We start from the raw sequence: 56,577 nt of genomic DNA, 5'->3' as shown, positions 1-56,577 counted from the left end.
ACGTATCATCCGCGGCCAGGCCGTCGGCAGGAATCAGCTTTGGGCGCGTATCTGTTGCCGACGCTGTTCCAAATACGCACCCATCTCGGCCAGCGAAAGTGCGTTAAACGTCATGGGTTTCGTCAAGCCTCCTTTTCGGCCAATGGCCACCCCGTAGTGCATATCCAGTAAACCGGCCAGGTCATGCGCGTCGGGGTTGATGCTCAACAGCACGCCCTGTTCCATCGCATAGTCGATCCAGCGCCAGTCGATGTCGAGCCGGTAGGGACTGGCGTTAATTTCAATAACGACCTGGTGTTCCGCGCAGGCGTCGATAACGACCCGGTGATCAATCGGGTAGCCTTCGCGGGCTAACAGCAGGCGGCCGGTTGGATGCCCCAGAATGGTCGTATACGGATTTTCAATAGCGCGGAGTAAGCGGGTTGTCGCTTTTTCGAGCGACATCGTCAGCGTCTGGTGAACCGAAGCCACTACGTAGTCGAACGTAGCGAGTGTGGCATCGTCGTAGTCCAGTGAACCATCGCTCAGAATATCTGATTCAATGCCTTTAAAGATGCGAAAATCCGGCCCAAAACCAGCGTTGAGCGCATCGATCTCGACCTGCTGCTGACGCACCCGGTCGATGTCCAGACCGTTGGCGTAGGTGGCGGTTTTCGAATGATCGGCAATTCCGAAATACGTCAGTCCCAGCGTCCGGCAGTAGGCTGCCATATCGGCCACCGACTGCTTGCCATCCGACCAGGTGCTGTGGTTGTGGAGCGTTCCCCGCAGGTCGTCCCAGGTAACCAGCTCGTCGTTCCGGTGCCGACTGGCCCACCGAAACGCGAACTCATCTTCGCGCATTTCGGGCACAATGTACGGCAGCCCGGCCCGCTGGTAAATGGCCTCTTCGGCAACGTCGGAGCTTGTGTACGCAGCCTGTAGCAACGTAACACCCGAGCTACCCGCCTGTTGCAGATGCGGCTCGTCGGCCGTATGGATGAACAGTTGGCGATCCAGCTCCTGAGCCGGAAATAGCAGAAGTTCAACCCCTACATCAAAGCCTTTCAACTGCCCCCGCCAGGCAAACGGCGACGAGGCAACCTCGTTCTGCTCCAGGTTCGGCATACCCTTCAGGGTGAGCATGGCCGACAGCGGGTCGCTGGTCTGGATCAGCAGTTGCACCGTATCGACCTCCTGCGCCTTCCGCCGAACCTGTCCGCTGATCTCCACGCGGTCGAAATGGGGGGTCAGCTCATCGTGCAAAAGGTTGGCGATCATGGCGGCTTTGTCCATGCGCACTTTTCCCTGCTGCTCCTGCAAAAACTCCAGCGCGGCCAGTATTTTTTCCTGTGTGTTCGCGCCAAACCCTTTGATTTTGGCAATCTGTCCCGATTCGCAGGCCGTCTGCAAATCACGCAGGTTATCGATACCAGCCTCGTGCCAGATGGTTCGGATCTTTTTTACCCCCAGCCCTTTGATCCGAAACATGTCCATCACGCCCTGCGGAGTTTGGGCCAGCAACTCGTCAAGCTCGGTGAGGTGGCCCGTTTCGGCAATTTCGCGGATTTTCTGAGCAACGGATTTGCCGACCCCCTGTAGCTTGACTAACTCCTCCACTGGCAGATTGGCCAGGTCGGCGATCGATTTATCCAGGTTGAAAGCGGCCGTCTGGAAACTTCGGGTGCGGAAGGCATCCCGGTCGTGGAGTTCCAGCAACCGGCCGGTCAGTTCGAGCAGGTCAACGATTTCGGAATTGGTCATGTATACAGAACAGTTTACTCCGCAAATTAGCCAATTGGTCGGACTTCGCAGGTCAGACAAAGGCAAACCCGCTAGTTTCAGGCCATAATTCCATTTCCGCTATGTTCGTTACGTTCCTACCCCGCCTATCGGTTTTATCCATGTAAGTGCCGCTTTAGTCGCCTTCATATTTGGCACCCTGACCTTCTGCACACTTACCCAAAGGCTCGCTACAGCATAAGCGAATCGGCTATATCTACGTAGCGGCTATGGTACCCGTTAACGCAACTGCTTCTCTGATCTACGATCTGTACGGCAAGTTTGGCCCTTTTCACGGGCCGGCTGTCTGGAGTAATGTCAGTATTCTGGCCGCTATGGTTCCCGTTTTAGCCAATCGGCCGGGCAACGGCAAATGGCTGCATATGCACTTCGCCTTTATGAATTGGTTGGTCGTTGGATTATATGCCGCCTTCTGGGCCGAAACCCTGGTTCGTTTTTTCCAATAAGGTATTTCTGGCCATTGGTGTTATTGGCCAAGCTCAACACTGTTCTCGTGGTGGTATACTGATCAGGCGCCATCAGGCCCGTTTTCTGACCAGGTATCAGCCCACGGCGAAGGGTATCGCTCCGCCCCTCACCGCATAAACGCAAGAAAACTAAAACCCGGTTGACCTCCTCGAACGAAGGGTCAACCGGGCATTTGAAGTATTCGTCAGATAATTGAATTACAACCTATGGCTCACCAAGCTAACGGGGTAAACGTTGGCAACCTAGCGATCAATCATTTTTTGGGCCTGTTCAGAGTAGCGCTCTCCCAACACATTAATCGCCGAAACGGCTTCTGTAATCGCCTTGAGGTCATCCTGGCTAAACACAATCTCGACTGATCCACTATTTTCGTCTAACCGAGACAATTTTGTCGTACCCGGAATGGGAACGATCCAGGGTTTCTGGGCCAGGAGCCAGGCCAGGGCAATTTGAGCGGGTGTAGCCGACGAGCCAGCAGCCTTACGTTCGCCTGCCATCCTGCCCAGCAAATCCACTAACGCCTGGTTGGCTTTTCGGTTTTCCTCCGAGAAACGGGGAACCGTGTTCCGGAAATCGGTTTTGTCGAAGGTCGTGTCCGCGTCGATTTTGCCGGTCAGAAACCCTTTTCCCAGCGGGCTAAACGGCACAAAGCCAATGCCCAGTTCGTCCAGAACGGGCAAAATCTGTTCTTCGGGTTCGCGCCACCACAGCGAGTATTCACTTTGCAGGGCCGTAACCGGCTGCACGGCATTCGCCCGACGAATGGTCTCAACTCCGGCTTCCGACAATCCAAAGTGTTTTACTTTGCCTTCCTGAATCAGGTCGCGGACTGTACCAGCTACATCTTCAATCGGTACGTTCGGGTCGACGCGGTGCTGATAGAACAGGTCGATTACGTCGGTTTTGAGCCGTTTCAGCGACGCTTCGGCAACGGCCCGTATATTCTCGGGACGGCTATCCGCGCCTAAGGCGGGTTTACCTTCTTTGAACCCAAATTTTGTGGCAATGACTACGTCCCTGCGGAATGGTGCTACGGCTTCGCCCAGTAGTTCTTCGTTGGTGAACGGCCCGTAAGCCTCCGCTGAATCAAAGAACGTAATACCCCGTTCAAAAGCAGAACGAATCAACGTAACAGCATCTGCTTTAGCCATTGCGTCCCCATACCCAAAGCTGATCCCCATACAACCCAAACCCAGGGCTGATACTTCCAGGCCGCTTTTACCTACTGTTCTTGTTTTCATAAATGTTGATCTATTTCAGATAGTTACTGGAAAGCAGGCACTGCCTGGCGTTCGTTTCGGCTTCTTTTTTGCTGTCAACTGTTGGATACAACCTAACTTTCAAAACTAACCCATGCTGGTCCTGGCAATAGTGATGTCCCAAACGGGCTACCGGGTCAATGTTTGATAACGTGGGTGTCGCGCACACTGCTGAAGGTCAAGGCTAACAATTTCCAGGTATTCGCCTGCTTTTTATAGACTTCGGTGACCGTGAACTCCGTCTTTGCCTCATTGCCCCGAACCAGGGCTTCCAGCGTAATGCGACTCCAGATAATGGCCGTGTCCTCAAAAAGCTCCACCGCCGTATCGTGCACATCCGCTTTCCGATACCAGATGCTGCCGGTTTTGATAATGTCGAGTTCTTCGTTCTTTTTCCAGGTGCCACTCATGTGAACAAATTTTGACTCGTCATCGAAAAGCTGACTCAGCGTTTCGATATTCTTGTCGGCCATCCACTGCCACTTTTGTCCAGAAAGCGTTATTACCTCCTGTTCGGCATTGGTCGTTGAAGAACTCGTCTGGGCAGCGGCTGACAGGGTGCCCAAACCAAGAAAACATAGGCCAAGAATAAACACTTTCATACTGTCCTTCAACGGTTTATACCGATTTAATGAATTCATTTGTTCCTTGAGTTTAAGTGTTAGGTTTGTGGGTTCCCGACCAGTTGGCCATAGCCGGGTTCCGATGGTCGAAGAACAGGCCGCCCCACGGCTTCTTCATTGCCGTACGAAGCCGCCGTATCGATCAGCCGATAGCCCGTTGCGATGGCATCAGGTACGCTTCGTTCGCATTCCGCAGCGTCGGGAACCTGAAAGACCCCAAATCCGAGCATTGGTATCCGGACATCCTTGTTCAACTGGACCGTTTGTATTGTTTACTTCGTTTGACAGGACAAAGGTCAGGGTTTCTGTTTCCCGGAATGGTATACAGATTACGGATATGTCTACCAATATTACTGACTAAGGAAAGCCCTTCAGGCCAGAGGTGAATAAAGCGCTAATTTTGACCGGAGATACACCAATAGCGACATGGACACCCTGCGACGGTTTGAGACAGTAAACGATTACAACGCCTTCAATAATAATGAAACACGCCACCCACTAGTGAGTGTGGTTGACTTATCCAAGGCCGATCCAAGACAAGCCTCCAACATGTATTTTGGGTTTTATACCATTTTTCTGAAAGAAGTAAAATGCGGTGATCTGCGATATGGTCGACAAACGTATGACTATCAGGAAGGAACGCTGGTATTCATTGGCCCCGGGCAGGTCGTCAGCGTTGATAGCACCGGAGAAACGTATCAACCTAAAGGCTACGCGGTCGTCTTTCACCCGGATCTGATTTACGGAACTCCCCTTGGCCGACATATGCAGGACTACTCATTTTTCGGCTATGAATCCAACGAAGCCTTGCATTTATCCGAACGCGAACGAAAGATTGTGTTGGATTGTCTCTCAAAAATTGACTATGAATTGGAACATGCCGTTGATAAACACAGTAAGCGATTGATTGTCTCTAACATCGAGCTGTTACTGAATTACTGCGTCCGCTTTTACGACCGCCAGTTTATCACTCGGGATACCGTTCATCAGGGCGTTATCGAACGGTTCGAGACTTTATTGAACGAATATTATCAGACCGATAAACCGCAAACGCTTGGTTTGCCTTCGGTTGCGTACTGTGCCAGCGAAATGAACTTATCAGCCAACTATTTTGGCGATCTGGTAAAAAAAGAAACCGGCAAGACGGCGCAGGAGTTTATTCAGATGAAGGTGATGGACGTGGCTAAAGAACAGATCTTTGACCCTAGTAAATCCGTTAGCCAGATAGCCTATGACCTGGGTTTTAAATACCCCCAGCATTTTATCCGGTTGTTTAAACAGCGCGTCGGCCAATCGCCCAACGAATACCGCCGAACCGCCATTGCGGATGCCAGATCTAACTAAGCGGTACGTTGGTGCGCAGATTATTCAGCTTCATCAAATCATAAACGCCTGACATGACCGATAAACGCAGCCTATTGAATCAGAATAAAATGCAGACCACTGCTCATGGCAACGGTTTTTGGCCGGGGCGATTCCTGGCGGTTATCCTGCTGATCGAGTTATTGGCGGGCCCTGCTTTTAGCCAATCCAAAACGCAGATGGTACGTATTGCCAGAATCGTAGTTGACCCGGCGCAGCTCGAACCTTACAAAGCGGCCCTCAAAGAAGAAATTGAAGCGTCGGTACGCCTTGAGCCCGGTGTATTGACCTTATACGCTACGTCGGAGAAAGATAACCCTACCCATATCACGATTCTAGAAATCTACGCCGATTCCAGTGCGTATAAGGCGCACATTCAGACGCCCCATTTTCTCAAGTACAAAACCGGTACCCAGAAGATGGTTAAGTCGCTGGAATTGATTGACACGGTTCCGCTCATCCCCACGATGAAAATTAAAGAGTAAGAATTCGTGCGTATTGCCAACCAGGGAATTTCAAATTCAGGTGAAGCGTAGCAGGTTTATACGCGCCCGTAAACACAGCGCGCCGGAACCGATCAGATCGGTTCCGGCGCGCTGCGTATTGGCACCCCGTCTTAAATCCGCTTGTCCAGCTCGGGCCGGAAAGGTTGATTGTAAAAACGCCTGCCCTTGTTTTTGTACAAGGCATTGGCCACGGCCCCAAACACCGGCGGGAAGGGCGGTTCGCCTAAACCGGTTGGGTCGATGTCGTTTTCTACGAAGTGAACCTCAATTTGTTTGGGAGCCTCGTTATGACGAATCATCCGGTAGTTGTTAAAATTGTTTTGCTCGGCAGTTCCGTTTTTATGCGTCAGAGCCCCGTAAAACGCATTGCCGATACCATCGACCACGGCACCCTGCACCATGTTGGTTGCCGATTCGGGGTTCACCACAATGCCGCAGTCCATCGCGCTGAATACGCGTTCCACGTAAGGCTCGCCATCGCGGGTAACCATATCCACTACGTGGGCTGCGTAGGAGTTATGGCAGAAATAAGCCGCTACCCCCCGGTTATACTTCTCATGGCCGGTCTTGTTCCAGCCCGATTTATCACGTACCAGCGTCAAAACACCCGCGTAGCGATCAGGGTCATACTCGTTGTTTTTGCCGACTGGATTTTCTTTAGCCCGTTTCAACAGCTCCAGCCGGAACTCGATGGGATCTTTACCCATAGCCTCGGCCACTTCATCCAGAAAGGATTGTTCAGCGGCTGCGTTGAAGTTGGAGCGCGGGGCCCGGAAGGCACCAATGGTAATGTTGGATGGAATCTCCCAGCCTTCAGCCAGGTAGTTATCCACGGCCCCGGCCGGAAACCGGTTGGCGTGGATGGGATGCTCTGGAATACCCCCTCCTTTCACATGAAAGGCGATCAGGTTTTTATCGGCATCCAGGGCGGCCCGATACGTTGCCGTGTACATGGGGCGGTAGATGCCATAGGTCATATCATCTTCGCGGGTGTAGATGAGCTTGATCGGCGCCTTCACTTTCTTGGAAATCAGAGCCGCTTCGGTGATGTAATGATTATACGCTCTTCGCCCAAAGCCGCCACCCATGCGCGTCATCTGAATCTCAATCTTGTCGGCCGGAAGATTTAAGATTTTCGATAACGTTGGTTCGATCCAGCCTGGTCCCTGCAATGGCCCGGCCAACAGCGCTTTTTCATCCGTCACATGAGCAAAAAAATTCATTGGCTCCATGCAGTTGTGCGCTAAAAAAGGGGCTGTGTACGTACGTTCGATCACCTGAGCCGCTGTTTTAAACGCTGTTTCGGGGTCGCCGTCTTTCCGTAGTTGCTGAGCCGGTTTCTTCGCGTATTCCTGCATTTTTTCCAGTTGAGCGCTTGTGCTTTCAAGGCCCCCCGGCACAGTAATTTCCCGCTTACCAATGGTATCTTTAGTATCACCAGCAGGCTCCCATTGTGCGTTCAATTTTTTGCGGGCGTTCATCACCTCCCAGGTCGTTTTGCCCACCACAACCAGCAAATCGTTGAACGTACGCGTATCGAAACCGGCTTGCTCGAAGCCGTCTTCATACAATTTCAGTCTGAACACATCCTTGATACCCGGCATTTTGAGGGTCTGCGACGCATCGAACGACTTAAGTTTCATGCCAAAGGCGGGCGGATGCTGAATCATGGCAATCAACATACCACTGGCGCGGTAGTCCAGCCCAAAGAGGGGTTTGCCGGTCACAACCTTGAGGCCTTCGACATTCTTTTTGGCGCTTCTGACAATGGTAAAGTCTTTAGGCGATTTTAGTTTTACGCCTTTCGGCACCGCCAGCGTAGCGGCTTTACTGGCCATTTCGCCGAAGTTCGCCAATTTTCCGCTCGAATGGTGCAGGACACCCGCTTGGGTCGTCACTTCACCGACGGGCACGTTCCAGGCTTGGGCGGCTGCTTCGCACAGCATCTGCCGGGCAGCGGCCCCGGCTTCGCGAAGGGGTTTCCAATACATTCGAACCGAATTACTGCCACCCGTAAACTGCGGTCCCAGTTTCGCGTTGTCGTGCGGCCCCATCTCAACGACTACGTTCTTCCAGTCGGCATCCAGTTCTTCGGCCACCATCATCGGCAGCGAGGTCATTACGTTCTGCCCAAACTCCGGGTTCGGGCAGATGAGCTTGATCACATTGTCGGGCGTAATCTGAATATAGCCGGTCAGTTGAGCCCACTGCTCCGGCAGGTTTAGAGCCTCTAATTTATCGGCGGCTTTCAGGTTCGACAGCCAGCTCACGCTGAGCAGCATGCCCCCACCCGAAAGCAGTGAGGTCTTTAAGAAGGAACGCCTGTTATAGGTTGTTCGGCTTGTTTTCATGGTCAAGGTTCTGGAGTTAACAACAGGTTTCTACTTCTTGGCGGCTGATTTGATGGCGTCTTTGATACGCAGGTACGTACCACAGCGGCAGATATTGCCACTCATGGCAGCATCAATATCGGCGTCGGTAGGATTAGGATTACTTTTCAGCAGGGAGGCCGCGCTCATGATCTGCCCGGACTGACAGTAGCCACACTGGGCTACGTCGTGTTCCAGCCAGGCTTTCTGAACCGGGTGATCACCCTTCGCCGACAAGCCTTCAATCGTCGTAATGGCCTGCTTTCCGATGGCGGAAACGGGTAGTTGACAGGAACGTACCGCCGTCCCGTCCAGATGAACCGTGCAGGCTCCGCACTGTGCAATACCACACCCGTATTTGGTTCCCTGTAAGTCCAGATGGTCGCGGAGTACCCAAAGCATCGGCGTCGCTGGATCGACGTCCACCCGACTGATTTTACCGTTGATTTTTAAGTTAAATGTTGCCACACGTATCGGGTTTAATTTGTTATGTTCATCTGGACGGGACGGTTCGCTAAAGCCAGCGGAACCAGGTTCTATCAACAACTGCTAGCGCTGAATCCGGCAAAGCAAGTACAAATATCTCGTTTAATCGGATTACGCGGGGTATACGGATTACGGATATTGCTACCATTTTTACGGACTCAGCAGGCTACCCCCGGTTTTGTCTATTATAAAGATATCTACGGCTATTTTATAACGTAACGCATTAACCTTTAATTACTTGCCTGCGGTCATTCAGATAACGGCGACTCTTCTCAACGTTGGATGCTGACCAACGGTGCTATTGGCCATGCCCGGCACGGTTGTCCTCATCGGAATCAGCGGTTACCCATTTTTAGGGTAATCCTCAGCTGGAACGTAACACTTTTCCGAACAATGAGTAGTTAGTAAGCGCGGGATGGGAAAGGAAACCGTAAGAAAACCAGTTTTCCCGGCGCGGATACGTGTATGGCGACTATAGTACATTCCTGGGTTAGTGTTATTCATCTGGCAGCTGCGCTAACGGCTATGTTCACTGGAACGTCTATCCTCTTCACGAAGAAAGGAACACCCGTCCACCGGTTTACGGGCCGCGTTTACGTTGCGGCAATGGTGGTGTTATTAGTCACGGCCTTTCAGATTTATTATCTGTTCGGGCGATTTGGAGTCATTCATTGGGGAGCGGTGGGCAGCGTTGGGGCGTTGCTGGTTGGTGTCGGGGCAATAATCGCCCGATCGTCAATGCGCTCCTGGCTCCAATGGCATTACCTTGGCATGGGCGCTTCGGTCACCGGCCTGTATGCCGCCTTCGTCGTCGAAAGTACGTACCGTTTTTTTCCGCCCGCTTATTTCTGGTGGGTAACGATGGGAGCGGCCAATCTGATTTTCGTCATCGGTGGCGTACTTCTTTACCGCCATTATCCACGCTGGGCTGCCGAAACCACTCAGACCACCCATTCGGCATTTCGTCGCGTCAGACAGGCAGTTATCGCCCCCAATGGCGTGGTTCATCAGAAAGTGATTTAAGGAGGCTGATTATCCGCTGACCTTTCGACAGAATTAATCAGTAACCAGCCCAATCAATCCCTGATCAGCCATGGAATCTAAACACGACCCTATTCTTTGGAAACAAGCAAAAGCCCGGGTTGGCTTTCGAATGCACCTTCGCTCCTATCTGCTTTTCAACGCCGGATTCTGGCTCATCTGGGCCGTCATCAACTTCTCGATTCACAACTCAGCCAATCACGGTTTCCTGTTCCCCTGGCCTATCTTCCCCACAATTGGCTGGGGTATCGGGCTACTCTCCCACTACTTCGCGGTTTACCACCGCGGCAACGAAAGGTCGATGATCGAACAGGAGTACCAGAAGCTGGTTAACCGCCAATCGACGTTTTAGTCGATAATACGTAGACATGCCCAAAAGCTCAGTGTAGATGACACGGATGCCTTTGGGCATTGTTTAGTCAACACTTAAACCGCCACCGGTGCTTTAATGGCCGGGTACGGGTTGTAGTTTTCGAGCGTAAAATCGTCGTACGTAAAATCGAAAATAGAGCTTACCGCCGGGTTCAGTCGCATGATTGGCAATGAGCGTGGTTCGCGGGCAAGCTGCGTTTCGACCTGCTCCAGGTGATTCAGATACAGGTGCGTATCGCCCCCAGTCCAGATAAATTCGTGTGCTTCGTAACCACATTCCTGCGCAATCATCATGGTCAGCAACGCATACGACGCGATGTTAAACGGCACGCCCAAAAAGACGTCGGCGCTTCGCTGATACAACTGACAGGATAATTTCCCATCAGCTACGTAGAACTGCATCAGCAGGTGGCAGGGTGGCAGAGCCATACTGGGCACATCGGCCGGGTTCCAGGCCGAGATAATCATCCGGCGCGAATCCGGATTCTTCTTTAACTGATTCAGCACGTCCTGCAACTGATCAATGACCCGCCCGTCGGGGGCCGCCCAGCTCCGCCACTGTTTGCCGTAGACGGGCCCCAGATCGCCGTTCTCATCGGCCCATTCATCCCAGATGCTGACGCCGTTGTCTTTTAGATACTTGATGTTGGTGTCGCCTTTGATAAACCAGAGCAGTTCGTGGATAATGGATCGGGTATGCACTTTTTTGGTGGTCAGCAACGGAAAGCCTTCCTGCAAATTAAACCGCATCTGGTAGCCGAATACGCTGAGGGTACCCGTGCCGGTACGGTCAGTTTTGCGAGTACCCTGATCAAGAATATGGCGAAGTAAGTCGTGATATTGGCGCATACGACAAAGAAACGAAAAAGGTGGCTTCCATGGAAGCCACCTTTTTCGTTTACCAGGATAGATTCGTTTGACGGGTCTGTAAAACTCCTGTCATCTAGTTAATCTCGAATGAATACGTAATCTCAGCCGACGGGCGAAACTGAGCGGTGGCTGAGCAGTATTTGTCCATCGACAAATCAATGGCACGCCGAACCTTTTCCGCGTTCAGCTCTCCTTTCAGCAGGTACGTAATGTGAATTTTCTTGAACGGCGCTGGGGTCGCTCCTTTTTCGCGCAGGCCATCGACTTTCAACCGAAAGTCATCGATACGTTGCTTTTGCTTGTTCAGAATCAGGATCACATCAATAGCCGAGCAGCCGGCAAGCCCCATGAGCAGCATTTCCATCGGCCGGGCACCCGCATTGTGTCCGCCAATATCGGTGGCGGCATCAATGTGCTGCGCTACTCCCGACAGACCGACGGCTTCAAAGTGAAATGCATCGTCTACCCGAGCGAGTTCAACCTGCATTGTATTAAATTCAGTAGTAGTGTCAACCGGTTGTGAATCAAGCATAATCTTTTTTGCGTTTATACCTAAGAGTTCGTAGTTTCACTAACCAAACCAACGTACCATGTCCGAAAAATTCACTGACGACCTCTTCGATCTTAAAAACGACCGGCGGCTGAGCGTGTATCTCTACCGGGCAGGCTTTGGTGCGTGGCTGCTGTATATCGTGTCGGGTGCCCGGTTCATGCAGTCGGTTAGCATGTATCGAACAGATTTTGGGGTGTTCTCGTTCTTTCTGATGGTTATGGGCCTGTCGGCCTCCATGATTTACGACTATCATCACCACCCCGTCGAATTTGCGCAGAAAAAGAAGTGGCTTGCTGTCAGCTACTTAGTTCTAGGTGCACTCGTTTACTTTTTTATCCTTCATAACGAGCCGATTGCCTTACCGCAGTTATTTAGCCAGAGCCTGTTCTAAGCCCGCACTCGCTCCGTTGCTCATTGACGAATTGTACACCGTTTCGGTACGTCCTACAAATTCCGAATGTAGCGCTGCCCACCCAGGTACCGCATTTGCCGCGAAATTTGCCGGGTCCGGCGCTGAATGTAATTCGACGGATTTTTGATGGAAAACAATCGGGGATTAGGTAATACCGCAGCAATTCGGGCGGCTTCGTTCCGGGTCAGTGTTGCCGCTGAGTGGCCGTAATACCGCTGGGAAGCGGCTTCTACCCCAAACGTCATGGGGCCCGTTTCGGCCACGTTGAGATATACCTCCAGGATGCGTTTTTTGCCCCAGATCAATTCGATCACCGCCGTAAAATACACTTCAAGGCCCTTGCGGATATAGCTGCGCCCGTTCCAGAGGAACACGTTTTTGGCGACCTGCTGCGAAATGGTACTGGCTCCCCTGGGTCGTTTTCGGTGCTGATTTTCTTTAATCGCATCCTGAATCTCGTCAAAATCGAACCCCCAGTGCACAGGAAACGCCTGATCTTCAGACGCGACAACCGCCAGCGCGGCTTCTTTACTCAACTGGTCATAGGCCCGCCATTTCTTATACACATGACTGCTTTCGTCGGCCCCAAACGTATCAATCCAGCGCGACACAATGAGCGGAGTCACCCACACGGGCACATACTTCAGCACCACCACGTAGCCGAGCGAGCCGAAGAAGAGCCACAGAAAAGCTTTGACGCAGAACCAGTAAACACGCTCCAGCAGTGGCCGCTCGCGAATGAACCGGCGGGCCCGTTGCCAACGTCCCGTTTTTTGCAAGCGCTGCGTAGACGCATGAGCCGCTTTTGGGCGGGGCGGGGGCGCGTTGCGAAACGTATTGGTCGGGCGTTGGGGATTCATAACGGCAAGTCTGTTGTGCGAAAATAGCAGTCGCACACTTGGAAACGTGCGCCAGAGACAGGTTTATTGCGAAAAATTTACCTTTCTTCCGCAACGGCTACGCGCCTGCCCTACTCCATAAAAAGCGTTGCGGCCACCCGATCGGCAAAAAGCTTCCCTGGCTCTGTCAATAGGAGCCGATCATCCTGCTGAAGAAGCCAGCCGGTGTTAATCATATCAGCCAAATCGTGAGCCTGTAACGTAGTAAAATCGGCACCCGCGAGGCTATTCAGCTCGGTCAAAGAACACCCCCACTGAGTACGCAGACCCGTCAGCAGGTATTCGTTGACCTGGTCAGCTCTACTCAACTCTTCGAGCGTAGCCGGTACGTTTCCCTGCTGGATTTGGGCGATATAACGCGCATTATTAGCACTATTGTACTGGCGGGAGGGGCCGTTGTACGAATGCGCACTCGGTCCAATACCCAGGTATGCGCGACGTTGCCAATAGGCGGTGTTATGCCGGGCGTACTGTCCGGGCTGGGCAAAGTTCGATATTTCGTAATGCTCATAGCCCGCAGCCCGCAAGGCCTGCGTCAGTTGTTCAAAGTGAGCAGCCGCCAGGGCTTCATCGGCGGGGGGAAGTTTTCCTTTCTGCTGCCAGCGCCCAAAAGCAGTGTCGGGCTCTATGGTTAACGCATAGGCCGACAGATGAGGCACGTCTAAAGCCAGCGCTTTCTGCAGATCGGCCTGCCAGAGCGACTCGTCGCGGTTCGGTATACCGTAGATCAAATCAATGCTCAGATTGTCAAAGCCCATTTCGCGGGCCAGCCGAACGCAGGCTTCGGCCTCTCTGGCTGTATGCGCCCGGTTCATCCAACGTAACGTAGCCTCGTCAAACGTCTGAATTCCGATACTCAGGCGATTCACGTACTGCCGCAGCATCCTGAGCTTATCCGGCGTCAAATCGTCCGGGTTCGCTTCAAGCGTTAGTTCGGCCGACGGCGACACCTGATACTGCGTGTGAATGACCTCAAAAATTTGCGCCAGCTCCGGCTCCGTCAGCAACGAAGGGGTTCCTCCTCCGAAGTAAATCGTTTCGAGCTGGTTAGTAGGTAAGTACGCGTACTGCAACCGAATCTCGGCACAGAGCGCATCCACCAGTGCTGATTTCTGAGTCAGGTTGGTGCTGAAATGAAAGTCGCAGTAATGACAGGCTTGCTTACAGAAGGGTATATGAAGATAAAGATGCATCTCTTTCTATGACAAGAAAGCAGGTCTGCGGGTTCCTCAAAGCGTTTTTTCCAGCACAATCATCAGCCCATGTTTCCCTTGCAACGTACCGATAATATCGAAGCCCGCGCGCAGGTTCAGGATAAGCATGGAACGCCATTGGTTGTAGGTCTGCGTGCGAACCGTCCGGTACCCCTGCTGCCGACACCAGTCGTGCTGCTGACGCATGAGTTCGGCGGCTATCCCATGCCCACGATGAGTTAACCGCACACAACCCAGCCAGCTATAGAACTGATCAGGTTGTCGTTCGTAGCCGAGTTTACAGCCAACCACCTGCTGGCCCTCGAGGGCCAGAAACGTCGGTACGCTGGTGTGGGCCAGCTGATACGTCAGTTCGGCGAGGGTATCCTCCCGGCTGCGACTGCTGAATACGTTTTGGAGTACCTCCAGGAGCGACGACCGCAGTGGCTCGTCGGGCAGGCTATCGTACTGTTCGTACCGAATATTCATGGGGTAAAAATGACAAAAATCAACTATGTTGCATGAACAGTTTCCATTAAAAATGACCGACCCGTCCGCTCCACTCCCCGACTCGTCTGCCCAAACGCCTACTGATGACCAGATTAAGCTCCGGGAACTGACCACCCAAAGCTGGAACTTGGAACTGGTGATTTCGGGAGCTGCCTTGTTTGCTACCCTTAGTTTACCCGAACTGCTCGATGGTGCGCTGACGTACTACCGCTATAATCTGATGCCCGATACCGATTACGTGCACGATATGCTGCCTACGCTGGTGTTGGGTCTAAGCAAAGGGGTGTCGTACGTTCTGTTCGTGGCCTTTCTGCTTAATTTCGTGATGCGGGCCTTCTGGGTAGGACTGGTTGGCTTACTGGCCGTTTATCCAGACGGCATTCGCTACGAGCAGATTTATAATATGAGCGAGTATGCCCGCCAGCGCTTCGCCCGGGAGATGGGATCGCTGGACGAGTTTATCATTCGGCTCGACCGACGCTGCAACGTCATCTTCGCGCTGGCTTTCGCCCTGGCGCTGCTATTGTTCGGTATTGCAGCTGCATACCTGATTTTTATCGGTATTGGCACCCTGTTGCAGGTAATCCTTCCGCCTGATACCTATACAGTTGTGCGTACCGCCTTTGGCTGGTTGGTCGGCTGCGTATTTCTGCTGTATATGCTGGCGGGGTTTATATTAAACCTGCCAAAATTTCGCGACAACCCAGATCTGGCCCCTATCTCCTTTCGGCTCAGCCAGCCACTCAATTTTCTGGGCATACACCGACCACTGCTGTATATTACATATACCTTTTACAGTCAGATTCCCAAGCCCCAGCTACAACGCCGTCTCTATGTCGTCTTTGCGGTATTTTTTCTGACAGAGGCCATATTTATAGGCAGTCAAACCTTACAGACGCGGGGTGTTACCAGTATACTCGATAGCCGGTCATTTATCAGCCTTCGCGATTCGAGCCGCACGCTCAACGCCAATACCTTCGACAATTTACGTCCGGCTGACAACCTAATTGATAAAGCCAGTATTCAGGCCGATGTAATTCGGGAACCGTTTGTGCGGTTGTTTGTGGGGTACCCTAAGATCCTGGATAGCGAACTGAGCAGGCGGTATAAAGAGCCTGCGTGGCCAGATAGTCTATCGCGGAGGGCCCGGCGCGAACGGCGCGCGGCCTGGTATCTGCAAACGTTTCAGCGGTACTTCGGCGTTTACGTGAACGACTCCCTATACAAGTCACCTGATTTTCTGTTCACTCAACGCCCTGATAATGAGCAGCGGGGTTTAACCACCGTATTGCTCCCTACTAATCTGAAACCCGGAAAGAATATCATTCGCCTGACGGTGCCCGGCGAGAATGACCAACCCGCTGAAACCTATGCACTGATTCAGTTTTGGTACGTACCTGAACCGTAGCCGTAAACGACGGCTGTACCCTGGCGATTACGTCCCGATCGTGCGCCCTAAGGAATATGAAGGCTAAAATTGCCGGTCAGTCCGGGCACTTCTTGCAGCGTTTGCCCTTTTTATACTTCTTGCAGCACTTTTTCAGCACGCATTCGCTGCCCAGAAACGAGTTGGTTTGTAAAACAGCTTTTTCGTGTGCTAACGAGATGACGTGGTCAACGGGAGAAAACTCAGCGTTCATTAGGCGGATTTGTTACTGGCACAAATTTACTTTATTTAGATCAATTACAAACAATGTTATGAGAAAAGTTTTAACTGCTGCTTTGAGTGTTCTAGTCAGTGCAGCCGTTGCTCATGAGTTCTGGCTCCAGCCCAACCGCTTTTTTGCGCGGATAGGCGATCAACTTAGCGTGCAGATACTCGTCGGCGAACACTTTACCGGCGAGCGGTCGGAAGGTAAAACCAATCGTATTGCGGACTACCGACACCACACCGCTACCGGCACTGCCGATCTGGCTCCAATGATAACCGGTGACACGTATGGCAACGTATCGATTCCCTTAAATACCGAAGGAACGCACCTGATCAATTTTGCCAATACACCAAAGTTACTCAGTATGAAAGCAGACAGTTTTCTGCTGTATTTACGGGAAGATGGCCTCGATTCGGTCATAGCCGCCCGTCAGCAGCGGGGTGAAGCGGATAAAGCCAGCCGGGAGCTGTACCAACGCTGCGCTAAAACGTTGGTGCAGGTAGGCACAGCTACCGATCGGACGTACTCAAAAAATACGGGCATGCCTTTAGAAATTATTCCCGCCAAAAACCCCTACGATCAGCGCTTCGGACAGAGAGCTGAGTTTAAAATCCTGTTTATGGACAAACCGCTGGAGGGCGTGCTCGTGCGCTACTGGACCCGCACCATCGCCAACCAGGTTATCGAAGAAACGCAGCGTACCAACGCCCTGGGCGATGTCAGCTTCCGGCTGCGGGCGGGCCGTTGTATGATCAGCCTCGTTCACATGGTACCAGCGGCTGACCTGAAGCAGGCCGACTGGCATAGTTACTGGGGGAGCCTTACATTTGGTTGTCGTTAATGATTGTCTTATGTCTTCTCCATTCGCCACCCTCCACCGCTACCGGACTTATGCTCCGTTTCTGCTCCGGCTCGCGTTTGGCTACGAACTCTTCGATGCGGCCGGGCATACGGCTCTCCACCCGACGGAAGGCATACCCGGTTATGCCGACTGGTTACGGAGTCTGGGGTTTCCGTTTCCGGTGGCCAGTGCCATTCTGTCGGCCTATACCGAAAGTATCGGGGCTATTTTGCTCGTTATCGGGTTTAAAACCCGCTGGGCTGCCCTTGCGTTAGGGATTAATTTCGCGTTCGCCATTGCCGTAGCCCATCTGGCCACGCACGATACGTACAAAAACACCTTTCCGGCCCTCAATCTGTTTGCCATGATGGTGTTCCTGTTGCTGAACGGGCCCGGCAAACCCTCCGTCGATGAAGGCCTGTAAATTGTATCTCTGTATTTTCCTTATTGTATCCGCCTGCGCATCCGTAGCAGCGCAGACGCCGACCATACAGGACACCGTACTGACTGGCTACACACGCACCGCCGTTACGCCCCTGTATTATGGACTCGGCACGGACCGGCTCGGCGGGGCACGTATGGAAACCCTCGACTCGGGTATTGTCCTGACGGTAAACGGCTTAGCCTGGGTAGGTGCGGATTCGTCAAATCGGTTCTGGCGCGTCCGGCTTGCCCCATCGCTAACGGCTTACGTACCGGTTGCCCAGGTAGCCGTCGATACGTCCGGAGGGTATCCGGCGGGTGCCCTGATGGGGAATTGGCAGGTCCACGGCGACTCGGTTAGCACCGATCGAGGTTCCCGGTTTGATTACGTCGCCATTCAGCTCCCTGCCCGCTTCCCCTACCGTAGTCAGCAGCAGGTAAATCCGGCACGGCTCATAATCGACGTATTTGGTGTGACGCCGAATACGAACTGGATTACGCAGCTAGCCTCCAATCGGGAAATCAAGACGGTCTGGTTTGAGCAACCGGCCGATGAAATCACTCGAATTTACATTGACCTGAATCATGCGCAATCATGGGGGTATTCGGTATATTACCAGCGGAATACCTTGTTTATTCGCGTACGCCGTCCACCCCGGCAGCGCAGCTTACGAGGGCTGACCATTGCCGTAGATGCCGGGCACGGGGGCAGCAATACGGGCGCTAAAGGAGGCCAGTCGGGCAGACTGGAAAAAGACTTGACGCTGGATGTGGCGAATCGCCTGCGAGCACTGCTCGAACGAGCTGGTGCCACCGTTGTCATGACCCGTACGACCGATACGTTGCTGGGGCCAACGGCCCGCATACTGGCCATGCGCCGAACACTGCCCCATATACTGGTCAGCATTCATTTCAACGCATCGGGTAATGCGCGGGTGCGGGGCGTCAGTACGTATTACAGGCACGTCGGCTTTCGGCCGCTGAGTCAGGCGATCCTGCGGGAACTTCGAAAAACCAACGCCCCGGAGTTCGGCAACGTGGGTCATTTCAATTTCTTTTTCAACGCCCCTACCGACTACCCGAACGCCCTGGTCGAAGGGCCATTTTTGAGCAATCCCGCCGACGAAGCCTTACTGCTCGAAGATCGCTTTCGCCAGGCAATGGCGAAAGCGATCCGAAACGGCCTGAAACGGTTCGTTAAACAACGCTGACCAACGTAGTTACTTGGAGGATTGGGGGTTTATCGTAAGATTTCACCCGTCAGATACAGTTGTACCTGACCACTGATGTCGACCCGGTCGCCGTTGAGCTTACAGCGCAGATACCCACCCCGTTTCGAAACCTGACGGGCCGTAAGCTCTTCTTTACCAAGCTGCTCGGCCCAATACGGGACCAGGGTCGTGTGCGCCGAGCCCGTAACCGGGTCTTCGTCGATACCCGACTGCGGACCAAAGAATCGGGAAACAAAGTCAACGCCTGAATCAGCATTCCCCGGTGCGGTGACAATCACGCCCCTGGCGGGCACTGTGCTCATCTCCCGAAAATCGGGTTCCAGGGCTTCGACCTGCGCCTGGGTTTCATACACCAACAGATAGTCCGTCTTGCCTTTGAATATAGCCAGTGGTTTTTCGTCTAAACTCGTCAACAGCGCTGGGGGCTGTACGTTAGCTTTCTGGACCAGATCGACGGGGAAGTCAAGCGTCAGCCAGTTGTCTTCGCTCCGGCAAACTTTGAGCGTACCCGAGCGCGACTCGAAAAAGATCTGGTCTCGCTCCAACTGCTCTTCCAGATAAAAGGCAACATAGCCAGCGGCCAACGTAGCGTGTCCGCACAAATCGACTTCAACGGTTGGTGTAAACCAACGGATGTGGTAGTTAGCGTCGCCTTCCGTTTTGACGTAGAACGCGGTTTCGGCTAAATTATTCTCGGCCGCAATCTGCTGCATCTGTTCATCAGGAAGCCAGTCCGTCAACGGAACAACGGCCGCCGGATTCCCCGCAAATAACTGATCGGTAAACGCATCGAGCTGGTATATACGCATAAATAATCGCGATGTGCTGGGCACAAGTTATGATTTAGGAATGGTACTCGTTTCTTGCAATAGGTCGAACGTATCTGACGAAAATGCCGTCAATGAAGGCAGAATCACGTCGGCCAGGTCAAATTTAGGGTCATTCCGTTCAAAGGCGGCCGGAACGGCAATCGTGCGCATACCAGCCGCATGGGCCGACCGCAGTCCGCTTCCGGAGTCTTCAAAGGCCACGCAATCAGCCGGGGACACGCCCAGTTTACGCGCCGTACCTAGGTAAACGTCCGGCGCGGGTTTATTGCGGGCTTCAAGCGTAGCGGAGTGCCACAGCACGAGCAGATCACGAATCCCCAGCCGCGTAACGACGACGTCGATCAGGCTCATGGGCGAAGCCGACGCAATAGCGGCTGGCAGGCCCTGCCGCGCGAAAAACGCAAGGACTTCGATAGCGCCGGGCATGGGTTCAGCCAGGTTGGCAATCCGCACGTGGACGCCGTCCGTAATAGCCTCTGCCAGATCAACCAGCCGTCGGCCGGGCTGTTCCTCAGCGGACCAGGGCGCGCGGGCATACCAGTACTTTACTACGTCCAGAATGGGCATGCCCGTTGTCTGCTTGCATTCGTCATCGGTTAACTGTAGACCGACGGTCGCAAACACGTCCCGTTCCATTGCGCGCCAGTGGGGTTCCGAATCCACCAACAACCCATCCATGTCAAATATCGCTGCGTGTATCAAAATTAGTTGTATTCAAAAGTGTCGGGCGCTGTGGCCATTAACCAGCCTGGTTTTAAACTGACCAGATCATTTCTAGAACGCTCCGATCCATAAAAAAGGCTCAGCAGGAGGTTAACTGGAAATCCGTTGCCTGCGTGTCCGTCCTGTTCTAACCAGTTCTCCTAATCCATAGCTATTTAACAATCGGACTACCAGCTTTACCCATTTTCTTAGTGTAGACTCGTTAATTCGATCAAACTGCCTCTACTACGCTACCCAGAAGCGTTATACGTCGGCTTTACGGAACGGTTTTACGTCGATCGTTTCCCAAACTCCTTCCACGGCATACGGATCAGTTTGCAAATACTCCGCGAGTTGGTCTTCCGTATCAAGCTCCAGCAACAGCATCGAACCGATCATCTTCCCGTTTGGATCGAGCAAAGCACCGCCGAACAGAAACTGACCTTTTGCTTTCAGTTGCCGGACAAAGTCGAGGTGGCGAGGCCGTACCTCCATTCGTCGGTCGAGTGCCCCCGAATCCGTGTGATCATAAGCGTGGATAACGTATTGCATTGAATCTGTCGTAATTTCGTTGGGCAAGATACCATCTTTCGAGAATTTCGCCCTAACCTTTACGGTGTTTCTCTGCTTTTTTTGCCGACATAACGGTGCAGATTCTGTCTACCGGGCACACTCGTCCTGCCTTCTCTGCTCCACCCCTGCCCACCGTTCTGATTTACCTGCTCAACAACAGAATTGTTAATCGCTGACTTGTCTACTGAACCAGCGGATGGCGGTTTTGTCCCTGACAGAAATTAATTTGTTTCCCGCTTTTCTTCTTAATTTCCGGCTTTTTAGTCAGTTCGCCTACCTCATCATCTCATGAAGCGCCTTTTTTGCTGGCCGCTGGCCATGCTAACGTTACCGGTTCTTGCCCAGCCTAAAGCGGTGGAAGTTCCCGCCCGGGCAGCTACCACCCTCACTGTCGAAACCATTATGCAGGACCCCAGGGTCTGGATGGGTGTCTCCCCGAGCAACCCGGTCTGGTCCGATGACTCCAGGACGTTGTATTTCAGCTGGAATCCGGTTGGTGAAAAAGCCAAAGGCGACTCCCTGTACAAGGTTACTTTTACCGCTGGCCCGCGCGGTAAAGCGTTGGTGGCCTCGCAACCCCTGAAGGTGAGTCCAGCCGAGCGCCGGGCGCTGCCTGCCGCCCCAACGGCCGCCTACAATCGGGCCCGAACCCAGCGGATTTTTGAACGGCAGGGCGATTTGTTCTGGCTCGACGTAAAAACCGGACGGACGCGTCAGCTAACCAATACGGTGGACGCCGAAACGGATGCCCTTTTTTCGGGCGACGAGCAGCGGGTCATCTTCCGGCGCAGTCCAAACCTATACAGCATTGACATTCAAACGGGCATGCTCACTCAGCTCACTGATTTCCGTACGGGTGCTAAAAAGGCCGACTCCAAACTCACCGACGAGGAAAAAGTTCTGAAGCAGGATCAGTTGCGGTTGTCGGACGTACTGAAGGAACGAAAGGAAAAGAAAGACGCCGGGGAACGAATCACGAAAGCCGACCGGCCGAAACGGCCGAAAGAAATTTACCTCGACGAAAAGCAGCTCGTCAATCCGCAGCTTAGCCCGGATGGCCGCTTCGTTACGTACCGGCTCAGCAAAAGTGCCGCGAACGCGAAAACGGCGCAGGTGCCCAACTACGTAACGGAATCGGGTTATACCGAGACTATTTCCGCGCGTACCAAGGCAGGCGCTCCGTTGCCCACGCAGGAATTTTTCGTGTATGATACCGTAAAAGACACCGTTCGGACCGTTGGCACAGCGGATATTCCGGGCATCGGCGACAAGCCAGCGTTTCTGAAAACGATCACAACCAGTAAAGCAGACACCAGCAAAAAGAACCGCCCGGTGGTAATCAACGGCCCGGTCTGGTCGGAGGATGGGAACCTGTGCGTCGTGGTGGTCCGGTCGCTCGACAACAAAGATCGCTGGATTATGCGTCTTGATCTGGACGCAAGCCCGGCCGGAGCGCCGAAACTCTTCCTGCTCGACCGCCAGCATGACGATACCTGGATCGGCGGGCCCGGCATCGGCCCGGCCAATTCAGTTGGTAACATGAGTTTTCTGGCCGATAACCAAACCCTCTGGTATCAGTCGGAAGCCGACGGCTACTCGCACTTGTACTCAGTGAACGTATTGACTGGCGTAAAAAAACAACTGACATCGGGCAAATTTGAGGTGCAGCAGGTGCAATTGTCGAAAGACAGAACCCAGTTTTTCCTGCAAACCAACGAAGTTCATCCCGGCGAACAGCACTTTTATCGCATGGCCGTCTCGGGCGGTCCGCGTGCGAAACTAACCGGTATGACCGGCGCGAACGACGTAACGCTTTCGCCCGACGAAACCAGACTGGCGATTCGCTATTCGTCCACTAATCAGCCCTGGGAATTATATGTCAGCCCGATTGATGCGCCCGCCAGTCCAACGAAACTGACCAATTCCTTAACCGATACGTTTAGAGCGTACGACTGGCGGGAGCCAACTCTGGTGACGATACCGTCCCGCGATGGGCAGACGATCTACGGTCGGCTGTACAAACCCGCGAAAGCTACCGGTAAAGCTGTTGTATTCGTCCACGGCGCGGGCTACCTGCAGAATGCGCATAAGTGGTGGAGCCAGTACTTCCGCGAGTATATGTTCCACAACCTGCTGGTTGACCGGGGCTACACGGTGCTTGACCTGGATTACCGGGCCAGCGCGGGCTACGGCCGCGACTGGCGAACGGGCATTTATCGGCACATGGGCGGTAAAGACCTCGACGATCATGTCGACGGCGCGAAATGGCTGGTACAAAATCACGGAGTAGACGCCAACCGCATCGGCATCTACGGAGGCTCGTACGGCGGATTTATTACGTTGATGGCCATGTTCACAACCCCCGACGTGTTCAGGGCCGGAGCCGCGTTACGTCCCGTTACCGACTGGGCGGCTTATAACCATCCGTACACGGCGAATATTCTCAACGAACCTCAGACCGATTCGCTGGCCTATCGTCGCTCGTCGCCCATCAATTTTGCCGAGGGGCTAAAAGGGCATCTGCTCATCTGCCACGGCATGGTCGACGTCAATGTGCATTTTCAGGATGCTGTTCGGCTGGCTCAGCGCCTGATCGAGTTAAAGAAAGAGAATTGGGAACTGGCCGCTTACCCGGTCGAAGATCACGGCTTTGTAGAACCAACCAGCTGGATGGACGAATACAAACGTATTCTGAAGTTATTCGAGGAGCGTCTGTAAGCCTCACCAACTCCCCGTTTGGGCCGGAATGGAACGTGTTGAACAGCTTCCGTTCCGGCTCTTGTTTTTACACAGTTCGGAGCTGGTATTTTGCTGACGCAGCCACCTTCACAGAAGCTGCCCCACACGTTGAAGAACGTCGTCGGCATTTGTTTCGCCGGAAACGATCAGATGAGCCTGGCTGTAAAAGGGTAGCCGCGCTACGTAGCGGGCCTGTAAACTTTGTAACAATTCGGGGTCGTTGGGGCTGTAAAGCGGTCGGTCTTCCTGCGCATGAGCCATCATCCGACGCACCAGCACCTCCACCGGCACATCCAGAAAAACCGATACGCCGGCTGCATTAATGTACTCTATGTTCTTGTGGAAGCAGGGCATGCCGCCACCGGTCGAGACGACCAGACTCGCTCCCGGACGTATCGTTCGCAGAACCTGTCGCTCAGCCTCCCGAAAGTAAGCCTCCCCCGATTCGGCGAAAATAGTCGCGATGGAGCGCCCCTCATTTCGCACGATGAGCTTATCGGTATCCACAAAACGATAATGCAGCACATCGGAAATACGCTTCCCCAATGTACTCTTGCCCGAAGAAGGCATCCCAACCAGGAATATATTTTTCATGGGTCAACGAGTGAACGAGCGCAGGAGTGATCAGAGCTATTATTAGCTCCCCCATTCTTTCACTCTTTCCTACTCATTTTACGCTCTCAAGAACCTCAGCCGCGTCCGGCGTTGTATTATAATGCCATTTACCCCGCACTACGCCATCTTTCATGAGCCACGTACCAGGATTTGATCGCATGATGGTTTTAAGCACCGTCGCGTCGGCTTTATAGTACGGAATCTCTTCCAACTGAAATTCTTTGCGGAACGCCTTGATTTCGTCATCGCTGGTCGAGGTCAGGATATATGTTGACACGGTAGAGCCTTTTAACCCTTCGGCCAGCGCCCGAATGGCCGGAATACTGCCGGCATCAATTCCTTTCGTGGTTTTAACGATGATGAATAACTTGTTACCTTCAAACGACTGCTGGGTAAAATCGCCCTCGTCGTTCCAGATGCGGTAATCGGTAATCTTGGGCTTGGCACTTTCGTTGACCAGCACCATTTCCTTGAACTTATAGCTCTGGTCAGCCGGGTACTGCTCGAATTCGGTGGTTTTACCTCCTTTTTCCATTATGTATTTGTACCGCAGGGGCTCCGAAGGTTTCATACCCGCCGGAATGCTTTTGCCAACGGCGTACGGCAGCATATCGATCGGAGGCAGGAACTGAACGGCATAAATCCCCAGAGCCAGCGTCAGTACAGTCGTAATGCCGACCAGCCAGCCGGTGTTACGCGGACGAATCCGGTTTCGGTGGCCAATGATAAACAGGATCAGAATCGTCAGCACAACGTCCTTCCCGAAGGATGTCCACGGCTTGAGCTTAATGGCATCCCCGAAACAGCCGCAGTCCGTTACCCGGTTGAAATACGCCGAATAAAACGTCAGAAACGTAAAGAAAACGATCAGAAAAAACAGCAGCCAGGTCGTTGTTTTAGGTTTATACGAAGCCAGCAGCGCAACTCCTAAAATTACTTCGGCCGCGCAGAACAGGACGGACATAGCCAGCGTGAACGGTACCAGCCCCATAAAGAAATCATGCAGGAACGGTACGTCCTGGGCAAATACCTCGAAATATTCCTCAAATTTTATCTGCGTTCCAATCGGGTCGTTCAACTTGATCAAGCCGGAGAAGATAAAAACAACGCCAACCAGCACTTTAGCGATCCGGGCCGCAATCAGCATGGGCGGAGTACCGGTTTTGACTTTTGGTGGAGTGGTAGTTTGATTCACGTGTAGTTGCTGAATAAAGGCTAGAAAATAACCGACCCAAATGGCCTGACGCTTCCCGACAGGTCGTTAGTAACTTAGAGACTTGTCAGTTTTATTAAACAGAAAACGGCATAGTTGATCATATCCATATAATTAGCCTCAACGCCTTCGGAAACCAGCGTACTGCCCCGGTTGTCTTCGATTTGCTTCGTACGCAACAGCTTCATCAGAATAATATCGGTCATTGAGCTCACCCGCATCTCGCGCCAGGCTTCGCCATAGTCGTGATTTTTGGCAAACAGCAGGTCAATAACCCGGCCAATCTGCGCATCATACAGCCGTTCCAGCTCGTCCGTCGGAATATCCGTACGCGAATCACTGATTAACTGCATCTGAATCAGGGCCATAACGCAGTAATTGATAATTCCCACAAACTCGGGCTCGATACCTTCACCGACGCGACTAACGCCGGTTTCCTGTAACGTACGTATGCGCTGCGCTTTGATGAATATCTGGTCAGTAATGCTGGGAAGCCTTAAAATCCGCCAGGCGGTACCATAATCCTGATTCTTTTTTAAAAATAAATCCTTGCAGCGTTGAATTACCTGCCGATATTCGGTTTCCGTAGTGGACATGGTCATTACCTGGTCATTCGGTGTCGTTGCTAGTCATTCGTCGGCTCGATCGTTTACCAATGCACGATACCATCGACTATAGATGACGCTTAACTGACATTTTTAATGGCGAAAGTTACGAAAAAAACGCTTAACTGCCGGGGTCGGCTGGTTTCCTTAGCTACACCGGCTGTAATGGGCATCCTCAACAGCACGCCTGATTCGTTTTTTGCCGGAAGCCGCATTTCGCTCGACAAAACCGTAGAAACAGCCCAGAAAATGCTGGCCGAGGGGGCCACCTTTCTGGATGTGGGCGGGTACTCGACCCGTCCCGGTGCCCCCCCTGTAAGTCCGGCCGAAGAAGCCGATCGGGTACTGCCGATTATCGAAGCCATTTTAGCCGTTCTGCCGGATACCTTGATTTCGATTGATACCTATCGGGCAGCGGTGGCCCGGCAGGCCGTTGACGCGGGTGCCGTTCTGGTTAATGATGTGTCGGGGGGTACGTTGGATAATGCGATGTTCGCAACGGTCGCCGGGCTGGGCGTTCCGTATATACTGATGCACATGCGGGGAACGCCCCAGACCATGCAGTCGCTAACCCATTATACCAACGTAACGAACGAGGTTATCGATGAGCTGGCCGGTCGGTTAGCCCACCTTCGCGCCCTGGGACACAAAGATGTTATTCTCGATCCTGGTTTCGGCTTTGCCAAAACACCGGCCCAAAACTTTAAATTACTCCAGCACCTCGACGCCTTTCAGGTGTTCGACGAACCCGTGCTGGCCGGTCTCTCCCGCAAATCAACCATCTGGCGGACATTAAACACGACGCCCGACCAAGCGCTGAATGGCACGACGGTTCTGAACACGATTGCCCTCACGAAAGGCGCGGCTATCCTGCGCGTGCACGACGTTCGGGAGGCCGTAGAAGCGTTGACGTTGCAGCAGCAGTTAACTTTTTTTTAGGGCAACTATTGCGCTTACTGAATCAAAACCCTACTTTTGCATTCCCAAACGACAACGACTCCGTTTCAATTGGGAAATGATTCGGTAGCTCAGCTGGTAGAGCAATACACTTTTAATGTATGGGTCCTGGGTTCGAATCCCAGCCGAATCACCAAAACGCAAAAAGCCGCTCGATCGAGCGGCTTTTTGCGTTTTGGTACGCCATATGTAGACCACAATTTATTCTTGAAGAGTCATCAATATATTCACTTTTCAAGAACAACTATAATCAAATTCACAAAGGAGCTGATCTGCAATATAATTCCGACAAACGCTATTTTTGCCAAATTTTTTTTATAGTATATTGCGTGACTTTGTCGCAAACATTCGTTATTCCAGCCCCTGTCTCCTATTCTAATTACCCGCTGGACGGATTGTTAATTTCTATTTTTTTAATTTAAGCTTTCTTTTTTTGACATTCTCCTAATTGGGATGCTAAAAACGACTGCCTCATCCAACGCTGTTACGACCATGTCTGATCAGGTTGACCAACAAAACCCACTAGAGAACTCCGGCAATTCAGGTCTGTATCGCCCCGAGTTTGAACACGACAACTGTGGAATTGGCTTTGTCGCTCATATCAAGGGGCGCAAATCGCACCAGATTGTGGCCGACGCGCTGCAAATGCTTCGGCGCATGGAACACCGGGGCGCCGTAGGTTCGGAACCCAACTCGGGCGATGGAGCCGGTCTGCTCATCCAGATTCCGCACGAGTTCTTCCTCGATGAGACTCGTAAATTAGGTGTGCACCTGCCACCCGCGCTGGAATACGGTGTAGGGATGGTGTATTTTCCGAAGGATGTCTGGTTACGGGAAGAGTGCCGGGCCATTCTGAACCGGAACATGAAAAAGCTGGGGCTGGAGCTGCTTTGCTACCGGGTTGTGCCGGTCAACAACAGCGACCTGGGCAATGGCTCGCGTTCGTGCGAACCCCAGATGGAGCAGGTGTTCATTAAACGCCCAGCGGATATTAACAACCCCGAAGATTTTGAGCGTAAACTTTACATTCTACGAAATTATAGTACCCGCCTGATCAATGAGACGGTGGCGGGCGTCGATACGTTCTATTTCTCGTCGCTTTCGTGCCGGACCATTACGTATAAGGGGCAGCTCACTACGCTCCAGCTTGAGCCTTATTTTCCGGATCTGCAACGGGAAGAAGTGGTTTCGGCCCTGGGTGTGGTGCATTCCCGCTTCTCCACCAATACGTTCCCATCGTGGAAGCTGGCGCAGCCATTCCGGTACATCGCCCACAACGGAGAAATTAACACCGTTCGGGGTAACGTAAACTGGATGAAAGCGGCCGAAGGGCTGCTGGAGTCCTCGAAGTTCACGAAAGACGAGATGGACATGCTACTGCCCATCTGCGATCCGAACCAGTCGGATTCGGCGAACCTCGACAATGCCATTGAATTGCTGGTCATGAGTGGCCGGTCGTTGCCACACGTCATGATGATGCTCATTCCCGAAGCCTGGGATGGTAACGAGCACATGGACCCCGCCCGTAAGGCGTTCTATGAATTCCATGCGGCTTTAATCGAGCCCTGGGATGGTCCCGCTTCAATCTCCTTTACCGATGGACGGATCGTCGGCGCTACGCTCGACCGGAACGGCCTGCGTCCATCCCGTTTTTGGGTTACCAACGACGATATCGTAATCATGGCCTCTGAAGTAGGCGTTCTTGACATTGATCCGGCGAAGGTGGTTTCGAAAGGCCGTCTGCAACCCGGCAAGATGTTTCTGGTCGATATGCAGCAGGGGCGCATCGTATCGGACGAAGAGATCAAAGCCGAAATGTCGTCCCGCAAGCCGTATCAGGAGTGGCTGGACGCCAACAAGATTCGGATTTCCGATCTGGAAGCGCCGATTCGGTCCTACAATCCGTATGACCCGGCTAAGCTCCTGCGGATGCAGCAGGCCTTTGGTTTTACGTCGGAGGATCTGCGGATGATTCTGGGCCCGATGGTCGAAACCGGCAAAGAAGCGCTGGGCTCGATGGGTACCGACGTACCACTGGCCGTTTTGTCGGAGCAAAGCCAGCATCTGAGCCATTATTTTAAGCAGTTATTCGCGCAGGTGACGAACCCGCCCATCGACTCGATTCGGGAGCGGTCGATCATGTCGCTGATTTCGTTCGTTGGCGCTACCTATAATTTGCTCAGCGAATCGCCCGAGCATTGCCGCCAGGTTGAACTCGACCAACCGGTACTGACCACTTCGGAGTTCGACAAGCTGCGGTTTATCGACAAGCCGAAGTTTCAGGCAAAAACGATTAACTGTCTGTTTACCGCCGACGGCCAGGGTAAGTCGCTCGAACGGGCGCTGGACCGGATTTGCCGCTACGCCGAAGACGCCATTCAGGACGGGTATTCGATTCTGGTACTTTCTGACCGGGCCATCGACTCCAGCCACGCGCCGATTCCGTCTTTACTGTCTACGTCCGCGATTCACCATTACCTCATTCGGCAGGGCCTGCGGGGTAAAGTCGGTATCGTGGTCGAAGCGGGTGACGTTTGGGAAACTCACCACGTTGCCACGCTGATCGGGTACGGGGCTTCGGGCGTGAACCCGTATATGGCGTTCGAGACGATTGCGAACATGAAAGAGAAAGGGCTGTTGCAGGTCGATTACGACCTCGACAAGCTCTATAAGAACTACGTAAAAGCCGTTAATGGCGAACTGCTTAAGATCTTCTCGAAAATGGGCATCTCTACCCTGCAATCGTACCAGGGGGCCATGATTTTCGAATGCTTAGGCTTGAACGAAGACGTAGTAAGCCGGTATTTTACCGGTACGGTTTCCCGAATCGGTGGCATGGGTCTCGATGAGATTGCCCGTGAGATACTGATCCGCCACTGTGTAGCCTTCCCGGACAAGCCTGTTGCTGTTCCTCGTCTCGAAGTTGGGGGTATTTATCAGTGGAAACAGCGGGGTGAAAAACACATTTTCAACCCGGACACCATCCACCTGCTCCAGCAGTCGACCCAGCGGAACGATTATCAACTCTTCAAGAAATACTCGAAGCTCATTGACGATCAGACGCAGAAGGCCATTACGCTGCGCGGCCTGCTGAAATTCAAGAAAGGTACGCCTGTTCCATTGGATGAGGTTGAACCAATCGAAAGCATATTCAAGCGGTTTGCTACCGGGGCGATGTCGTTCGGCTCGATCTCCTGGGAAGCGCATACTACGCTGGCCATTGCCATGAACCGCATCGGTGGCAAGAGCAACTCCGGCGAAGGTGGCGAAGACGAATTGCGTTACAAGACGCTCGAAAACGGCGACAGCCTGAACTCCGCCATTAAGCAGGTAGCCTCCGGACGCTTCGGTGTAACCAGCTACTACCTGACGAACGCGGAAGAGTTGCAGATCAAGATGGCGCAGGGTGCCAAGCCCGGCGAAGGGGGTCAGCTGCCGGGCTTTAAGGTAGATGACTGGATCGGCCGGACGCGCCACTCCACGCCCGGTGTCGGTCTGATTTCGCCCCCGCCCCACCACGATATTTATTCGATTGAGGACTTAGCGCAACTCATTTCTGATCTTAAGAACGCGAACCGTGATGCACGCATCAGTGTAAAACTCGTTTCAGAAGCGGGCGTTGGGACCATTGCCGCCGGTGTGGCAAAGGCCCATGCCGACCACCTCCTGATATCAGGACACGACGGTGGTACGGGTGCCTCTCCCCTGTCATCGATCCGCCATGCGGGTCTGCCCTGGGAGTTAGGTCTGGCCGAAGCGCACCAAACGCTGGTACGTAACAAACTGCGGGGACGTGTAACGGTACAGGCCGACGGTCAGATGCGTACAGGCCGCGATTTAGCCATTGCCGCCCTGCTGGGTGCCGAAGAGTTTGGTGTAGCTACCGCAGCTCTGGTTGCTACGGGCTGTATCATGATGCGGAAGTGTCACCTGAACACCTGTCCGGTAGGCGTTGCTACGCAGAACAAAGAGCTTCGCGCCTTGTTTACGGGCAAGCCGGAGCACGTAGTAAACATGTTCACCTTCCTGGCAACGGAGCTGCGCGAGATCATGGCCGAACTGGGTTTCCGTACGATCAACGAAATGGTCGGTCAGGCGCAGATGCTCGAACTCCGCCATGATCTGCCGCACTGGAAATACAAAAACATCAAGCTGGATGCCCTGCTTTACAAGCAGCCCACTAACCTCGATGTAGCCCTGTATAAGCAGGAAGAGCAGAACCATTACCTGGACGATGTACTCGACCGGAAGCTGATCGACGTTGCGCAGCCTGCCTTACAAACAGCCGAGTCGGTATACGCCGAGTTTACCGTTCAGAACATCGACCGCAGTATCGGTACGATGCTGTCCAACGAAATCTCAAAGGTATACGGCGGACCTGGCTTACCCGAAAGCACCATTCACTTTAAGCTGCGCGGTACAGCCGGACAAAGCTTTGGAGCCTTCAGCACGAGCGGCATTAAACTTGAACTTGAAGGTGACGCCAACGATTATTTCGGCAAAGGACTCTGCGGGGCTCAACTGATCGTATATCCGGATCGAACTGCTACGTTCAAACCCGAAGAAAACAGCATTGTCGGTAACGTATCGTTCTACGGTGCAACGTCGGGCGAAGCCTTTATCCGGGGTATGGCCGGCGAACGATTCTGCGTACGTAACTCGGGGGCGAAGGTCGTTGTCGAAGGCGTCGGCGATCATGGTCTGGAGTACATGACCGGTGGATTGGCCATTATTCTAGGACAGACCGGCCGCAACTTTGCCGCGGGTATGTCGGGTGGCGTCGCCTACGTCTGGGATCAGGATGGTACGTTTGCCTCAAAGGTGAACCCCGAAATGGTCAGTCTCGAAGCCTTAACCGACGAAGATCAGGCCATCGTGCGTGAGTACGTAGACAAGCACTTCCAGTACACAACCAGTAACGTAGCGTTGTCACTGATTCAGGACTGGACGAACGGCATTGGTCAGTTCGTGAAGGTCATGCCTGGCGACTTCCAGAAGGCGTTGGCTAGCCGGGGCATCTCACTCGCCGATCAGATCCGCGACAAGAATGTAGTGTACCAGGATATTGTGGTGGATGTGACGCAGGGGTGAGTCCATGAAGTTACCGAATGTTGATCGAGCAGCGATTCCTGACAGAAAAATAACAGAGTACCTGCTCGATCACTCTCATCCTCAGACTAAGGGCAAAGCTGCTTTTTACGAACTCGTAGGCTTTTCAAAAGCGGACAGACTTTAAAACTGCGTTGTTCCCGTTTGTTACTGATAATGAAATCACAAAAGTTGTCGAACATGAATACGGCAATCGTTACGTCATAGAAGGTTGGCTACCTTGTCCGAATGGTAAATCGTATCCATTACGAGCCATTTGGTTCATTGCTGTCGATGAGGAAATTCCTGAATTGGTAACAGCATATCCGAATTAAAATGATGAACGAACGTGATTTGGTAGCTTTATTGATTGATTTACCAGAAGCGGGCTTGTTTCGCGGTGACGTTGGAACAGTCGCTTTTGTACATGGAAATCAAAAAAAAGATTTGAGGTCGAGTTTGTACATGCAGGCGGTCGCACAATTGCAGTAGAAACCTTGTCCCCGAATCAAATACGCAAGATTGAACAGGAGCAGGCGATCTTGTATGTCTCTCAATTGCAATAACTTATTTTGCTGATCACGGCACAATGGGAAAACCTACCGGATTTTTAGAATTTGCGCGCGAGCTACCCAAAAAGCGCGACCCGCAGGAGCGGATTCACGATTACAAGGAAATCGAAGTGCCGGTTTCGGAGCAGGACTCCCAGCGGCAGGCCGCACGTTGTATGGACTGCGGCACCCCCTTCTGCCACAGCGGCTGTCCGCTCGGAAATATCATTCCTGAGTTCAACGACGCGGTTTATGAGCAGAACTGGGCGTATGCCTACGAGATTCTGAGTTCAACCAACAACTTCCCCGAGTTTACGGGTCGAATCTGCCCGGCTCCGTGCGAAGCGTCGTGTGTGTTGGGCATTAACAAACCGCCCGTTACTATCGAGTTTATCGAGAAGTCGATTGCGGAAGTGGCGTTCGAGCGCGGATATATTACGCCAAAACCGCCAAAAGTACGTACCGGTAAACGCGTGGCTGTCGTAGGCTCCGGCCCCGCTGGCTTAGCGGCAGCGGCCCAGCTCAACAAAGCAGGCCATACCGTTACCGTTTTCGAGCGGGCCGATCAGATTGGCGGCCTGCTGCGCTACGGCATCCCCGATTTCAAACTGGAAAAGTGGACCATCGACCGTCGGCTGGCGGTTATGGAAGCTGAGGGCATTACGTTCAAGCCGAGTGTAAACGTCGGGGTTGATATTAAAGCAAACGATTTGCTGGAACAGTTCGACCTGGTCATACTCACCGGCGGATCGACGGTGCCCCGTGACCTGCCCATTCCGGGGCGCGATCTGAAAGGGGTTTACCCGGCTATGGAATTCCTGAGCCAGCAGAACAAGCGGGTTGCCAACCGCCCCGTACAGGTTAACCACCAGGGTGTTCCGTACGCTGACGGCGAATTGTGGGCGACCGACAAGAACGTGGTTGTGATTGGCGGTGGCGATACGGGCTCCGACTGCGTGGGTACCTCAAACCGCCATGGTGCCAGTAGCGTGACCCAAATTGAGCTGATGCCGATGCCACCGAAGGATCGGGCGGCTTCGACCCCCTGGCCGAACTGGCCGATGATGCTGCGCACCAGCACTTCGCACGAAGAAGGCTGCGAACGCCATTGGTCGATCAATACGAAAGCGTTCATTGGTGACGAAAACGGCAATCTGAAAGCGTTACGTATTGTTGACCTGACCTGGAAAAACGAGAACGGCAAAATGCAGATGGTTGAGCTTCCCGGCTCGGAGCGCGATATTCCCTGCGAACTGGCCCTGCTGGCGGCTGGCTTCCTGCACCCGCAGCACAATGGCCTGCTCGACGATTTAGGACTTGAGTACGACGAACGGGGCAACGTGAAAACAAAGGATTATCAGTCCTCAACCAATCCGAGAGTGTTTGCCGCGGGCGATATGCGCCGTGGTCAGTCGCTGGTCGTTTGGGCCATCTCCGAAGGTCGCGAAGCGGCCCGCGCTGCCGACTGCTACCTGATGGGCGAAACGCTGCTGGAAGCGAAGGCTGTTTCGATGATCGAAGCCGTTTAGTATGTTTAAGACCATATACATAAAAGCCCGTCAGCATAACCTGGCGGGCTTTCGTTATTCTGATTCTTGTACTGTACGTCAACCCTGTTAGTTACCGGCTTAAAGCGTAACGGGCTCTTCTTTTTCGTCGAAGAACAGATAATTCAGGAAATCGCAGTAGGGCTTAATGAGCTGGCAACCCCGCACGATTTCGTCGGCGAAGTTAGGCTTTAATACGTCCTTGTCCGTGAAGCGATGGATGAAAAACAGTTCTTTCCGACGTAACAGATCAATCTCCGGGTGATCGGCCGAATAACCTTTCGGCGCTGTTTTCATCACTTCTCCGGCGGCTTCGGGAAAGAACGCTTTAAACTCGTCGGCTTCAATAATCTCTTTCAGCTCATCGACATTGTAGTCAATCTCCTGCCGAAACTTGGCCAGGTTCGCGGGCGTGGGCTGCCACATGCCCGCACCCAGAAACGACTGGTTGTTGGGCTGAATCTGTACGTAATAGTCAATCCGGCCGGAGTGACGGCCACCGGGTCCTACGGCGAACGCCAGATTCGATTTGTAAGGAGCCTTGTCTTTAGAAAAACGGATGTCGCGGTTGATGCGAAAGATGCAGTCTTTTACGGCCGTATTGGCCAGCGGTTCAAAGGGAGCCAATCCGGCAAGAACCCGCTCGACCATGCCACATAGCTCGGTTTTAGCAGCATCGTACCGGCTTCGGTTCGCGTGGAACCACTCCCGATTGTTGTTTTTTACCAAATCACGTAAGAAGGCAAACGTTGGTGCTGTCAGTACAGCTTTTGAAGTAGGTTTTGTTGTCATAACTAATCAAAGATAAGCACTCGGGCTGATCTAAATGACATCGTCCGGCCGATTGACTATGAAACTTTTGCTCGATTCTCACCCCAGATTGTAGGTCTACCATACTACCCGTTGCCCGTACTTACATTGTACTTACAAGATAATATATTGTACATTGTCTTGACACCGAGCATCTTAATGTCTACCTTAGGTATAGATTCACTAAACCTGTTGCACCTATGAACCTATTACACCGAGTTGAGCACTGGGGTGACACGCATCACCCTGCCTGGACTGACGCGCTGCGGATTATGCTGGGGACTATTCTGGTGCTGAAAGGCATTAGCTTCATTAGTGACACTACGTACCTGACACAGTTGGTGGGCGGTTTGCATTTCGACCTGTGGGCCGTCATGCTTGTGCATTACATTGCCTTTGCGCACCTGATGGGTGGCTTTCTGATTGCAGTCGGCTGTTTGACGCGGCTGATGGTGCTGCTGCAACTACCCATTCTGATTGGGGCGGTTTTCTTCGTGAACATCAGCCGGGGATTTTCGGCTCTGAATTCTGAGTTGTGGCTTTCGGTTATCGTGTTGATGCTCTTGCTGTTATTCCTGGTATTGGGTTCCGGACGGTTTTCGATGGACGAATACGTCAAACAAAACGCCCGCTGAGGGGTTAGGACCTGAAACACTCAACGCATAATACGGTTATGGCAAAGTCAACATTGGACAAGGTCGAGGAGGAGTATCAGGACCAGCGCATTACGGGAAATCAGGACAATGGTACGCAACACGGCGAGAAAGGCAACGGCCGCTCGTCAACTTCCCATAAGAGTGCCAAACACTCGAAAGGAAACAGCAGCGCCGGACACGCCACCGGTGGCAACAAAGGTGGTCATAGCAACTAATTGATCAAGTCATCAGGAACAAATGCAGAAGCAGGCACCGATCGGTGCCTGCTTCTGCATTTTCGAGCTGGTCAGGTCAGGCCGTTACGTCAGCCTTACAACTAGTCTACTCAATAAGTAGTTTATGAGACAGCCCTATACCATATCGTGCAATTAATTCAACATCGCTATAAACCTGTTCATCAAATACGATTCTCCGCAAACGGGTAGTGGCAATAGCTCGAACAATCAGAAAGAGGAAGGCAAAGCCGGAAAAGATGGCAGCATCAGCGCACCACAAAAAACGACGGAGAAACCCGATGATTCGGTGCCGGATACCAGGAAGAACACGAACAGCGTCGCTTAATCGTTAGAACCAGAATTGATAGGATTAAAATTGATTTATCTGATATTTCTTTCGGAGAAAGCATTTTCAGAATCCTGTTAATCAGCAATAATCCCATAAATCCCGCGGGGCAGCCCGTGCGGTTCTGATTAGAATATATACCGGATTTCGCACCAGGGAATTTCTTCATTGACGATGCGCTCGAATACGGCAACCATCTTCGACTTAAGCTGGTGATCATAGCGGATATTCCAGCCGCCGTACTGGCTGCGTTTGTTCTCCTGTAGCTCTGGCACCCACAACAGCTCTTCAGCCTTTGGGTTGATGGCCAGGTTAGCCTGGTGCTGCCACTGGTTATGCGTCAGAAAGATGACCTCACTTTTGAGCTGCGCCTTCACTTCAGGACGTAGCTGGGCGTCGAGTTGTCGGAACAGGTCGCGGTAATCGTCGCGCCACTGTTTGCCCCCGTACACGATGACGGGGGAGAAATTGACATGCACTTCGTAGCCCGCGTCGTAAAAATCGTTGATGGCCGCAATGCGCTTCTCGATGCTGTCGGTCCGTACGTCGACAAGCTTGCTGACGTGCGAGGGCATGAGGCTGAAGCGAATTCTGACCTTTCGCTTCGGGTCGAACGCCAGCAGGTCGGGGTTGACAAACTTGGTGGCAAACGTCGCTTTGGCGCGTGGGTGCTCGCGGTAAAATTCAAAAACCTGCTGGATACCGTCGGACAGGCTGTAGTCGACCGAAATATCTGAATTGCAGCCAATGTCGTAAGTCCAGTACGTCGGGTCGGTCTGGTTGGCGGGCTTCGGCCACGCCAGGGTATGAACGTGCCTGTCTACCGTCGCCATAATCTCGTCGACGTTCGTAAACAGCGTGATGGGATTTACTTTCTTATGACGATCGACGTAGCAGTAGGCACACCCCCCAAAGCAACCGTTTGCCAGGCTCGGGGCGATGTAGTCGGAACTGCGGCCACTCCACTTGATGTCCTGGGTCTTGAGCTTTCCCAGAACCAAGACGTCTGATTTAACTTTAAAGTGGTTCATACCCAACTCAGGGAGCCGATTATGCTGCGTAACCTCTAGGGTCTCAGCCTCCGGATATTGACTCAGGATAGCCTCCCCTCGTTCGTTGAGGGCGTCGGCGGTATATAGCACAATACTGGGCTTGAAATCAGGCATGAAATTGCGTTGAGTGTCTGTACTAAGAACAGCCCCCTGTAGGCATTAGTTCACTACGTTACGCACATAACTCGTTGAAAATTAGCTAGTTATTGTAAGTTTAGCAAACCTTTCCTCCCGCTATTGGGGCGTACACTAATAAACGGAGTACCCTACGGAAGACCTGGACGGGCAGAGCCTGTCGGTGGCGTTTCAACCGCTCGAACAACAGTGGCAGGAAGTGCTTTGTGAACCCGTCCGGACAGCACCTGCATCCAACCTCGACTGGCTAAACGCCCTGATGCAGCGCCGTCTGAAGGCCCTTGATTACCGGATCGATCACATCAAACAAACGATTCTCCGGATTGAGCAGCTACAGCAGCGTGCTCAGCTTAACCAGAGTTTTCGGGCGACGGCGACTCAGTTACTTCATCAGTACAATGCGCTGCTGCTGCTCTACACAGACCAGTTAGGGAAGTTGCAGAAGGCCAGATGCTTTGTGGTGGAACGGCTTACCCAGTTAGAGATTGGTGGCGCTAAATCAACGTAATGGAACACGGTGATTCAATCCGTTACGTTGATTTAATGATTCCCAGGTCCTCGCTGATCTGCTCCTGCTGAAGAATCGACGTATGCAGTTGCCGGGAGCGCTCCCGGGTTTCTGCTGCCTTTCGAGTAAATTCATTAGCCGCTTCGTCGTCGCCGGCTTCAGCAAACACCTTCGCCGACTGCTCCAGGAGAATAATGGTCTCTTCCAGACCGCGGATCGTGCCCCAGAACATATCTTCAACCGTTTTGGTCACTTCCGACAGCAAAGCACTAGCCGTATAGGCATGACCGGTATGGCACCGATACCGAATCAGCTTGCCTTCTTTAAAACTGACCAGCGCCCCGTGGCACTCGGGGCAGGTGAGTGGAGTCAGTTCACCCATGTCCAGAATCCCCTTTTCAAAGGCGTTGAGCTGGGATGCGATCTGAACTTCCGTCTGCATTCGTTCCAGCTCGTCCATGGGAAGGTGCGGTGTTTCGGAGGCCTGTTCTTCCGTGAGTTTACAAAGTAGCGAAGGTATTTCGACCAGCGGGACCACATGCTCGACCTCAACAAATTCCAGCACGTTCTCGGGCATACTCGGGTATAAAGCGTCTTCGGGCTGCTGCACAATACTGACGCCCCCTAACCGCTTGATCGACCACATCCCCGACGTACCGTCGTTGAGGAGACCGGTCAGCACAACGCCAATGACGCGTGCCCCGAACGTATAGGCGGCCGACCGGAATAAGGCGTCGATTGAAGGGCGAAACCGATTCTCTTTCGGCCCTTTCTTAACCAGTATGGTCTGTTCTTCAATAAGTATGTGGTGATCGGGCGGTGCTACGTAAATAACCCCCGGCCGGATCGGATCTCCATCTTCCGGGTGCACTGCGTTTAGCGGCCCCGAATGGGTCAGAATCTGGGGGAGTAAACTGGGCGAATAGGGCGCTACGTGCTGTACCACAAAAATGGGTACGTTGAAATCCGCCGGTAAGCGTCCTACAATCTCTTTCAAGGCAGTAACGCCCCCTGCCGAAGCCCCTATTACAATAATATCGCGTTTAGTCATAGCCATAAACGTAAGCGTGCGGGCTCGTGTCGCAAACTTCTCTACAGAGAATAGCTTTTATTTTAAAATATACCGACTTTTAAACGGGCATTCAGCTGGATTAATAGACATACGCTCCCGACCTTATTTACGGAGAGAAAGGACTCATAGCGATGGCTTCCTTGGACTACCTTGTTAAAAGCCCACCAATTGTCGACTTATTAACACCTAAAACACCAATTGGTTTATCGCTTAGACAACACCTATGCCTTCGAAGAAAAACTCTTTATCTGTTACAAACGCTCAACCTGAACTTGTGCCGATTGTTGCCATTGGCGCTTCGGCCGGAGGAATGGAAGCGATCACCGAAGTATTGCAAAAGCTGTCGCCAACTACTGGATTCGCCTTCGTTTACATTCAACACCTGAACCCTGAACACAAAAGCAACCTGGACACCATCCTGAGTCGATCGACAACCATGCCCGTGGTTCAGGCCGCGCAAGGCATGCGCATCAAGGCCAACCAGGTATATATTATTCCGACTGACCAGGACATGGCCGTTGTGGACGGAGCGCTGGAACTGAACTTACGGCCAGACCGATCGCTCATTCACTCGCCCATCGACCAGTTTTTTATTTCCCTGGCCGAGCGGCAAAAAGACGGGGCTATTGCCATTATCCTGTCGGGTACAGCCAGCGATGGCACCCTGGGTTTGCGCGCTATAAAAGCGGCTGGCGGCTTTACGTTTGCTCAGGACGGATCGGCGAAGTTTCAGAGTATGCCGCGCTCGGCCATCAGCGAAGGCGTTGTCGACAAGGTGCTGTCGCCCGAAGCCATTGCCCGGGAACTGGAGCAGTTGAGCCGGCAGCCCGAGATGTTAAGGCAAATCTCGACGGTTGATGTTCTGCTGGAAGAGACGAACGCAGATACGAGCACAGCCGAGAGCATACAGACCATTATCCAGATTCTGCGTCGCGTCGTTGGGGTCGATTTCACCTATTACAAAATGTCTACCATCCGGCGTCGGATTATCCGGCGTATGGTGCTCTATAAACTTAACAACCTCAACGAATACGCCCAGTACCTGGACCAGCACGAGGACGAGGTCCGGTTGCTGTATAACGACCTGCTGATTAACGTAACGACATTCTTTCGGGATACCGACACCATGGACTACCTGAAAAAGGTGCTGTTTCCCCGAATCATTAACGAGAAACCGGCCGGAGCTTCCATCCGGATCTGGGTTCCCGCCTGCTCCACGGGCCAGGAAGCCTATTCGCTGGTCATGCTTTTGCTGGAACTGCTCAACGACCGGTCGCTTAATTTATCCATTCAGCTTTTTGCCACCGACCTGAGCGAAATCGCCGTGGCCAAAGCCCGGCAGGGCAGATATACGCCGAGTGAACTCGTCGACGTATCACCGAAACGGCTCGACCGTTTTTTCACGAAAATTGACGACCACTACCGGATCAACAAATCCGTTCGCGACCTGTGCGTGTTTGCTCCGCACAATGCCCTAAAAGATCCGCCTTTCTCGCGCCTGGATTTTGTCAGCTGCCGGAATCTGCTGATTTACCTGGACACTCCGCTTCAGCGGAAGGCCATCGCTACGTTCCATTACGCGCTCAACCCAACGGGCTACCTGTTGCTGGGCAAATCCGAGACGGTGGGTTCCGCAGCTGCGCTCTTCTCCCAGCTCGAAAAAAACTACAAGATCTATGCCCGTAAGAATGACGTTACGAGCCGGATCAACTTCGAGATGAACATTCGCCAGCCGGATGAACGCCCCGTTGAATCTGTCCAAGTGTTAGCCATGGCAAAAGAGTCTTCATCCCCCAGCGATCTGGAACGATTAGTCGACAACCTACTCCTTCAGCAGTACGTACCGGCCAGCGTGGTTGTCAACCAGGATCTGGATATCCTTCACTTCCGGGGTTCGACCGGTCTGTTTCTGGAACCGGCACCGGGCAAGGCCAGCCTGAATCTGCTGAAAATGGCCCGCCCCTCCCTGGCCTTCGAGCTGCGGAATGTGGTGCATAAAGCCCGCAAGAGTAACCAGCCCGTCCGCAAATCCGACCTGGAGATCCGGCTCAAGGAAAAACTGCACTACGTAGCCATCGAAGCCGTTCCGCTCCGGACCGATGCCCAAGAGCAGTTGTTTCTGATTCTGTTCGAGGAGGTTATCCCCGCCCCCACTGCCGGGACCGACTCAGCCGACGCCCGCAACCTCCGCATCAGGCAACTGGAACAGGAACTGGCCAGCCTGCGCGAAGACATGCGGTCGATTATCGAAGAACAGGAAGCCTCGAACGAAGAACTTCAGTCGGCCAACGAAGAAATCATCAGCAGCAACGAAGAGCTGCAGAGCATGAACGAAGAACTCGAAACCAGCAAGGAGGAAATTGAGTCGACCAACGAAGAGCTACTGACCATCAACCAGGAGCTGCAGGTACGTAACGATCAGTTGTCGGAAGCCCAGGAGTTCGCCGAGGTGATTTTCTCAACCATTCGCGAAGCCACGCTGGTGCTGGACGAAGACCTGCGGGTGAAGAGCGCCAACAAGGCGTTTTATAAACTGTTTAAAGTGTCGGAAGAAGATACCGAAGGGCGTCTTGTCTACGAGCTCGGCGGCCGGCAGTGGGACATCCCCCAACTTCGGCATTTACTGACCAGTGTGCTCGTTAAAGACGTTCAGCTCGAAGCGTTTGAGTTTACGCACACTTTCGCCGACATTGGCCAGAAAACGCTGCTGCTCAACGCCCGCCGGGTGGTTCGCCAAACGGAATCCGTGCTGCTGGCTATTGAAGACATTACCGACCACCGGCAGGTACAGCACATGCTGACCGAACGCGAGGCCTGGCTTCATAACCTGATCGACAACGCCCCCGTGCTCATCTGGGTCACCAACGCCGTGGGCCGCTACACGTTTTTTAACAAAGCCTGGCTTGATTTTACGGGCCGTTCGCTCGATGGAGAAACGAACCTGGGCTGGGAACACGATATTCATCCCGACGACCGGCAAAGCTACCTGACGACCTATAATGCCGCGTTTGCCAAACAGCAGCCCTTTCAGGCCGAGTTCCGGCTTAAGCGCCACGACAACGAATACCGCTGGATGCTCCTGAACGGCAAGCCTAACCTTCGGTTTGATGAGAGTTACGAAGGATACATCGGTACCTGCGCCGAAATTTACAACCGGACTACGCTGCTGCAGGCGCTCGACATCCGGGCCCGGCAGCGGATGCTGCAGGTGGTGGAAGCGAACGCGCAGGTGCAGCGGAGTCAGCACGAGCTGGAAACGCCTAAAACAGACGAAGCCCTTCAACAGGTGAAAGAGCAGCTACAGAGTAATCAGGATCTGCTCCGGTCGCTGGTTGAAAACACGCCCGACGCCATCACCCGCTGGAACTCCGACCTGAAACTGATTTTCGCGAATTCAGCCTTTGAGAAAAAAGTCGACCTGCCGCTGAGCGAGCTGCTCAACAAAACGAATCAGGAGATGGGGCAGCCCGACGAGATTGCGCTGCCCTACATGCAAAAGCTGCGCATGGCATTTTTGACCGGTCAGCCGCAAAGTCATTACAATACGTTTCCATCCCCAAACGGCGTTGCCTATTACTATTCTACGATGGTGCCCGAACTGGCTTCGGATGGGTCCGTAAAGAGTGTGCTGGCCATCGCCCGTGACATCAGCGACCTGCAACTGGTAGAAGACATCCAGCAGACCGCCATGAGTTTACAGGGCATCCTGAACAGTTCGCCCGCAGCAACCGGGATGTTCAAGGCCATTCGCGACGACCACGCAGCGGTCGTTGATTTTCATCTTCTGGTTTGCAATCAGAAGTTTGCCGACATGACGCACAAACCCATCAGCCAGCTGGTTGGTCAACCGGTCCGTTTCTTTGCCAGCGCGTTATGGGGCGATGAAACGTTCCCGGTGCTGGAGGGTGTGGTGACATCGGGCGTATCGACGTATCGCGAACAGCCCATCGAATACGACCAGACGCTGCGCTGGTTCGGTACGTCTGTTGTTAAATACGACGACGGAGTGGTTATTTCCGGGCTCGACATTACGCTTCTGAAACAGACCGAACAGGATAAGGAGCAGTGGCTGAATCAATTGGATCAGTCGAACAAAACCATTCAGGCGCTGGAAGAGCTCCATCGTCAGCTCCGCGAACGGGGTAAATTCCTTCGGGCCACCTCTCACGATCTGCGGGGAAACTTCGGTGTTATTCAGGGAGCCGCTACGTTGATCGACATGAGCAGCACCGACGAAGAGCGCAAACAGATGCAGACCGTGCTGCAACGCAATCTGAAACAAGCCACGCAGATGCTGACTCAGTTGCTGGATTACTCCCGGCTGGAAGCTGGTCAGGAAGAAGTGCAGCTCAGCTCATTTGACGTTGGCGACACCTTGTGCGAACTGGGCGAGAGTATAAAACCGATGGCTTCGGAAAAAGGGCTGACGGTGGTTCTGGACGGCCCTGATCACTTACTGGTTGAAAGCGATTCGGTCAAAATTCAGCGTATTGCGCAGAATCTGTTGCTGAACTCCGTGAAAAACACCGCATCAGGCAGCATTACCCTGTCGTGGGGAGCCGCCGAAACGGCGGGCTGGGAATTCAGCGTGCAGGACACCGGATCGGGAATTCCCGCAGCCGCAAGTCAGTTTCTGACCACGAGCGGCACGCTTCCTGAACGGTCGGACGGGTCTTTCCCAAAACCAGCGTCCGACCGAGTGTCAGGCGAAGGCATTGGCCTGATCATTGTCAAAGAGTTGTGTAAGCTGCTGAATGCAACGATTGAGGTGGAAAGCCTCCCCAACCAGGGCAGCCGGATCCGAATTCGCTTTCCGACCTAACAACCGACGCGCGGATTCATCAGGTGCCTGGCCGGAGTTTTCAGACTAACGAGACAACTGCCTGATCGATTGGTCATGTCTACCGAAAAAAAGGAATCCTCTCGTAATAGCATCCGGCTGGCTGCGGTCGGAATAACCAAACTTACGCGTCGACACGCTTCCGGCTCAATCAGCATTCTGTAGTTTAAAGATTACCTATACCCAAAACTGATCTGGTTTTACTGGTTACCCGTATCTGCTCCCGGGTAGGTGCCCTTCCGGGAGCAGATACGGTCCACGAGGCTGGTTTATTGAACAATTTGTTCAGAAAGCCGATTCACTCCCCCGTATTGTAAACCAGTAGCCTGAATTATTCTTCAATGCCTACAAACAAAGTAATTTACATTGTTGACGACAGTACAGACTATCTCTTTCTGCTGCAACAACTCTTTACCCGGTTCATCACGCAGTACTCAGTGCGTTTCTTTGCCAGCGGGGAGGCCCTGTACGATTGCCTACGAACCGAATCGGAGCGACCAGCCTTCATTATCATGGATTTAAACATGCCCGCCGGTCTGAGTGGATACGACACCCTGGTTCGGCTGAAACAACAGACCGACTGGAAACAGGTACCGGTGGTGATGATGAGCAATATGGTGTCGGATTACGACTTAAAACTTTGTTACCAGGCCGGTGCCAGCTCGTTTCTCCGCAAGCCCGTTGGCATGATCGCCATGCAGGCGATCATGGGATCCGTCTGCCACTTTTGGGTGGATCTGAACATCCTTCCTCCTATGGACATCGAAACCCCCTGACCGGTCCATCGCGCAGCCTTTCGACAACGATCCGTCAACTATAGCCCGGGGAGTCATCCAGATCGGGGCGATCCCAATAAAAATTCGTTTGATGCGGTAAAGTAACAGCCTCCCACCAGTAGCGCCGAAAATCCTCGAAATAACTGATCCAGTCCCGATACGTTGTTGGTTTCACCAGATACGAAGTCGTGCGCAGATAATACGATTGCTCAATATCCCCGGGGTCATCCGAATAACTCAGCACAATAACCGGCAGCCGTCGAAAGGTGTGGTGCTGTTTGATGGCTTCCAGCAGTTCCCATCCGACCTCGCGCTGGGGTAAGTACAGGTCCTGTAAGATCAGCTCGGGCAGTTTGCGGGTTTCATTGAGGCATCGGTCCAGATACGTCAGGGTTTCGTTGGCCGTGGCCGTACGGACAACCTCTACACCGGGCAGCGTGCGCAGCAGGGCCCAGCGAATAAGAAACCAGTGGTCGTCGTTATCTTCAACAACCAGAATGGGCCCGCGACGCAAACGGGTCATTACTACTTTCGTAGAAGGTAAGTCATTCATGAATTTGAGGCTGGTAAGAAGAGACTATAATCGGCTGGGACTGCTAGCGAAATTAGGAATTTTTACCACTACGCCTATAGAATAATTTCATTTTTGAGAAATAAGGTTAGCTATCGTTCGGGCTGCCCAGAACGCCATTAGTTTATAAATAAACTGAATCGGTAGCTTTTTTTAGTGCGTGCGGTCTTTTTTATCTTGCAGAATGATTCGTGTACTCTCTCCTCTTGCTGCTTGTCTGACTGGCCTGCTAACCAGCACATCACTGGTAGCGCAGCCCAACATCATTCCCGCCGAAGCCCAGGGCGCGGCCCGGTCCGTTCGGCCCGATGCGATCCGGGCTCACATGGGTTTTCTGGCCGACGATGCCCTCGAAGGCCGTAAACCCGGCACCCGGGGTTTTGCCCTGGCCGCTAACTACGTCCAGGCTCAACTCGAAGCCCTTGGCCTGCAACCTGCGGGCGAAAATAAGACGTACCGGCAAGCGGTACCCCTGCGCCGGTGGCAGGTCCGGGAAAACGCCAGCACAATGACTCTGTCGCGCAATGGCAAAGAGCAGCCGCTGAGCTACGGCAGGCAGTTTATTCTGAGCCCCAATCCAGATCTGCCTAACAGCGACGTAACAGCCCCAGTTGTTTTTGTCGGTTACGGCGTATCAGCCCCCGAACTAGACTATGACGACTACGCGGGTATCGACGTAACGGGCAAAATCGTGGCCTACGTAAATGGAGCACCTGCTACGTTTCCCTCGAACCAGCGGGCCTATTACGCGTCGAGCAAGGCCGAGAACGCCGTTGCCCACGGGGCCGTGGGTGTCCTGTCCTTTAACTTGCCGACCGACCTTCAGAACCGGATTCAATCGGCGGCCCCGCGCGCCCGGCAGGGCATATACCGCTGGCTCGACAAGCAGGGGAAGCCCCAGCGTACGTTTCCGAGTCTGAGAGGAACGGCTTCGCTCAGCGACTCAACCGCCCGGATGCTGTTTGCCGGGGCCAGCGTCAGCTTCGACGATGCCCTGTTAAAAGCCCGCCGAAACCAGGCGCAGGCGTTTCCGCTGAATGTCTGGGTCCGGATGCACACCCAGACCGACGTAGTGGAAGACGTAGCGGGCCAGAACCTGGTGGCCGTGCTGCCCGGCTCCGATCCGGCCCTGAAAAACGAGTACGTCGTCTACGTAGCGCACCTCGATCACCTCGGCATCGGTCGCCCCGTGAAAGGGGATTCGATTTACAATGGCGCGCATGACAACGCATCGGGTGTGGCCATCAATCTGGAAACGGCCCGACTGTTCTCAGCTTTGCCGAAAGCACCCCGCCGGTCGGTATTGTTCGTAGCCGTAACGGGCGAAGAAATGGGGCTGCTCGGTTCCGATTATTTTGCCAGCAACCCAACGGTACCCAAAGAAAAGATTGTCGCGAATTTGTGCCTGGACATGCCGTTTTTCTTTCATTCGCTGCTCGATATTGTGCCCTATGGTTCCGAACATTCGAGTATGGTCCGGGAAGTCACCGCTACGGCTGCGTTCGTTGGGGTGCAAATCGCCAAAGACCCGATTCCGGAGCAAACGGTGTTCATGCGCAGCGATCACTTTAGCTTCGTGCGGCAGGGCATTCCGGCTATCTACATCAAAAGCGGCTCCCAAACGGGCAACCCCAACCTCGACGGCACCAAACTCAACCTCGACTGGCGGGCAACCATTTACCACTCGCCCCAGGACGACATGAATCAGCCGTTCGATTTCAAGGCGGCCGCCAAACACGTACAGCTGCAGTTCCTGATCGGCTACCTAACTGCTCAGGCCGACCAGCGCCCCGCCTGGAACAAAGGCGATTTCTTTGGCTCTAAATTCGGGAAGGGCGAGGACGTAAAATGATGAAACAGAACAGCTTCAAACCTCTAATACCCCTCCCGTGTGGTCTCCCTCCCGGCCTCTCCTTGTAGGGGAGGCCGGGAGGGAGACCACACGAATCAGCACTTACGATATACTTGCTTTTGTCTTCCTGAACGCCCGCGGTGGCACCCCGTAATACTTCTTGAACAGCTTATTGAGGTGACTGCTGTCGGTAAAGCCAAACTCATCGGCAATCTGCGCCACGTTGCGGGTGCTGAACCGCAGCCGGTTCTCAATCATCTTGAGCTTATACTTCACGATATAGAGTTGCAGCGACTCGCCCGTTTGTTTCTTAAAGAACGCGCTCAGGTACGTTGGTGAAAGGTGGAATCGTTCGGCCAGCGGCTCCAGCCGTAAAGCGTCAGGATCGTGAATATGCTGGCAGATGTACAGCAGAACCTCTTCGATCAGCCGGGGCTTTGTTCGCTCGTTGAGCCCCGCCGAGCGCTGCCGCACTACGTTCCGGGCCAGTATCACCAGAATGGCTTTCATAATCCCATTGATCAGCAGTTCATCGTGACCATCGCTGTTTCCGTACTCATGGATCAGCACGATCAGCAGATGGTCAAGCAGCTCTTTCTCGGTTTGGTCCGTCACGATACTGCCCGTGGCCTGATACGGTGTGTTCAGCAAAAACTCGAATGTCCGCAGCCAGTGAAGGGCGTTTGCCATCGTGTGTTCTTTCACAAATACCTCCGTGAACCGGATATAGCAGAACGTAGTGGGCTCAACGATGTCGAATGAGTGGTAATCTTCCGGCCCCAGCAAAAACACATCCCCCGGTGCGTAGGTGAACGTATTGCCATTGAGAAAATGTCGTCCGCTGCCCGTCCGGATGAAGATAATTTCAAAGTAACTGTGTTTGTGAACGGGATGCGGCCATTCACCGACCGAAAACAGGTACACGTTAAAGGGCTCGTGCTGGATGTAGCGCTTCATACGGGAAATGTACAAAGAACGGCGAAAATTTACCGGCAGATAATCTAATTATACCCTAATTTACCCTGTCTGCTCCGCTCCTTTTGACCCACACTCGACTCAGTGTTCTGGTCAGGCTGATCACCTTTGCCTGACGTTACCCTTCCCGTTTTACGAAAAAACTTTACGGTCTGTTCCGCTACTGACCAGTTGAGAAACCTACCTCCGCCCGTCTCAAGCCGCGACCGGCAGCACACCCATCGGTTTGCGTGAAGATCCGTACGGTGTCTTTACCGTCGCAACCAATATGATCCGCGTCTCCGGTCAGGATTGGGGTGGATGACTACGTCGCGTTTGCCGATAGTTTAGCCTGGTTCACCGCGATTTGCGCCATCGTTGGCGGAGATACCTTATCTTTCCGTATCGCCAATGCCTATGGCTCGCCACACAACGCTTGTTCTCATTCATGTACTGGGCTGCCTGATTTTTCTGGCCCTGCCGTACCTCTTCGCCGACGAAGGCTTCGCCAGGCTGGCCGAGCTTCCGCACAATCCGCACGAGCAACGAAACCTGCTGTCGTATTTGCTGACCATCGGGTTTTTCTACCTGAACGCCTACGTACTGATTCCCCGGTTTTACTTCACGCGCCAATACGTCGGGTACGGCGTGTGCGTGTTGGTATGCTTCCTGCTTATTCAGAGTTTACTGACTACGGTCAATCGGCAAGGTAACCGCCCACCATTTGGGCCGGCCAACGAACGTCTGCTGCCCCCGCCCCCATTTCCCAATCAGGGTCCTCCTAGGGGTCTGCAACCGCCCGGTTTACCACCCGAAAACAGCCAGACGTTTTTCCTGTTTCTGGCCGGACTACTGCTGTCACTCGCTATAGGCATTAACAACCGCTGGCGCGAAACCGAGCGGCAGCGACTCAATACCGAACTCTCATACCTGAAAGCGCAGATCAACCCTCACTTTTTGTTCAATACCCTCAACAGCATCTATTCCTTAGCCATTGTTGAGTCACCCGCGACGGCCAATGCGCTTATTCAGCTATCCTCGTTCCTGCGGTACGTTATTTCGGAAGGGCACCAGGATCGCGTTTCGCTGCCTCATGAACTCGCTTACATCGGCCATTACGTAGCGCTGCAGCGGCTGCGGCTATCGGATACCGTACCGATTCAGTACACGACGCTGGGCAACCCGAACGGCTTGCACATTGCGCCACTCCTGCTGATCTCGTTCATCGAAAACGCCTTTAAATACGGCATAAGTCCGCAGGAGCCTTCGCGGATCGACATACGGATCGAGATTCGGGAGAATCAGTTGTCCTGTTACGTATTCAACCAAAAAGTGTGGGTGGCCGAGTCAACAGCCGCCAGCAGCGGCATTGGTTTAACCAACACCAAAGCCCGCTTACAGCTCTTATATCCCGGTCAGCATACGTTGGTAATTCGCGACGTACCGAATAGTTTTACGGTTGAACTTTCGCTGACCCTGTCATGATCCGCGCCATTGCGTTAGACGATGAACCCCCCGCGCTCCGGGTCCTGAGTCACTTCTGTCAGCAGGTGGCGTTTATCGACCTGCAACGGACATTCACGCGCACTGATGAAGCGCAGCGCTACCTTACCGACACGGGAGCTGACCTTCTGTTTCTGGACATCAACATGCCGTTTATGTCGGGCACGGACTTTTACCGGGCGATCAGCGCCAGCGGAACCCAGCCGATGGTCATATTCACGACGGCCTACGCCGAATACGCCGTGGAGGGGTTCACGCTCAATGCCGTTGATTACCTGCTCAAGCCGTTCACCTTCGCGCGGTTTCTTCAGGCGGTGATTAAAGCCCAGGATTTCTTCCGCTGGCAGCAACGTACGGCCCCGGCCGACGACTACCTCTACGTGAAAGCGGACTATACGGTGTATAAAGTCGCCTTGGATGATATTCTTTATATCGAAGGCCTGGACGATTACCTTAAAATCCACCTCGAACCGGAGCCGGGCCAGGCCCTTGCGCGGCCCATCGTCGCCCGAATGACCATGAAGTCAATGCTCGAGAAACTTCCGGGCATGGATGCGCCGAAGCACCCATTCATTCGGGTGCACCGATCCTTCATCGTTCCCTTCAGCCGTATTGAAGGTATTCGCAACAAAACCATTCACTTGGCCGGTCGCGACATCCCGATCGGGGCCAGCTTTGAATCCACTGTCCTGAACGCCTTCCGATCGTAAGTATCCGTTTACCGGCACATTCAGCGGATTTATCGCAAACTGCATCACAACGTACAGCGCCCTGCAACGGCACTATACACCGATTCGTATTGGCAATAAACAGCAGAATGACTGGCAAAATCGCTTCCTGTAAACCGACGGGTCTGCGGCTAAATACGGCGTATTCATCATTTACCGATACATTGCCTAGGTTCACCGCTAAGTGCCTATCCGACGCAATGAAGACGCTGACGGACTGCGTTATAGCTGTAAATCAGGCAACGGTTAGGCAATAAATTCAAATGTATGCCCGGCTGAAATCAACCTGCTTCTGACTCTAAAAAATCAGTTGTTTTACCCCCTCCTATTCTATAAGATACCCCATGGAACGTAACGAATTTTTGAAACGCGGATTCACCAGCCTGTTAGGCCTTGCAGCCCTGAGCGCCTGCAGCGACACCACCCTTGACCCAACCAGCTCAACGAACACCAGCGGTACGTCTTCGGGCACCACTACAGCAACGGGTTCAACCAACGGGAGTTCATCCAGCAACTGCTCGGCTACCCCCTCCGAAACCGAAGGGCCATTTCCTACCAAAACACCGGCTAACTTCGTTCGCAGGGACATTACCGACGGGCGGACCGGCATTCCGCTGACCATGAACATCACCATCAAAAACGCCAGCGCGAACTGTGCCGCCCTGGCGGGCGCGATTGTCGACGTGTGGCACTGCGACAAAGATGGGTATTACTCGGAGTACGGCGGCAGCGGCATGCAACCTGTGAACTTACAGAACGTTGATTTCCTGAGGGGTCGGCAGACAACCGACCCAAATGGCCTGGTTAGCTTCACGTCTATCTTTCCGGGCTGGTATTCAGGTCGCGCTCCGCACATTCATGTGCACATTTACAGTGCGTCGGGCAAATCGCTGCTGGTGACTCAGATCGCCTTCCCCTACGACATCACGAACACGGTTTATACGACGGGGCAGGCGCAGGGGTATACCAAAGGGGCACAGGACACCAGGAACGAACGGGACAACGTATTCAGCGACGGTTTTACCACCGAGTTAGCGACCGTATCGGGGAGTAATTCGGCGGGTTACGCGCTTACTCACACGATTGTCGTTAAAGCGTAATCTACTGGTCATTTGTTGTTCCGGCTTTAGGCGATACAGGATACCGTAGCGACCATCCAACGACAACGTAATGACTGCGCAACGAATGGATACGCAATCGCAAGCACAGATCTACCTGGCCGATCAGCGGGGGCACATAGCCTCGGCATCTGGTCAGAGCATTCATACGTTCAATTTTGGTTCCTACGCGGCCGAAGGGCGGGAGCCATTGGGGCCCCTAAATCTGTTCAGCGAAGACAGCCTGGCAGCCGGTGCCAGTCTGACCCGGCAGGTCGAAGAGCCTACGGAAGTAATTCTGCTGCCTATTATGGGCGGGCTTGATTACACCTGCGCCGACGTAACAACCCCGCTCGAGCCGGGTCAGGCGGGCGTTTTGGCGCTGGCGGCCGGGATGACGTACACGGTCACGAACCCTTACCCATCCGAATCCATTCGCGGTGTGCAATGCTGGCTGAAGAAGCCCCAGTGCGATTTCTCACCGGCCAACAGGCAAACCGAGTTTGATCTACGTCAGCCAAACCGTCTCGTATCCCTTTTTGGTGAACCGGATGCTGGCTACCAAGGTTTTATTGGCCGGTATGGCGGAAGGCAGGAAGGAACGTACCCGGTAGCCCTGGCCCCTGATGGTCAGCCTCGACGGATCTTTGTGTTTGTGATACAGGGCGTGTTTGAAATAGCCAACCGGCTGCTTCACGAAAAAGATAGTCTGGCGCTGGTGTATGCGCAAACAGGGATGCTCGAATTCGAAGCCTTGTCCAACGATGCCCTGCTCCTGCTGCTTGATTTACAGACAGCCTGAAATGCCCCGGTTATCAAACGTTTCGATGGCGAAGCTCCAGAGCCGCATCCCGGATCAGACACCCGTTACGTTCTTAACAACGGCAACCTTGCAGCAGGGCGCACTAACCGGTATTATTAGGAGAGCTGCGCTAACCGCTCAACGGTCAATTGATGCCGGACCTGGATTTTTTTGGCATATTGCCGCTTCTGGTCTATCAAAACCCGGTAGCGGCTGATGAGCCGGTCCCGTCGACAACCAGCCGCAAACGACTCCTGAGTTTTGTCGAGAAGCTTCTCCAGGTAGCTGATTGTAAGCTCGTAGCAAATCAGCCGCTGTTCGTATTGCTGAATACGCTTACGCGTCCAGGTTAGCAACTCGCTCCGATCGATCACCGGGTCGATGGGTGGATTCAGGATAGCTTGCCACTGCATTTCAAGCTGCTGAATGGGTTCGAGAAATGGTTGTCCATCAAATACTTCGGTGGGCAATTCAGTGGCTTCTCCTTCCTCGATAAGTGTAGCCGTAATCAGCACATCACCTTTACTTACTATACTCGTCAGCAGTTCAAATCCTTTCTCAACTGTATCCAGCGAACACACAAAGCTCTGAAATTGCGACTCTTGATTAATGGTTAGTAAAGTAAGTATCATGATACACCCTGGCTTAGACTATTGATACGCACTCAAAAGTATGGACATTCATTCGTTATTGACACATTGTTTGAGTAAGTGTTTGAAAATGTTATTCAGGGGTGGATTCGCCCTGTTTTTGTCGAATCGGTCCTGAAACAGGGAAGCCACACCCGATTTGGATGTGGCTTCAGATTGATCAGATGCGGATAGAAGCGGAGGCCTATAGTTTCAGCTTAAACTTCCCGTTTTTCAACTCAATGGTGTCGGTTTTGTCCTGTTTTTTGTAGCCGTTTCCTTCGGGGTCGATGGACGAGTCGTAGCCGGTGGTTTTGGTAATGACTTTATCTTCCATTTTGCTCATCAGCCGGCCCATACCACCGAACACGGTGGCGCTGCCTTTTTCTTTCCAGTACGATCCGGCGAGGGTGCTGTTGAACGTTGCCTCCAGGAAACCATCTGCGCCTTTGGTTACGGTAATGGTTTCGTCGTTGTTCTGCGATTTGCCGACGTGGTATTCCATGCGTGGTTCGCGGGTTTCTTCAACGTACTTGATCACGGCAATGCCTTTATACGTACCCAGGTCCTGCACTTTTTTCTTGTTCTCTTTGGTATCGGGCCGGTCGGCATCGACCACCAGATACGTACCCGGCTCAACCAGATCAGCGTTGTTGTAGCTTCCCAGCCAGATTCTGAGCGATTTATCAGGTTTGATGCTGTTGGCCGTTACCCACCAGTAATTACCAATCCGAATCCGACGGGGCTGGGTGTGGTAATCTTTGCCGTCGATTTTCACATCGAACGTATTGTCGTTGGCAATCTGCCCGAATGACGTCGCTGCGACAGCCAGTAAAAAGACAAGGGAATAAAGCGTTTTCATCGATGATGGTTTTTTAGATCGTTTGTGATCGGGCCGTTTCTGATTCTGTTCGTCGGCTTTTGGCCGGTCTGTGGCAACAAAATTCAACACTAAATCACAGTTCGAGAAGCGCCAACCACATGAACCGGAAGAGTTGGCGCATAAACTCGCTGAAACCGTCGATCAATTGTTCATACAATCCGCCTTTGGCCGTACGAGTGAACGCATAAAAGGCTGTCGCTCCTTCCCGCCACCAACCTGTTTTAAGCCGGCAGAATCAGAAACTCGGTCCATCCGTCGGCCTTTGTTTTCAGCGAAAACGTAAACTGATGGTTGAGCAGAATCTCGCGGGCAATCGTCAGCCCGATGCCCTGCCCATCGGGTTTGGTGCTGTAAAACGGATTGAACAGGTTAGTCGCTACGTCTTCGGGGATGGACTGACCGTTATCGCGAATGAGCAGGTGATGGGCGGTAGTGTTTACCTCAATGCATTGCCCGGCCTGACAGGCTTCAATGGCGTTTTTCACCACATTAACCAGCACCTGTTCGATCTGCTCAACATCAACCGAACGCCGATTGACTTCTCCAGGTAAACAAACCAACGTAACCCCACGGGCATCGGCCTGCGGCTGCATGAGCCGGACCACGTTATGGCTGATCTCATTCAGGTCAGCGAGCCGTTTCTGGGGCTGGGGCAACCGCACAACATCGGCGAACCGGCGCATGAATCGATTCAGCCGGTCGTTACGTTCGATGGCCACCCGTACGGCGTGCTGCACGTCGGGTTCGCTGATGTACGACTTCGATACGTCGAGGATGGAATTGACCGCCCCGATGGAATTGTTGACCTCGTGCGCCATCATCCGAATGACTTTGCTGTAGGCTTTCTTCTCAGTAGCCAGAATCTCGGGTGTCAGCTCTTCGATCATCAAAAACGACCGCCGAAACCCACGATCCATGAAATAGGAACGTAACACTTTATACGTTTCGATGCCATTCGGCTTCATTACGCGCGACTGCCCGTCGACCAGGTCGGCCATGTGCGCCAGCAGCGAAAAGCCTATTTCATCTAATCGTTTCGCCAATACGTCGTCTGGGTTTACGCTTAACAACTGACTTGCCCTGGGGTTGATGGAAGCAATGCGATCGTCGAAATCAAAGATCAGAATAGCGATGGGCGCGGCTTCGATGAGTTTTTCCAGAAAAAACTGCTGTTCCATCTGCCGGGTACGTTCGGTCCGCAGCTGATCGATCATCAGGTTATAGACCGTGATCAGTTCATCAACTTCGCGCTTGCCGGTCGGTACGAACTTGATCGTAAAATCTTTGTCTTTGATGGCTTCGATACCCGACGCAATAAAATCGGCGGGCTCTTTGAACTGGCGGTACAACTGCATAGCCCACACGATCGACACCCCGATAAGCACTTCGGTCGCGATGAACAAGAGCTCGTTCTCCCGCAACAGTCGAAACGTCAGGTATACGATGACCGCGTGAACGGCAGTGATATACAGCAAAAAGCGGCTACGGAACGTAAAGCGCATCGGGTGTCAGTTAAAACCAGCAGACGTAGCGTTTCGGGAACGGGTTGCGTTTACGAATCCTCGGTCGTGTATGGAATACCAAATTTCTCTAATCGGCGGTATAATGCAAACCGGGTGATGCCAAGTGCCCGCGCCACCTTACTAACGCGGTTGTTGTGCACGTCCATGGCCCGGCGAATCATCTGGTATTCGATTTCCTCCAGAGTCATTGTGCCAACGGCGGGCAGCGCAGAACCGGTGCTCTGGCCCGGCGACTGGGACGACGGCGTTACCGTTAGGTTCGACTCGAAATCCCGGACCTGTAACTCATCGGCAGGTGACAGCAGCACCGTCCGCTCAACCACATTTTTGAGCTGCCGGATATTACCCGGCAGGGCCTGGTTACGCAACCACGTCAACGCGTCGGCGCTGACGATAAGATCAGGTCGGCCATAGATCGTTTTGAGGTTATTGACAAAGTACTCGACCAGCCGGGGGATGTCGGTCGGGCGTTCGCGCAGGGCGGGCAGCTTCACCGTGATGAGGTTGATGCGGTAAAACAAATCCTCGCGAAACGTACCCTTAGCCACCATCTCTTCCAGATTCCGGTTCGTAGCGCAGATCACCCGCACGTCAACCGTTCTGCTTTTGCTGCTGCCGAGCGGCTCAAACGTCCGGTCCTGCAGGACACGTAACAGCTTCACCTGACTCGACGCGTCCAGATCCCCGATTTCATCCAGGAAAATACTGCCTTTGTTGGCCAGCTCAAAGCGGCCCACCCGGTCGGATTTGGCGTCGGTAAACGCACCCCGAACGTGCCCGAACAGCTCACTCTCGAACAGCGTCGACGAAATGCCGCCCAGATTGACTTTCACGAACGGCTTCGTTTTTCGTTTGCTGTTCTGGTGCACAGCTTCGGCAATCAGCTCTTTGCCGGTGCCGCTCTCGCCGGTGATCAGAACAGGCGCATCGGTTGGCGCTACGCGGCCGATGGTTGCCAGAATGTCCAGCAGCTTCGGGTCGTCGCCGACGATGTGCTCGAACTGATACTGCTGATCCAGCCGACGGCGGTTTGGCGATCCGGGCTTCGGATGGATCAGATTCAGCGCCGTCTGCACCGACTGAAGCAGGTAGTCGTTCTGCCAGGGTTTTGTAATGAAATCGCGGGCTCCGGCTTTCATGCCCTGCACGGCCAGGTCGATACTGCCCCAGCCCGTTATCAGAATAACCGGTACGTTCGGCACCCGATCCCGAATCTCCCGCAACAGCCGCAGGCCATCATCCCCCGACGTATCGACCGAGAAATTCATGTCGAGCAGAATCAGTTCGGGCGTTTCCTCGGCCAGTACTTCGCGAGCCTCAAACGGCCCATCGGCCACGCGCACGCTGAAGCC

53 protein-coding genes, 1 tRNA gene and 1 pseudogene are annotated in these 56,577 nt (G+C 53.2%); 29 read left to right on the top strand and 26 right to left on the bottom strand.

Translation table 11 applies throughout. The annotated features are described in order from the left end of the window. Nucleotides 1–33: 33 nt before the first annotated feature. Nucleotides 34–1,743 carry a helix-hairpin-helix domain-containing protein gene (locus ACYVBJ_RS16660; RefSeq protein ID WP_460983437.1) on the bottom strand — a complete coding sequence of 570 codons (1,710 nt, stop codon included), beginning with the start codon at nt 1,741–1,743 and terminating at the stop codon, nt 34–36. Nucleotides 1,744–1,991: 248 nt separating this feature from the next. Here ACYVBJ_RS16660 and ACYVBJ_RS16655 point away from each other — a divergent pair, with 248 nt between their 5' ends. Further along, a complete protein-coding gene (locus ACYVBJ_RS16655) occupies nt 1,992–2,228 on the top strand; it encodes a hypothetical protein (RefSeq protein ID WP_460983436.1) in 237 nt (78 codons plus the stop codon). Nucleotides 2,229–2,492: 264 nt separating this feature from the next. On the opposite strand, the gene ACYVBJ_RS16650 is transcribed toward ACYVBJ_RS16655, so the two are convergent. The 3 genes from ACYVBJ_RS16650 to ACYVBJ_RS16640 form a co-directional block, all read right to left on the bottom strand. Beyond that, nucleotides 2,493–3,491: an aldo/keto reductase gene (locus ACYVBJ_RS16650; RefSeq protein ID WP_460983435.1), complete on the bottom strand. Its 999-nt coding sequence runs from the start codon at nt 3,489–3,491 to the stop codon at nt 2,493–2,495. A gap of 155 nt (nt 3,492–3,646) precedes the next feature. Continuing rightward, the gene (locus ACYVBJ_RS16645) at nt 3,647–4,111 is read right to left on the bottom strand and encodes a nuclear transport factor 2 family protein (protein WP_460983537.1); all 465 of its coding nucleotides are present in this window, start codon (nt 4,109–4,111) and stop codon (nt 3,647–3,649) included. Nucleotides 4,112–4,170: 59 nt separating this feature from the next. Next, a complete protein-coding gene (locus ACYVBJ_RS16640) occupies nt 4,171–4,362 on the bottom strand; it encodes a hypothetical protein (protein ID WP_460983434.1) in 192 nt (63 codons plus the stop codon). Between the two features lie 196 nt (nt 4,363–4,558). Here ACYVBJ_RS16640 and ACYVBJ_RS16635 point away from each other — a divergent pair, with 196 nt between their 5' ends. After that, nucleotides 4,559–5,476, top strand: a complete 918-nt coding sequence (locus ACYVBJ_RS16635; RefSeq protein WP_460983433.1) for a helix-turn-helix domain-containing protein — start codon at nt 4,559–4,561, stop codon at nt 5,474–5,476. A gap of 53 nt (nt 5,477–5,529) precedes the next feature. Next, on the top strand, nt 5,530–5,979 hold the full coding sequence (locus ACYVBJ_RS16630; RefSeq protein WP_460983432.1) for a putative quinol monooxygenase: 450 nt from the start codon (nt 5,530–5,532) through the stop codon (nt 5,977–5,979). 131 nt (nt 5,980–6,110) lie between these two features. Here ACYVBJ_RS16630 and ACYVBJ_RS16625 read toward each other — a convergent pair whose 3' ends face one another. Next, nucleotides 6,111–8,351: a xanthine dehydrogenase family protein molybdopterin-binding subunit gene (locus ACYVBJ_RS16625; RefSeq protein WP_460983431.1), complete on the bottom strand. Its 2,241-nt coding sequence runs from the start codon at nt 8,349–8,351 to the stop codon at nt 6,111–6,113. A 30-nt stretch (nt 8,352–8,381) separates the two neighbouring features. Then, nucleotides 8,382–8,837: a (2Fe-2S)-binding protein gene (locus tag ACYVBJ_RS16620; protein ID WP_460983430.1), complete on the bottom strand. Its 456-nt coding sequence runs from the start codon at nt 8,835–8,837 to the stop codon at nt 8,382–8,384. 483 nt (nt 8,838–9,320) lie between these two features. On the opposite strand from ACYVBJ_RS16620, the gene ACYVBJ_RS16615 reads away from it, so the two are divergent. Further along, entirely contained in the window at nt 9,321–9,878 is a 558-nt protein-coding gene (locus ACYVBJ_RS16615; RefSeq protein WP_460983429.1) for a DUF2306 domain-containing protein, read from the top strand. A 70-nt stretch (nt 9,879–9,948) separates the two neighbouring features. Then, on the top strand, nt 9,949–10,248 hold the full coding sequence (locus tag ACYVBJ_RS16610; protein ID WP_460983428.1) for a 2TM domain-containing protein: 300 nt from the start codon (nt 9,949–9,951) through the stop codon (nt 10,246–10,248). A 74-nt stretch (nt 10,249–10,322) separates the two neighbouring features. Here the strand turns inward: ACYVBJ_RS16610 and ACYVBJ_RS16605 are convergent, their stop codons facing one another. Then, complete coding sequence (locus ACYVBJ_RS16605) at nt 10,323–11,117, bottom strand: thymidylate synthase (RefSeq protein WP_460983427.1); 795 nt, start codon at nt 11,115–11,117, stop codon at nt 10,323–10,325. A gap of 94 nt (nt 11,118–11,211) precedes the next feature. Beyond that, complete coding sequence (locus tag ACYVBJ_RS16600) at nt 11,212–11,670, bottom strand: OsmC family protein (RefSeq protein WP_460983426.1); 459 nt, start codon at nt 11,668–11,670, stop codon at nt 11,212–11,214. 58 nt (nt 11,671–11,728) lie between these two features. On the opposite strand from ACYVBJ_RS16600, the gene ACYVBJ_RS16595 reads away from it, so the two are divergent. Then, nucleotides 11,729–12,082 (top strand): hypothetical protein, encoded by a 354-nt coding sequence (locus tag ACYVBJ_RS16595; protein ID WP_460983425.1) that lies wholly within the window; start codon nt 11,729–11,731, stop codon nt 12,080–12,082. 53 nt (nt 12,083–12,135) lie between these two features. Here ACYVBJ_RS16595 and mtgA read toward each other — a convergent pair whose 3' ends face one another. The 3 genes from mtgA to ACYVBJ_RS16580 form a co-directional block, all read right to left on the bottom strand. Beyond that, nucleotides 12,136–12,963, bottom strand: a complete 828-nt coding sequence (mtgA, locus tag ACYVBJ_RS16590) for a monofunctional biosynthetic peptidoglycan transglycosylase (RefSeq protein WP_460983424.1) — start codon at nt 12,961–12,963, stop codon at nt 12,136–12,138. Nucleotides 12,964–13,073: 110 nt separating this feature from the next. Further along, the gene (gene hemW, locus ACYVBJ_RS16585; RefSeq protein ID WP_460983423.1) at nt 13,074–14,195 is read right to left on the bottom strand and encodes a radical SAM family heme chaperone HemW; all 1,122 of its coding nucleotides are present in this window, start codon (nt 14,193–14,195) and stop codon (nt 13,074–13,076) included. A 36-nt stretch (nt 14,196–14,231) separates the two neighbouring features. Beyond that, entirely contained in the window at nt 14,232–14,684 is a 453-nt protein-coding gene (locus ACYVBJ_RS16580) for a GNAT family N-acetyltransferase (RefSeq protein WP_460983422.1), read from the bottom strand. Between the two features lie 52 nt (nt 14,685–14,736). On the opposite strand from ACYVBJ_RS16580, the gene ACYVBJ_RS16575 reads away from it, so the two are divergent. The 4 genes from ACYVBJ_RS16575 to ACYVBJ_RS16560 all read left to right on the top strand — a co-directional run bounded on the left by ACYVBJ_RS16575 (nt 14,737) and on the right by ACYVBJ_RS16560 (nt 18,832). Then, on the top strand, nt 14,737–16,113 hold the full coding sequence (locus tag ACYVBJ_RS16575) for a hypothetical protein (RefSeq protein ID WP_460983421.1): 1,377 nt from the start codon (nt 14,737–14,739) through the stop codon (nt 16,111–16,113). 290 nt (nt 16,114–16,403) lie between these two features. After that, nucleotides 16,404–17,198, top strand: coding sequence for a DUF4198 domain-containing protein (locus tag ACYVBJ_RS16570; RefSeq protein ID WP_460983420.1), 795 nt, complete (start codon nt 16,404–16,406; stop codon nt 17,196–17,198). A gap of 10 nt (nt 17,199–17,208) precedes the next feature. Further along, entirely contained in the window at nt 17,209–17,622 is a 414-nt protein-coding gene (locus tag ACYVBJ_RS16565; protein ID WP_460983419.1) for a DoxX family protein, read from the top strand. Then, nucleotides 17,609–18,832 (top strand): N-acetylmuramoyl-L-alanine amidase family protein, encoded by a 1,224-nt coding sequence (locus ACYVBJ_RS16560; RefSeq protein WP_460983418.1) that lies wholly within the window; start codon nt 17,609–17,611, stop codon nt 18,830–18,832. Before ACYVBJ_RS16565 ends, ACYVBJ_RS16560 begins: the two co-directional genes overlap by 14 nt. Before the next feature lie 29 nt (nt 18,833–18,861). Here the strand turns inward: ACYVBJ_RS16560 and ACYVBJ_RS16555 are convergent, their stop codons facing one another. From ACYVBJ_RS16555 to ACYVBJ_RS16545, 3 genes are all read right to left on the bottom strand, one after another. Next, the gene (locus ACYVBJ_RS16555; protein WP_460983417.1) at nt 18,862–19,662 is read right to left on the bottom strand and encodes a PhzF family phenazine biosynthesis protein; all 801 of its coding nucleotides are present in this window, start codon (nt 19,660–19,662) and stop codon (nt 18,862–18,864) included. Between the two features lie 27 nt (nt 19,663–19,689). Further along, nucleotides 19,690–20,385 (bottom strand): hexitol phosphatase HxpB, encoded by a 696-nt coding sequence (hxpB, locus tag ACYVBJ_RS16550; protein ID WP_460983416.1) that lies wholly within the window; start codon nt 20,383–20,385, stop codon nt 19,690–19,692. A 264-nt stretch (nt 20,386–20,649) separates the two neighbouring features. Continuing rightward, on the bottom strand, nt 20,650–20,937 hold the full coding sequence (locus ACYVBJ_RS16545) for a YciI family protein (protein ID WP_460983415.1): 288 nt from the start codon (nt 20,935–20,937) through the stop codon (nt 20,650–20,652). Between the two features lie 309 nt (nt 20,938–21,246). On the opposite strand from ACYVBJ_RS16545, the gene ACYVBJ_RS16540 reads away from it, so the two are divergent. After that, nucleotides 21,247–23,676, top strand: coding sequence for a prolyl oligopeptidase family serine peptidase (locus tag ACYVBJ_RS16540; protein WP_460983414.1), 2,430 nt, complete (start codon nt 21,247–21,249; stop codon nt 23,674–23,676). A gap of 108 nt (nt 23,677–23,784) precedes the next feature. On the opposite strand, the gene ACYVBJ_RS16535 is transcribed toward ACYVBJ_RS16540, so the two are convergent. The 3 genes from ACYVBJ_RS16535 to ACYVBJ_RS16525 all read right to left on the bottom strand — a co-directional run bounded on the left by ACYVBJ_RS16535 (nt 23,785) and on the right by ACYVBJ_RS16525 (nt 26,121). After that, entirely contained in the window at nt 23,785–24,291 is a 507-nt protein-coding gene (locus ACYVBJ_RS16535; RefSeq protein ID WP_460983413.1) for a shikimate kinase, read from the bottom strand. Nucleotides 24,292–24,364: 73 nt separating this feature from the next. Further along, a complete protein-coding gene (locus tag ACYVBJ_RS16530; protein WP_460983536.1) occupies nt 24,365–25,459 on the bottom strand; it encodes a BT_3928 family protein in 1,095 nt (364 codons plus the stop codon). 122 nt (nt 25,460–25,581) lie between these two features. Continuing rightward, the gene (locus ACYVBJ_RS16525; RefSeq protein WP_460983412.1) at nt 25,582–26,121 is read right to left on the bottom strand and encodes a DUF1599 domain-containing protein; all 540 of its coding nucleotides are present in this window, start codon (nt 26,119–26,121) and stop codon (nt 25,582–25,584) included. Nucleotides 26,122–26,226: 105 nt separating this feature from the next. Here ACYVBJ_RS16525 and folP point away from each other — a divergent pair, with 105 nt between their 5' ends. The 8 genes and pseudogenes from folP to ACYVBJ_RS16485 all read left to right on the top strand — a co-directional run bounded on the left by folP (nt 26,227) and on the right by ACYVBJ_RS16485 (nt 34,255). After that, complete coding sequence (gene folP, locus ACYVBJ_RS16520; RefSeq protein ID WP_460983411.1) at nt 26,227–27,069, top strand: dihydropteroate synthase; 843 nt, start codon at nt 26,227–26,229, stop codon at nt 27,067–27,069. Between the two features lie 78 nt (nt 27,070–27,147). Then, nucleotides 27,148–27,223: transfer RNA gene (locus ACYVBJ_RS16515), tRNA-Lys, on the top strand. A gap of 356 nt (nt 27,224–27,579) precedes the next feature. Beyond that, the gene (gene gltB, locus ACYVBJ_RS16510) at nt 27,580–32,178 is read left to right on the top strand and encodes a glutamate synthase large subunit (RefSeq protein WP_460983410.1); all 4,599 of its coding nucleotides are present in this window, start codon (nt 27,580–27,582) and stop codon (nt 32,176–32,178) included. Between the two features lie 4 nt (nt 32,179–32,182). Further along, on the top strand, nt 32,183–32,323 hold the full coding sequence (locus tag ACYVBJ_RS16505; protein WP_460983409.1) for a DUF6883 domain-containing protein: 141 nt from the start codon (nt 32,183–32,185) through the stop codon (nt 32,321–32,323). Nucleotides 32,324–32,330: 7 nt separating this feature from the next. Next, nucleotides 32,331–32,510: a DUF6883 domain-containing protein gene (locus ACYVBJ_RS16500; RefSeq protein ID WP_460983408.1), complete on the top strand. Its 180-nt coding sequence runs from the start codon at nt 32,331–32,333 to the stop codon at nt 32,508–32,510. A gap of 1 nt (nt 32,511) precedes the next feature. After that, nucleotides 32,512–32,667, top strand: coding sequence for a DUF4926 domain-containing protein (locus tag ACYVBJ_RS16495; protein WP_460983407.1), 156 nt, complete (start codon nt 32,512–32,514; stop codon nt 32,665–32,667). Beyond that, nucleotides 32,646–32,741, top strand: a pseudogene (locus tag ACYVBJ_RS16490) (hypothetical protein); the annotation flags it as partial. The gene ACYVBJ_RS16495 and the pseudogene ACYVBJ_RS16490, both read left to right, overlap by 22 nt. A gap of 23 nt (nt 32,742–32,764) precedes the next feature. Further along, complete coding sequence (locus ACYVBJ_RS16485) at nt 32,765–34,255, top strand: glutamate synthase subunit beta (RefSeq protein ID WP_460983406.1); 1,491 nt, start codon at nt 32,765–32,767, stop codon at nt 34,253–34,255. 99 nt (nt 34,256–34,354) lie between these two features. Here the strand turns inward: ACYVBJ_RS16485 and ACYVBJ_RS16480 are convergent, their stop codons facing one another. Continuing rightward, complete coding sequence (locus ACYVBJ_RS16480; protein WP_460983405.1) at nt 34,355–35,065, bottom strand: DUF2461 domain-containing protein; 711 nt, start codon at nt 35,063–35,065, stop codon at nt 34,355–34,357. Between the two features lie 218 nt (nt 35,066–35,283). On the opposite strand from ACYVBJ_RS16480, the gene ACYVBJ_RS16475 reads away from it, so the two are divergent. Then, nucleotides 35,284–35,718, top strand: a complete 435-nt coding sequence (locus ACYVBJ_RS16475; RefSeq protein WP_460983404.1) for a DoxX family protein — start codon at nt 35,284–35,286, stop codon at nt 35,716–35,718. Nucleotides 35,719–35,756: 38 nt separating this feature from the next. Continuing rightward, nucleotides 35,757–35,954, top strand: a complete 198-nt coding sequence (locus ACYVBJ_RS16470; RefSeq protein ID WP_460983403.1) for a hypothetical protein — start codon at nt 35,757–35,759, stop codon at nt 35,952–35,954. 474 nt (nt 35,955–36,428) lie between these two features. Here ACYVBJ_RS16470 and ACYVBJ_RS16465 read toward each other — a convergent pair whose 3' ends face one another. Further along, nucleotides 36,429–37,466 carry a spore photoproduct lyase family protein gene (locus ACYVBJ_RS16465; protein ID WP_460983402.1) on the bottom strand — a complete coding sequence of 346 codons (1,038 nt, stop codon included), beginning with the start codon at nt 37,464–37,466 and terminating at the stop codon, nt 36,429–36,431. Nucleotides 37,467–37,650: 184 nt separating this feature from the next. On the opposite strand from ACYVBJ_RS16465, the gene ACYVBJ_RS16460 reads away from it, so the two are divergent. Beyond that, on the top strand, nt 37,651–37,995 hold the full coding sequence (locus ACYVBJ_RS16460; protein ID WP_460983401.1) for a hypothetical protein: 345 nt from the start codon (nt 37,651–37,653) through the stop codon (nt 37,993–37,995). Between the two features lie 22 nt (nt 37,996–38,017). Here the strand turns inward: ACYVBJ_RS16460 and ACYVBJ_RS16455 are convergent, their stop codons facing one another. Then, the gene (locus ACYVBJ_RS16455) at nt 38,018–39,046 is read right to left on the bottom strand and encodes a chemotaxis protein CheB (RefSeq protein WP_460983400.1); all 1,029 of its coding nucleotides are present in this window, start codon (nt 39,044–39,046) and stop codon (nt 38,018–38,020) included. A gap of 244 nt (nt 39,047–39,290) precedes the next feature. On the opposite strand from ACYVBJ_RS16455, the gene ACYVBJ_RS16450 reads away from it, so the two are divergent. Together ACYVBJ_RS16450 and ACYVBJ_RS16445 are read left to right on the top strand one after the other, a co-directional pair. Then, nucleotides 39,291–43,889 carry a chemotaxis protein CheB gene (locus ACYVBJ_RS16450; RefSeq protein WP_460983399.1) on the top strand — a complete coding sequence of 1,533 codons (4,599 nt, stop codon included), beginning with the start codon at nt 39,291–39,293 and terminating at the stop codon, nt 43,887–43,889. 359 nt (nt 43,890–44,248) lie between these two features. Continuing rightward, the gene (locus tag ACYVBJ_RS16445) at nt 44,249–44,683 is read left to right on the top strand and encodes a response regulator (protein ID WP_460983398.1); all 435 of its coding nucleotides are present in this window, start codon (nt 44,249–44,251) and stop codon (nt 44,681–44,683) included. A gap of 34 nt (nt 44,684–44,717) precedes the next feature. On the opposite strand, the gene ACYVBJ_RS16440 is transcribed toward ACYVBJ_RS16445, so the two are convergent. Continuing rightward, nucleotides 44,718–45,236 carry a response regulator gene (locus tag ACYVBJ_RS16440; protein WP_460983397.1) on the bottom strand — a complete coding sequence of 173 codons (519 nt, stop codon included), beginning with the start codon at nt 45,234–45,236 and terminating at the stop codon, nt 44,718–44,720. Nucleotides 45,237–45,438: 202 nt separating this feature from the next. Between ACYVBJ_RS16440 and ACYVBJ_RS16435 the strand changes: the two genes are divergently transcribed. Then, nucleotides 45,439–47,106 (top strand): M28 family metallopeptidase, encoded by a 1,668-nt coding sequence (locus tag ACYVBJ_RS16435; RefSeq protein ID WP_460983396.1) that lies wholly within the window; start codon nt 45,439–45,441, stop codon nt 47,104–47,106. A gap of 102 nt (nt 47,107–47,208) precedes the next feature. Here ACYVBJ_RS16435 and ACYVBJ_RS16430 read toward each other — a convergent pair whose 3' ends face one another. Continuing rightward, nucleotides 47,209–48,063: an AraC family transcriptional regulator gene (locus tag ACYVBJ_RS16430; protein ID WP_460983395.1), complete on the bottom strand. Its 855-nt coding sequence runs from the start codon at nt 48,061–48,063 to the stop codon at nt 47,209–47,211. A gap of 414 nt (nt 48,064–48,477) precedes the next feature. Here ACYVBJ_RS16430 and ACYVBJ_RS16425 point away from each other — a divergent pair, with 414 nt between their 5' ends. The 4 genes from ACYVBJ_RS16425 (at nt 48,478) to ACYVBJ_RS16410 (ending at nt 52,190) form a co-directional block, all read left to right on the top strand. After that, nucleotides 48,478–49,545 (top strand): sensor histidine kinase, encoded by a 1,068-nt coding sequence (locus ACYVBJ_RS16425; RefSeq protein ID WP_460983394.1) that lies wholly within the window; start codon nt 48,478–48,480, stop codon nt 49,543–49,545. Beyond that, nucleotides 49,542–50,273: a LytR/AlgR family response regulator transcription factor gene (locus ACYVBJ_RS16420; RefSeq protein WP_460983393.1), complete on the top strand. Its 732-nt coding sequence runs from the start codon at nt 49,542–49,544 to the stop codon at nt 50,271–50,273. The genes ACYVBJ_RS16425 and ACYVBJ_RS16420 overlap by 4 nt, the downstream gene beginning before the upstream one ends. A gap of 362 nt (nt 50,274–50,635) precedes the next feature. Then, nucleotides 50,636–51,391: a dioxygenase family protein gene (locus tag ACYVBJ_RS16415; RefSeq protein ID WP_460983392.1), complete on the top strand. Its 756-nt coding sequence runs from the start codon at nt 50,636–50,638 to the stop codon at nt 51,389–51,391. A gap of 70 nt (nt 51,392–51,461) precedes the next feature. Next, the gene (locus ACYVBJ_RS16410; RefSeq protein ID WP_460983391.1) at nt 51,462–52,190 is read left to right on the top strand and encodes a pirin; all 729 of its coding nucleotides are present in this window, start codon (nt 51,462–51,464) and stop codon (nt 52,188–52,190) included. A gap of 116 nt (nt 52,191–52,306) precedes the next feature. Here ACYVBJ_RS16410 and ACYVBJ_RS16405 read toward each other — a convergent pair whose 3' ends face one another. The 4 genes from ACYVBJ_RS16405 to ACYVBJ_RS16390 all read right to left on the bottom strand — a co-directional run. Beyond that, nucleotides 52,307–52,822, bottom strand: coding sequence for a hypothetical protein (locus ACYVBJ_RS16405; RefSeq protein WP_460983390.1), 516 nt, complete (start codon nt 52,820–52,822; stop codon nt 52,307–52,309). Between the two features lie 202 nt (nt 52,823–53,024). Next, nucleotides 53,025–53,681 carry a hypothetical protein gene (locus ACYVBJ_RS16400; RefSeq protein ID WP_460983389.1) on the bottom strand — a complete coding sequence of 219 codons (657 nt, stop codon included), beginning with the start codon at nt 53,679–53,681 and terminating at the stop codon, nt 53,025–53,027. Between the two features lie 242 nt (nt 53,682–53,923). Further along, the gene (locus ACYVBJ_RS16395; RefSeq protein ID WP_460983388.1) at nt 53,924–55,204 is read right to left on the bottom strand and encodes a sensor histidine kinase; all 1,281 of its coding nucleotides are present in this window, start codon (nt 55,202–55,204) and stop codon (nt 53,924–53,926) included. A 50-nt stretch (nt 55,205–55,254) separates the two neighbouring features. Continuing rightward, nucleotides 55,255–56,577, bottom strand: a 1,323-nt coding sequence (locus ACYVBJ_RS16390) for a sigma-54-dependent transcriptional regulator (protein ID WP_460983387.1), incomplete at its 5' end; no start/stop codon positions are given.

The sequence above is a fragment of the Spirosoma fluminis genome, from assembly GCF_054778895.1.
The sequence above is the reverse complement of the archived record's forward strand: the minus strand, read 5'-3'. Positions and strand labels throughout refer to the sequence as shown.

What these genes read in the sequence shown, in the direction of transcription:
- ACYVBJ_RS16660 (WP_460983437.1), bottom strand. Translation starts at nt 1,743, where the DNA reads ATGACCAATTCCGAAATCGTTGACCTGCTCGAACTGACCGGCCGGTTG.
- ACYVBJ_RS16655 (WP_460983436.1), top strand. Translation starts at nt 1,992, where the DNA reads ATGGTACCCGTTAACGCAACTGCTTCTCTGATCTACGATCTGTACGGC.
- ACYVBJ_RS16650 (WP_460983435.1), bottom strand. Translation starts at nt 3,491, where the DNA reads ATGAAAACAAGAACAGTAGGTAAAAGCGGCCTGGAAGTATCAGCCCTG.
- ACYVBJ_RS16645 (WP_460983537.1), bottom strand. Translation starts at nt 4,111, where the DNA reads ATGAAAGTGTTTATTCTTGGCCTATGTTTTCTTGGTTTGGGCACCCTG.
- ACYVBJ_RS16640 (WP_460983434.1), bottom strand. Translation starts at nt 4,362, where the DNA reads ATGCTCGGATTTGGGGTCTTTCAGGTTCCCGACGCTGCGGAATGCGAA.
- ACYVBJ_RS16635 (WP_460983433.1), top strand. Translation starts at nt 4,559, where the DNA reads ATGGACACCCTGCGACGGTTTGAGACAGTAAACGATTACAACGCCTTC.
- ACYVBJ_RS16630 (WP_460983432.1), top strand. Translation starts at nt 5,530, where the DNA reads ATGACCGATAAACGCAGCCTATTGAATCAGAATAAAATGCAGACCACT.
- ACYVBJ_RS16625 (WP_460983431.1), bottom strand. Translation starts at nt 8,351, where the DNA reads ATGAAAACAAGCCGAACAACCTATAACAGGCGTTCCTTCTTAAAGACC.
- ACYVBJ_RS16615 (WP_460983429.1), top strand. Translation starts at nt 9,321, where the DNA reads ATGGCGACTATAGTACATTCCTGGGTTAGTGTTATTCATCTGGCAGCT.
- ACYVBJ_RS16610 (WP_460983428.1), top strand. Translation starts at nt 9,949, where the DNA reads ATGGAATCTAAACACGACCCTATTCTTTGGAAACAAGCAAAAGCCCGG.
- ACYVBJ_RS16605 (WP_460983427.1), bottom strand. Translation starts at nt 11,117, where the DNA reads ATGCGCCAATATCACGACTTACTTCGCCATATTCTTGATCAGGGTACT.
- ACYVBJ_RS16600 (WP_460983426.1), bottom strand. Translation starts at nt 11,670, where the DNA reads ATGCTTGATTCACAACCGGTTGACACTACTACTGAATTTAATACAATG.
- ACYVBJ_RS16595 (WP_460983425.1), top strand. Translation starts at nt 11,729, where the DNA reads ATGTCCGAAAAATTCACTGACGACCTCTTCGATCTTAAAAACGACCGG.
- mtgA (WP_460983424.1), bottom strand. Translation starts at nt 12,963, where the DNA reads ATGAATCCCCAACGCCCGACCAATACGTTTCGCAACGCGCCCCCGCCC.
- hemW (WP_460983423.1), bottom strand. Translation starts at nt 14,195, where the DNA reads ATGCATCTTTATCTTCATATACCCTTCTGTAAGCAAGCCTGTCATTAC.
- ACYVBJ_RS16580 (WP_460983422.1), bottom strand. Translation starts at nt 14,684, where the DNA reads ATGAATATTCGGTACGAACAGTACGATAGCCTGCCCGACGAGCCACTG.
- ACYVBJ_RS16575 (WP_460983421.1), top strand. Translation starts at nt 14,737, where the DNA reads ATGACCGACCCGTCCGCTCCACTCCCCGACTCGTCTGCCCAAACGCCT.
- ACYVBJ_RS16570 (WP_460983420.1), top strand. Translation starts at nt 16,404, where the DNA reads ATGAGAAAAGTTTTAACTGCTGCTTTGAGTGTTCTAGTCAGTGCAGCC.
- ACYVBJ_RS16565 (WP_460983419.1), top strand. Translation starts at nt 17,209, where the DNA reads ATGTCTTCTCCATTCGCCACCCTCCACCGCTACCGGACTTATGCTCCG.
- ACYVBJ_RS16560 (WP_460983418.1), top strand. Translation starts at nt 17,609, where the DNA reads ATGAAGGCCTGTAAATTGTATCTCTGTATTTTCCTTATTGTATCCGCC.
- ACYVBJ_RS16555 (WP_460983417.1), bottom strand. Translation starts at nt 19,662, where the DNA reads ATGCGTATATACCAGCTCGATGCGTTTACCGATCAGTTATTTGCGGGG.
- ACYVBJ_RS16545 (WP_460983415.1), bottom strand. Translation starts at nt 20,937, where the DNA reads ATGCAATACGTTATCCACGCTTATGATCACACGGATTCGGGGGCACTC.
- ACYVBJ_RS16540 (WP_460983414.1), top strand. Translation starts at nt 21,247, where the DNA reads ATGAAGCGCCTTTTTTGCTGGCCGCTGGCCATGCTAACGTTACCGGTT.
- ACYVBJ_RS16535 (WP_460983413.1), bottom strand. Translation starts at nt 24,291, where the DNA reads ATGAAAAATATATTCCTGGTTGGGATGCCTTCTTCGGGCAAGAGTACA.
- ACYVBJ_RS16530 (WP_460983536.1), bottom strand. Translation starts at nt 25,459, where the DNA reads ATGCTGATTGCGGCCCGGATCGCTAAAGTGCTGGTTGGCGTTGTTTTT.
- ACYVBJ_RS16525 (WP_460983412.1), bottom strand. Translation starts at nt 26,121, where the DNA reads ATGTCCACTACGGAAACCGAATATCGGCAGGTAATTCAACGCTGCAAG.
- folP (WP_460983411.1), top strand. Translation starts at nt 26,227, where the DNA reads ATGGCGAAAGTTACGAAAAAAACGCTTAACTGCCGGGGTCGGCTGGTT.
- gltB (WP_460983410.1), top strand. Translation starts at nt 27,580, where the DNA reads ATGTCTGATCAGGTTGACCAACAAAACCCACTAGAGAACTCCGGCAAT.
- ACYVBJ_RS16505 (WP_460983409.1), top strand. Translation starts at nt 32,183, where the DNA reads ATGAAGTTACCGAATGTTGATCGAGCAGCGATTCCTGACAGAAAAATA.
- ACYVBJ_RS16495 (WP_460983407.1), top strand. Translation starts at nt 32,512, where the DNA reads ATGATGAACGAACGTGATTTGGTAGCTTTATTGATTGATTTACCAGAA.
- ACYVBJ_RS16485 (WP_460983406.1), top strand. Translation starts at nt 32,765, where the DNA reads ATGGGAAAACCTACCGGATTTTTAGAATTTGCGCGCGAGCTACCCAAA.
- ACYVBJ_RS16480 (WP_460983405.1), bottom strand. Translation starts at nt 35,065, where the DNA reads ATGACAACAAAACCTACTTCAAAAGCTGTACTGACAGCACCAACGTTT.
- ACYVBJ_RS16475 (WP_460983404.1), top strand. Translation starts at nt 35,284, where the DNA reads ATGAACCTATTACACCGAGTTGAGCACTGGGGTGACACGCATCACCCT.
- ACYVBJ_RS16470 (WP_460983403.1), top strand. Translation starts at nt 35,757, where the DNA reads ATGGCAAAGTCAACATTGGACAAGGTCGAGGAGGAGTATCAGGACCAG.
- ACYVBJ_RS16465 (WP_460983402.1), bottom strand. Translation starts at nt 37,466, where the DNA reads ATGCCTGATTTCAAGCCCAGTATTGTGCTATATACCGCCGACGCCCTC.
- ACYVBJ_RS16455 (WP_460983400.1), bottom strand. Translation starts at nt 39,046, where the DNA reads ATGACTAAACGCGATATTATTGTAATAGGGGCTTCGGCAGGGGGCGTT.
- ACYVBJ_RS16450 (WP_460983399.1), top strand. Translation starts at nt 39,291, where the DNA reads ATGCCTTCGAAGAAAAACTCTTTATCTGTTACAAACGCTCAACCTGAA.
- ACYVBJ_RS16445 (WP_460983398.1), top strand. Translation starts at nt 44,249, where the DNA reads ATGCCTACAAACAAAGTAATTTACATTGTTGACGACAGTACAGACTAT.
- ACYVBJ_RS16440 (WP_460983397.1), bottom strand. Translation starts at nt 45,236, where the DNA reads ATGAATGACTTACCTTCTACGAAAGTAGTAATGACCCGTTTGCGTCGC.
- ACYVBJ_RS16435 (WP_460983396.1), top strand. Translation starts at nt 45,439, where the DNA reads ATGATTCGTGTACTCTCTCCTCTTGCTGCTTGTCTGACTGGCCTGCTA.
- ACYVBJ_RS16430 (WP_460983395.1), bottom strand. Translation starts at nt 48,063, where the DNA reads ATGAAGCGCTACATCCAGCACGAGCCCTTTAACGTGTACCTGTTTTCG.
- ACYVBJ_RS16425 (WP_460983394.1), top strand. Translation starts at nt 48,478, where the DNA reads ATGGCTCGCCACACAACGCTTGTTCTCATTCATGTACTGGGCTGCCTG.
- ACYVBJ_RS16420 (WP_460983393.1), top strand. Translation starts at nt 49,542, where the DNA reads ATGATCCGCGCCATTGCGTTAGACGATGAACCCCCCGCGCTCCGGGTC.
- ACYVBJ_RS16415 (WP_460983392.1), top strand. Translation starts at nt 50,636, where the DNA reads ATGGAACGTAACGAATTTTTGAAACGCGGATTCACCAGCCTGTTAGGC.
- ACYVBJ_RS16410 (WP_460983391.1), top strand. Translation starts at nt 51,462, where the DNA reads ATGACTGCGCAACGAATGGATACGCAATCGCAAGCACAGATCTACCTG.
- ACYVBJ_RS16405 (WP_460983390.1), bottom strand. Translation starts at nt 52,822, where the DNA reads ATGATACTTACTTTACTAACCATTAATCAAGAGTCGCAATTTCAGAGC.
- ACYVBJ_RS16400 (WP_460983389.1), bottom strand. Translation starts at nt 53,681, where the DNA reads ATGAAAACGCTTTATTCCCTTGTCTTTTTACTGGCTGTCGCAGCGACG.
- ACYVBJ_RS16395 (WP_460983388.1), bottom strand. Translation starts at nt 55,204, where the DNA reads ATGCGCTTTACGTTCCGTAGCCGCTTTTTGCTGTATATCACTGCCGTT.